Source organism: Sphingobacterium sp. UBA2610, assembly GCF_002339225.1.
GTDB classification, from domain to species: Bacteria; Bacteroidota; Bacteroidia; order Sphingobacteriales; family Sphingobacteriaceae; genus Sphingobacterium; species Sphingobacterium multivorum.
The window spans coordinates 230,687-288,357 of record NZ_DDKA01000023.1; the positions used below are offsets into that span (position 1 = coordinate 230,687).

The following is a 57,671-nucleotide window of genomic DNA, read 5'->3' on the forward strand; positions in this document are numbered from 1 at the left end:
TCTGAGGCACCCTCTGTTTCGATGTCAACTGCTGAATCAGAAATTCTACCCCGGGATTCTGCACTATTGTACTTACTTTTTTGCAAGCCTTTTCAACGGCCAATTTGAGCTCGTCTATATCAATGGGTTTTAGAAGATAATCTAATGCCGCATGTTTTATGGCTTGTATACCATATTGGTTGTATGCTGTAACAAAAATGACCTGAAAGTCTATTGTTTCAAAATCCTTAAGCAGGTCAAAACCTGTCTGACTCCCCATTTCTATATCAAGAAATACCAAATTGGGTCTATTATTTTTAATTAAGCTCGCTGCTTCAGTAATCGTATTTGCGATTGCCACAACTTCAACATGTGGACAATACTTAGCCAATAGCGCCTTTAAATTTTTGGTATTTGAAATTTCATCGTCCACTAAAATAGCACGTATCATAATAACCAGTTTTTAAAAATTAAAGATACGCATGTCCCCGTACTTTTAGATTCTGTATCTATGAAAATATTTGTCTCTGGATGCAATTCATTCCAAAGCTGTATACGCTCATTGGTTAACCTGATTCCTAATCCGAATGGTGTATGTGCTATATCATACCCTCGACCATTATCAAATATAGTTATTACCATATCACTCTCCTTCCTCTCAAAATATAAGCTAACCTTTCCACGTTCCTTCAATTCTGATATCCCATGTTTTATGGCATTTTCAACCAATGGTTGTAGGAGCATTGTTGGTATTTCGATGTTATTAGGATCAAGATCGCTAACATCAATCGCATATTCAAAACCAAATCGTAGCTGTTCCATCTGAAGATAATCGGTTAAAAGATTGCGCTCATCCGTGAGTGTATTTACCGATTCACTATCCAGCACATTTCGGGTGAGACGGGCAAATTTGCTTAAATACCTATTTGCATTGTCCACATCATTGTTATTTATAAAACTCTGAATGCTAGCGAGCGAATTGAAAAGAAAATGAGGATTGAGTTACGCCTGAATCGAGATCAGTTTAGTTTCCGATATTTTTTTATTTAAACTCTCTTCTCGGATTTTTTTTTCTATTTCTTCTACGCAGTACATAAATTAGAAGAAAGCTTATAATGCTAAAGATAATAATTAATGATAGAGACCACATGATCATATCTTGCATAGAGAAAGTTCTATCAATTTGTATTTTGACATTTTGTCTAAAACTAGACGATTCCATCTCTTGCTCCGTCATATTCTCTAATTGTGGTCGAATAATGATTTCATATTCTCCAGAATTTTTGAAATTCTCCCGACCTATTGAAATATTCGGTTGCTCTATTCCATCTACAGTGTAAAAACTGTAATTCCAAGAATTACTTTTAAATACAATGTTGCCAGTTTCCTTTTCTTTTACCAATAACGAGTAAATGGAACTGTAATCATTTTTTCTAACTGCAACCTTCAGACCTGTAACATCATTGTCCAAGATAATTTTCGACGCATCTGTTTTCATTTCAACCGCAGATCGATTTGATCTATCAATTAGCTCCCTTCCAAGAAAGATAATATCAGTTTTTGGGATCGCTGTGTTATATATAATCACGCTTCCCTGTTCTGAAGGATCTTTTTCGTTATATAAGGTTACAGAAATGGTCTTATTTCGGATCTCCGTTATTGGCAATTCTGCTATATAACCAAATAAGCCGTGTTTGTTAAAGGTCAGGTCCTCTAAGCGTCCGGATAACAACGTATTTTTTAAATCATCGACAACAGCAAAGCGATAGTTCTTTATGCCTGAAAGTAGTTTAGTACGAATTTTGAATTGTACCCTATTTCCATTATTGATATAAGTCAGCGCTTGGTTGCTTATGTTGGGAAACCTGTTTGCATAGCTCCTAATTTTACTTAGGCTATCGAAGGAGGCACCGATGCTTATTCCTGCAATATCTATACTCCCTAAATAATATTCTACCTTTTTGTCTATTGAATATTGTTCGCCCTTGCTGCTAACCTGAGCAACAATGGGTATCCAAAAGAATATAGCGATTAGTAAAAACGTGTTTTTTTTCATGATCTGCCGTTTATACTTACAAAACTCTATAATTATTAATTTAAAAAAAATGCAAAAACAGTATTGCTCTCCGCTCACTTGGTAAACTATACGCCAGGATCAGGATTTAATCATTTGAGCGCTCATCACAATTACGCTCTTATATAGAAAGGTATAAACACAAAGTCGACATAGCCGGACTCTATCTTATTGTATCCGACCGCATTCGCTTTCGAGAGTCGCTTTGCGATTACGTTGATCCTTATTCGCGCCATAAATGAACCTATTAGTTGAAGCTCAGACGTACCTGTCTTGATTCGTAGTAGCCATAACTTGACGAAAGCAATCCTGCTAGATTTTGCGAGTATTTAACTCGGTTACCTTTATATTCGGAGCGCCTATGCTGTTCTGGACATAATCATAAAGACCTCCCCTCCATAAGAAGAATTTTCCAATCAATAAGAGCTTCGGTAAAGAAGTCATTTAGGTTACAATAAGATCTGATTTTTTCACTTGGGTTACTGAGATATCACGGAGATAAGCGCCTTATACAAGTAATAAAAATAGGTATAAAAGCTTAAATATTCAAAGGGGGGGAAACTACTCAGTATCAAATTGAAGGATCCCCTTCCCCTCGCGAATTGATTTATAAATACTATCCCGCAGTTTTGGATCTATGTTTTTTTGTTTAATGTATTTTAAAAAACCTGTAATGGTGTCATTATGATGATATATTCTTTCAGCACTACTCTTTTTCAATAATAATCTGTGATTACCAAGCAGATCCATTTCAGTTAATTCAATAGTTGAATGTATAGGTATTGGATCAGATAAGTTCACCTTGAAAGTTGGAACCTTTGATTTTAATAATACCCGATCCACCGTTCCTATTTTTTGATCGTTGAAATAAATATCATTGGGCATGGATGCTATTGTCTTTTCTTCTCTGAATTCCAGAAAATACTGTTTTTCCCTATCGAAATTACACCCCATCAAAAGTACGACCTCAATTAGTATTATTTTTACAGGTGAATATCTCATAATGCGTCTATAAATTATCAGGGATTAAATCTCAAATACTTAAGATTCATTAAAGTCCCCATTTTTAAATTCTCCCAATCTTCTGCTTTCGTATGTTCAAATACAATTTGACAGCTAATCTTTTCTGTGGCAGCTGGCTTAGGAGTGCCGTCGGGGCACCTCCTTTTCATGTTATTGCTCCATACGATTGGTCGGTTACTGGGATGCAGTAACAGGACTGGGTTTACGATCAAACATAACCGGTTTTTCACTACCGTCCAACAGAATTCCTATACCTTGAATCTGACCGTCCACATCGCTAAAGAAGTTAAAGAGAAGATTACTTGGTTCAGGATCCGCTGCGCCATCTTTATCGACAGACCGTGGGTCAAAAACATCATAATGTCGGTGGATAAGGACAACCTTCTCATAACCGAGTTCACTGTATAGCTTGTTATCCTTAAGCCTTACCTCAATAATTCCATATGCAGGATTCTCAAAAGAACCAGTGTACTGTTTTAAGGAATGGGAAGGGTTCGTCGCTGGAATGGGCAACTTTTCTTCTTCTTTTTTAACATGACGCAGCGAATCGATTTCAGCCTTTTTTTCACCATTCCAGTCGATTGGATTCAAACCAAGAAGTATATCCGCTATAGAATTTCTGACCACCGTAGGAACTTTAGATACGTTTTGATTGGTTAATACGACAATTCCGAGTGTATCTGTTGGAAAAAATGCCACATTCGCAGAAAATCCGTTAATATTTCCACCATGTTCTACTTGATAATGTCCTCTATAGGAGCCAATCATCCAGCCTAATCCATAATTGGAAAGGAAAACATCTTTGTGTTTGTCCGGTAAAGCGGCATCCATCACCATTTGGGAGCTCGCAGCCTCCTTTATGTAATTTGCAGGGAGTATTTCTTTCCCATTGAAATAACCTCGGTTGAGCCAAACCTTGAGCCAATTAGACATGTCATTAGCACTGCTATTTATGCTTCCTGCCGGCCCCATGCCACTAATATTATAATAATCAATTAGTTTTATCGTGTTATCTTTGGAAAGTGTATAAGGCAAAGATGCATCGCTATCCCGTTGGAAGGCTAAGAGATTGGTGTTAGAACGGGTCATTTGTAGAGGGGTAAAAAACTTTTCCTGTATATTTTGTTCCCATGTCTTACCACTCAATCGCTCCACAATCATTCCTTGAGCAAGGTACATAAAGTTATTATAGAACCATTTCATGCGCAGGCCTGAACTGGGTTTCATAAATCTGACCCGTGAAATCAGACTATCTCTATTTTTACTATTGAACAGAAACCAAGATAAATCATAGCGGGACAAGCCTGTCCTATGCGCCATTAGGTCTTTAACCACGATTTGATTATCCATCTCATCATTGTAAAACCGTAACGCAGGCAGTAAAGATACCGCTCTGTCCTCAAATGTCAGTTTGCCATCCGCTCTCAACAAACCTAACAATGAAGCGGTAAAAGCTTTGGAGCTCGAACCGATTGCAAAAAGCGTATTCGGTGTAACAGGTTTTTTATTCGCGAAATCACGATAGCCAAATCCCTTATTATAAATTATTTTATCGCCTTTTACAACAGCAACGGCAAAACCCGCCACATGATGATCTTTTAAAACTTGGCCGAGAACAGAATCAATTGCTTTAAATTGATCTTTCTGCCCACCTACTTTCCCAACCTGAGAAAATAGTGAAAAAGAAAACCAGGAACAAAAAATAAAGGTTAAAAGGAATTTCATATCAAATTGGAATATATACGAAAATACTTATTCAACATGATTCCCGCAAACTACTGGAGACATTGCCTTTAATTTTTTTATTCCTGGTTGTTCTTAGGAGGTTGCTGAATTTTACGATAATAATTGGTCTATCAATCCGTAAAATCTCCTAAATTATTCTTTCGTATAATTCGACTTTCCGTTTACATCCACCTGCTTACCTAAATACTTTGGTTTTCTATTTCTCATTACATCCAAAACCGCTTTCGTTACCGATAGTTTTTCTCTAAATGCATAATATTTATATCCAGGGTAAACTCCTCGATCGGCACTATAACCGAATGATTTTATGCCTAATTTATCACCCAGATAAACACATCTATTTAGATGATATTTTTGAGATACCAAAATTGCCGTATCAACATTAAATATATATTTTGCCCGGTACATGGTCGAGTAGCTATCGAACCCAGCATAGTCAATGTAAATTTTAGCGGTATCGATGCCATTTTTCTGACAGTACAACTTCATTACGCTAAGCTCATCGTACTCGTCTCTTCCGTTGTCTCCCGACAACAATATTTTATCCACTTTGTGGTTTTTGTACAACGAAATCCCGGCATCGAGTCTATCTTTCAGATACCTACTTGGCTGATCACCATTGATGCCAGCGCCAAAAATGATGGCTACCTTGGTTCTTGGCACATCCTTAAGTTCAGTGAAAATCACCGAATCTGTTTTAGCCGTTACATTGCTATTGGTTATCACCACAACAACCAGGGCTACTACGCATAGAACGACAACCACTAAAACGAACCTTTTAATCTTTTTCATTAGCTTGATTTGTTCATGATAAACTTATCATTTTAAACACAAATTTAATAGTACAACCAATTGAAAATCGAACCAATTATAATTCGCTGCAGATAAATTATCATTCGTAGGCACTTACAGTCTTTTCGGTATATTTCATTTGGCTATTAATGCTCTAGAATTTAAACATAACCAACATCGCTTTATGATCGGTTGGCCACACGCCTTCGGGCAGCAGGAAGTTATCTTCACTATCTTTTTCCTGCTTCTGTCCATACTTTACGGTTTCTACAGGACCGACAATGTTAGCTTTTACTGGTTTCAACGGTTTTTTGCTGCGGTAATAAACATAATCGATCCGATCTCGATCATCCGCTGTGGGTGCCCATGCCAATTTCCCAATGGGAACATCCTTGTTAAAAGCAGGATAGGTAAAACCAGGATGACTGACCGGGTTGGGATATAATTGACGGAAACTATCTATAAATCCGGCTTTTTCTAATAAAACCGAACAGTCCCAAGGAACCACTGCCCCACGATGGTCGAAAAGATCTCTTGTAGCCAATGTCCAATCCAAATGTGAAGGCTCATTAAAATCACCTGCAATAATAAACGATTGTGATTGATCCTCTTTTTCTACGTCGCTCAGGATATCTTGGATAGCTTCATCACGTTTGCTTTTCCGATTAGCCTCAATAATGGTACCTACATCTGAAACAGGACGATCTAACTTCTCCCAGGTCAAACCATCGTAACCACGCGGCGAGTAGCATGCGTAATTTGTGTAGTCCAAGTGTAAAGAATAGCATACAAAAGAACGCTTTCCAATCTTGATCTTACTTTTTAAAACACCGCCCATGGTACTATCTTTTTCATAAAGCGCATGCTGTGATTCGATCGGATATTTGGAAATAAAACCGACATCCAGTTTTGCATCACTGGACTGGCCAAAATAGATAGCCCCTTTAGATTTGAGTTCCATTAGTATACGCTGAATAAAATCTGTTCCCTTGTAATTGCGGACTTCACTAAAGAGAACGACATCTGCATGCTTGGCAATAATTTCGTCTGCAATCGCAGGAAACCCATTGGGCACAACAGTCCCCTCCTGCCAAATGTTGATCTGCAGTACTTTTACCTCATTTTTTGCCTGAGCGAAGAGTGTATGCCCCAAAAGGGCTATCACTAAAAGCAATATCATCTTTCTTAATTTCATTGGAGTTGTCTATTTCTACTGGAAAGTATTACCGCAACGTTCTTGCCGAGAGCGGTTTCTACCATTATCATATGAGCGAGTTTCTTACTTATTTCTGTAATAACCAAATAATTTTATCCACATTATCAACTCCAACACATTGTCGTTGACTTGCTTCATCAACTTTTTCGCGATTTGTATCGAATTCAGCAGTAGGATACATCCAACGCAACGGCATTTTTGTATTTGTAACATTTTGATCAGCTTCAATTGAATAGCATCATATTAATCAGCATTCCACGATTTATTAAATAGCGAATTATTTAATACCTTAGCCACACAAAGTTTTAGCACAACCGGTTTATGAACATAAAAATCAAGTATCATGAGTTTGAAACAAACGTTTTATAAAGTACGAAGTTCTAAAACAGTTCAAGGAATTCTAATCGCCAACATTTTTGCATTTCTAATTATTGGTATGCAATCTTCATTGCTGCCCAAGGATGCAGGGGTACTTGTTTTTTCTGAGTTTGTGATTATTCCACTGTTGATGGGTATTATCATGGCTTGGTGTTGGAAAGATACTGACATGAGAGGTAAACAAATAACCGCATGTTCTATCTTGGGTGGCCTTATGGCTATCTTACTCAGCTTTATATTCCTAGGTGAGGGCATTATTTGCCTCTTAATTGTTTCACCTCTTATCTTTGGCTTTGTTATCGCAGGTGCCTTTATTGGAAGGTCAATGTTTAAAAAGAGTAATCAAAAATTGAATATAAGCATTGTTAGCCTCTTACTTGGAATTTTTATTGTCGACTCCCTGACTGATCACCATCATGAAAATATGGTCTCCGATGAGATCTTAATTCATGCGAGTCCAACGCAAGTATGGCAACACGTGGTCGCCTTCGATCCCATATCTCAGAAGGAAAACTATTGGCTTTTTAGTATAGGAATGCCGAGCCCCATGGCTACAACGGTAAGTGAACATAAACTGGGCGCAAACCGAAAATGTATTTTTAGCAACGGGTATATTTTCGATGAGAAGATTGTAAAATTTGACGTCAATGAAAACTTAATTTTTGATATCATTGATCAACCCAAAGACCCTGAAATCATGGGACATATCGATATCAAAAGAGGTCAATTTATATTGAAAGATAATGGAAATGGTACCACTACTCTTATTGGGAACAGTTGGTATAATCTCCATGTTTTCCCAACCTGGTACTATGATCTTTGGGCAGAAAGTATCACTAGGAATGTCCATTTCCGAGTCATGGAGCATATTAAACTTTTAAGCGAGCGATAATCTATGTTTTCTTTTGTGGTAAAAAGAGTTGGCTTTTTAAAGGATATCCCCTTATTAGCCATTCTATTTGATAGTCTCATGAGATTTTGGATGTTCATTGCCAAGCCTGAACTGCTAAATTGGATCGATGACCTGGAAGAAAATGTAAAAGGAATGCCCGGGACGACGATTGGGATACATAAATATGGTGGGACTGCGTTCAATTATTTGGGAAAGGAATTTGCACATGTCCATAGCAATGGTTTAGTGGACATTTTATTAAATAAAGAGCTAAAAAAATCATTGATGATGGAGGGAAAAATTAAGGACCACCATGTGTTTAAAAATTCAGGCTGGATCAGTTTTTATCTTCACAATAAGCAAGATGTTGCCTATGCCTGTTATCTCTTGAAAAAGGCTTACGATCGTGCTAGATAAAAACAGCAGGCTATATTCTTTTAGACAGGCTTTGTCTTCATAAAATGTTCATTCACTGCAATAATTAGCTATCGGCTCTTTATTTTGGCTATCTATGTACTCATTATTAAGACACCATCTAGGTATAAAAAAGGAAGGTCTTTATCTTTTAGATTTAATATCTTTGCTGTATGAATATTGAACAGATCAAACAACCTTTCCTCAAAAAATTCCCTGGAGATTTTTCCAATAACCCTACACAGCGAGGCACGCCAAAAGTGCTATTTGCTACGATTGAACCTGCAGGGTTTGAACAGCCTCAACGGATTGCTTTTAACGAAGCTCTTGCTGAGGAAATAGGGCTGGGTAAATTTGAAGAAAAGGATCTTAACTTTCTGGTAGGCTCTCACCTACCCGACAATATTCAGACCTACGCTACAGCTTATGCCGGACATCAATTTGGTAATTGGGCCGGGCAACTGGGCGACGGCAGGGCCATTCTGGCGGGAGAAATTACTAATGCTGCTGGTAAGAAGACCGAAATACAATGGAAAGGAGCCGGTGCAACACCCTATTCAAGGCGTGCAGACGGAAGAGCCGTATTGCGGTCTTCTGTACGTGAATACCTTATGAGTGAAGCCATGTATCACTTAGGCATACCTACCACCAGGGCCTTAAGCCTGGCCTTTACAGGAGAAGATGTTCTTCGGGATATCATGTATAACGGCAATCCACAATACGAAAAAGGAGCCGTAGTGATCAGAACTGCCGAAAGCTTCCTTCGCTTTGGGCATTTTGAACTGATGTTTGCTCAGGGTGAACATACGTTATTACAGGATCTGCTTGATTTTACAATTGAAAATTACTTCCCTGAAATTGTTTCATCCGATCAGCAGAAATACAAAGATTTTTTTGAGAATGTATGTATCCGCACAGCAGACTTAATGGTAGAATGGTTCAGAGTAGGTTTTGTACATGGGGTAATGAATACAGACAACATGTCCATCTTAGGCCTAACGATCGATTATGGTCCCTATTCAATGCTGGATGAATATAATTTAAATTTCACCCCGAATACTACGGATCTACCGGGAAGAAGATATGCATTTGGAAAGCAGGCACAGATTGCCCAATGGAATCTATGGAAACTCGCAAATACCCTCCAGCCCATCATCAACGATGAAAAGTTTCTTGAAAACACCCTAAATAATTTTGGCGTTTATTTTTGGGAAACTCATGACAGAATGCTCTGCAAAAAATTCGGATTTGATGAACTAAAAGAAGAGGATGAGGTGTTTTTTAATAACTGGCAGAGCTTAATGCAGGACCTCGCATTGGATCATACCTTATTCTTCAATCAACTGGAGAAAACAACACCAGAAACTGATTTACAGGAACATTTCAGCCCGGTAGCTTACGGCGCTTTAAATGAAGAAAAGCTCAGCAGACTGAAAGACTTCATGGAAAACTATCGATCCCGTCTGAATTCAAATGCTATTTCAAAAGCTGAGTCCGTGGAATTAATGAAAAAAACAAACCCCAAATTTATATTGCGGAACTATCTTCTTTACCAATGTATTGAAGAAATTAGTGCCGGAAAAACAGCACTGTTAATGAAGCTAACGCAAGCATTAGAAAATCCTTACCAGGAATTATTTCCGGAATTTTCCGTCAAGCGTCCTTCAAGCTATGACGACACCGCAGGATGTTCTACACTTTCATGCAGTTCGTAGTATGAAATGCCCCGTTCGTTAAACATTCAGGGTGGGTTTAAAAGCTAAAGTTTAGGATATGTAGATTTTCTAAAAATAATCATACACAATAGCCAGCCAACAAGTAAACCTGCCAAGAGATAAGACTCCAGGTGCATATCCTGAAAACTAACACTAGGTATATCACTATCCGAAGAAAACTCGGCCCTTTTTAATAGGTCACGTATCTGAGCAACTTTAAATTTTAAATAAATCACGCGTATTCCACAAAATATAGATCCTGACGTACAGATCAATAGTATAGTAAACAATTGATTTCTTACCGAAGATATTTTACAATAATTTTTGACTGACAGATACAGAAAAGGAAGAATCCCAAAAGAGAAAATAAAAATCAGTGCAGGCAAAACCTGACCGGGTAGGCGCCAACTATTATTAAGCAAAGGGCTTTCACCTATTATTTCGGTGGTAAAAAACACCAAAAACCGATCTCTAATAAAAAAGGCAATTAGACACAATACGATTGACAGTCCAATAGCAATGCTGTATTCCTTCATCATTTTCTTTTTCGCAAAGTTTTTTATAGGTTATCGACTTAAACCATTTTCGATATTGCTTTTACATCATACAATTTGTTTTTTCATTAGCTTAAGTTCCTTTATCTTAGTGTCTATCTGTTGCAATTTAAGATCAAGCACTTCCATTTTACTTGCCTGAGTCAGCTCTTTTTGATACCATGCATCAATAACCTGTTTAATTTCAGCTAAGGTAAAGCCTACAGCTTTCGCCATCTTTATGAACCTCAGTTTTTCGGTTACTTCATCGTCATAATACACGTACTTGTTGGAAGTTACATCCTTTTTTGTCATGCCAGAAATGAGTCCGCTCTTTTCATAAAAGCGTATAGTTCCAATAGGCATGTTCGCTTCCTTCGCTAGTTGACTAATTAATTTCACTTGATAATCAATAGTTTAAAAAAATAATAAAAGTATATAGTATACTTCATACTTGTGGGTTGTAAAAATACAGTTTAAATTTGTCTATTGAAAATCAATGGTAACTATCAATTATCTTTTATCATGAAAATAGGATATTCCGACAAAGAACTTATTAAACTTGTACCCGGCTTCACAAACAATTTTATTGTAATAAATGGCCTTTCAATCCATTATGTTCAAGGGGGCAAAGGAGACCCCATAATTCTTATTCCGGGTTATCCAGAAACATGGTGGGCTTACCATCATGTCATGCCAATATTAGCAGAAGACAACCAAGTATTTGTTGTTGAAATTAGAGGGATGGGTAGCTCGGATAAACCGGAAAATGGTTACGATAAAAAGAACATGGCCAAGGATATCTACGAATTAGTCAAGCATTTAGGCTTCGACAGCGTTTGTATTGCAGGTCATGATATCGGTGCACATGTCGCTTTTAGTTTTGCTTGTAATTATCCACAAGCAACAAGCAAATTGATACTGCTGGATACACCACATCCAGACCCAAGCATGTATCAGCTTCCGATGTTACCTATTTTAGGGAGCAGTTATTTATATCCCTGGTGGCTAGCTTTCAACCAAGTCAAAGAATTGCCAGAAAAGTTGCTTGAGGGACGCATGTCAATCGTCATCTCTTGGTTATTCGACAACCTGCTGATTAATAAAGATAGCATAAGCCAATTTGATATATCGGTGTATAGTAAAGCGTATGACAACCAGGATGCCATTCGTAGTTCCAATGCATGGTATCAGGCCTTTCCACAAGATATTAAAGATTACGGGAGCTATGATAAATTAGAAATGCCAGTCCTAGCGATTGGTGCGAGTGGTTATGACCTATTGCATCATTCTTTACCGGAAATCACCTGTAATCTAACACTTAAAAAAATTGAAAACTGTGGCCATTTTATTCTTGCCGAAAAACCTATCGAAACTGCCGAATTGATCAAAGAGTTTTTATTGACGATCTAATTTCAGACGAAATCAACTTGTAATCAACCAGCAACGATTGTGTTGGCTATCCGCGTAGGATTTTCAGCTTTGGGGATAGTACTGTCCTAGTTTCAAAATAAAAACTTAAAAGCTATAATCTACCCCAAAACTGATATAACCAGGCAAAAGCTTATATTCGGTGCTGGTATTATAAAGGTCTGTCAATTCAGCATTTCTGAAAAAGCGAGTATTGAAAATATTTTTTGCTGTCATGGTAAATCTTGTCCTATGCTGCCGCAGTTCATAAGCTAAGGAGAAATCCGAGAAATAATAGGTCTTAGAATCCTGGCCAAGGAAACTGCCAAAGCGATAGGATTCATTCTTTAGATTACACTGTATGTTTTTTCCCATATTCAAAAATACATTCAGAAACCCGCGGCTATTATGTAGTGTAGTTTTGCTATCTGAGCGATAAGTGACCGACTGCAGGGCGTAACCTGTGTAAATATTCAACCTGGATTTCCATGCACTTCTAAACGATAGTCCATAATCGTATGTATCTGTATGGATGCGACGATTGCCCACGCCCACCACCAATGTTTCGTAATCTGCTGTATTTGCACCTAAGTCCAAACGAAAATTTCCTCCTACAGCCTTCAGGTAGTAATTAAGATCCGCCTTATAATTGCTGCTCTTTTTGTTTTTGAGCAATACCTGTTGCACAAGGCTAAAATTGGGGTCTAAACTGCTTTCTGTACCCACATAATCAAACAAAATCTGATGTCCGACCGAGAGGTTCGCAAAAAAACGATCTGTCATACTGCCATAGGTATACATCAGCGTGCCACCAGAACTGCTTAGCGTCGCTAGCTTATCCATTCCTCGAATAAAGTTTCGAACTCCTGTCGTATAATAATGGGGAATGAGCTCGGTAAGCGAGGTATTCTGTTGCTGAAAATAGAGGTCGGTTTCCAGGCGCCCTTTTGGGTGGATAACCCATTTCCCCGATAATCCAGGCGAAAGCAAGAGGTTATTTTTAGGCATGGTTTTCCCAAAATCTGTTAACCTATTCTGTACGAGACCTACCTGCAAACGAGGTGTTAATTCCCATTTATTTCGTTTAAAAGTGTACTTGGAAGTAAAGTTTGTCTGGAATACGTTTAAGTCCATCGCATTAGAAAATCCCGAGGGAGAGACTGCTTTTCCCCCTAACTCATCTGGATTTGACAGCAAATCTAATTCGGTATTAAGCTGTTGCTGCTGATAGGCCATATTGAAAGCCAACTCAAAGAAGTCACCATTTTTTTTCCGGCTTACATAATGCGTAGTGGCACCCAAATACTGTAGATTATTTTCAATATGTTGTTTTACCGCACGGATATCTTCCCCCCCAAACAAGTCTTTATAATAATATTGATCGATACTGTAATCTACTGGCGATTGCTGGTTTATCCAACGTAGTGAGCTGACCAGTACATCCCGCTCCGAAAATTTGTAGCTATAACTCAGATTGTGGTTGGTCAAATACCCCTTGCTTTTGGTCAGTTCCTCACTTTGTACACCATTGAACAATAATGCGCCCAAATCATTTTTCCTCAAAGAACCTAGTGTACCTGAATAGCTCAACAATGTACGCTTATTGGGCTCCAACTGCAGCTCCAATTTCGTGAAGTAGTTATCGATGTTTCTGGTAAACTGATAATCTTCGGTGTTGGTAAATTGGATATCCTCCAAATGATAGTTCTGCACGGTATTTCGGTAAAATGATTTTTTAGTAGGATTTGCAAAACCCAGCCATTTGATTTTTAACTGTGGGGTCGGATTTAAAATGGTATTCAATGACAACAACTTGTCGTTATTGAAATTGGTTCTTTTATAATCAAAACCAGGCAGATTTGGTGTATTATCTATCAAAGTGGGTGTTGTTACCCCCACACCAATCTGACCTGGTTCATCTGGAGAACCAGACTGAATGAGGTGGTTGATGCTGCTTACGGCATCCACTCCGTTATTGTTAGCAGCACCCAAGAGATAATATTTGTTCTTCTTCCCAAAATTCATCAGGTTAGCACTCGCCTGAGAATATTTGGGGCCTATGGGAACCACCTGCGCATCAACAGAGCCAAGCCACTGTGCCCTACTTTCCTCCTTAAGTTGCAGATTTAGTGCAATCTTGTCCGAATTTTCGATACCTTTCAGCTGCTTATTATTGGAATACCGCTGCAATATCTGAATTTTTTCCAAGGGACGAACAGACATGCTTTGCGTCAGCAAGCGGTAGCCCTTTTCGAAAAAATCATCCCCTTCCACCATCACTTTTTCCACTTCTTTATTACCTATTTTGATACTGCCGTCGGTACCCACCTGAATACCTGGGATCTTTCGAAGTAGATCTTCTACCGTACGCTCGTCGCCCTGCAAAAAGGATTTCACAGCAAGCTCAATGGTATCTCTGCCCCGACGATAAGCCCCTTTGGAGTGGACAATCACTTCCTGCAATTGTTCCACTCCCCCAGCTGATAACTGCACATCAATTAGCGTATCAACCTGCATTGGTGTGATGGAAAGGGAAACAGACTTAAAGCTCAGCGCCTTGAATAGCAACGTAAATGATCCACTTTGGGCCGTTTGCACATGATATTTCCCCTGACCGTCGCTAAACGTATAAGCCAGCATTTTGTTATCGCCATCACGCCGTAAATCAATACGCACCCCTCCTAAAGGTTTTCCTTCAGTACTGACGCTTCCATGAATAGCAACTTGTCCATATACGGCCATACACAACAGACAAAAGCTGAGTAAGACCGCTATCCGCTTATTGATGTTCCCATTCATACACTTGCTCTACACTGCCCCTAACTTTTTGCTTCTCAACGCTTACGCCTTCCATCATTGGCATTTTGCTGTACATAATGCGCATTTGCTCTTCATTGAATTGGTCGTCTTTCTTGACAAACTCTTCCAGGCTCAATTTGGGTAAAGACTGAATATATTTATCATTTACGGGAATATCGCCAGTATAGGGATAATTTACCTCCTTCAAGTACCAATAGTTCGGATTAGCACTTTCGTTATAGAGCATCACGATAAGGCCTGGCAAGCCGCCAAATTTTGATGGTCCAACAGGCACGGGAATATCATTCGTATAATAAGCTACCAACGTAGTCCCTCGATAAGAGGCCGTTGCCTTATGGCATACATGTTTGCCCAATGTATCCACATCGGTGTAATCCGTATTCCAGACCAGCGCCGGAAATTTGTCCGTCACCAAATAGTTAACACCTTGAATGGAACGGGTTTCTAACTGTTGGTCAGTCTTATTTTGATGGATCACGACCCTGTTATACCTCTTGCCAGAACCGATTGTTATCGAAAATGAAGATGCTACTTCTTCATCGTCGGCATCTTTGTTAAGCTCTTGCTTACGAATTGGCATCGAATCACGAACAGCAATCTTCACTGTTCCATCATAATAGACCGCTTCTTTAAAAGTAGCCATTGCCGATGGAATGTATTCATATGCGGCATGAAGCCGCTGTGCAGAAGATAATCTGGAAAGGAACAGAAATAAAAAGAATATATAATATTTACACATGATAATTTAGTTTAGAAAGACGGGGTCAAAGCCCCGCTTTTGTTTTTTGTGATAATGAATAAAAAGTTAGTTGTTTGCAACCCAGTCATGCATTGCAGCAAAGAAACCCGCACAACCGCCAGCTGAAGAAGCATAATCTGTATAGACTGCGCTGCCTAGCAAAACGCCGTCGCTGCTATATATGCTTACCTTAAAATTACAGCGTACAAAGGCTGCATTCGTTTCCGTGGTTTCCTCGGTTACCCGGAGCGTATTGTTGGCCAGGCGCTGGGAAGTTGTTTTCATAGATGCATTTCCGTTGACCGGTGTTGTCGCTGTCTTAGCCGAAGCAACAGATGATAGCATAACCACTGCTACCAAACTCATCATTAATCTTTTCATTGTTTTTAAATTTACTTGTTAAACCATGGTATGATTTGATGGCATACCCTTGTATATGACGGTAAAAATAAAGACACATTTAATTATTTAAATGATGATTAAATATTTGTAAATGGTCACTTAGAATTCGTAGCTGATCCGTTACTATTCGCAATGGGCTTGTTCACTGAATAACTAAAATTATGGGGAAAATCGCTATGAGATAAAAACGTACAAAGCCTTACTGTAAAGTAGCCTATCTGAAAAAAAATCGATAGAAACAACATATGAAAGATTCCGAAAAACCAAGATGTTCACACAGAAAACCTTCTGTTATATCATATTTATATTAAATTACAGTAAACTATCACTAAAAACAGCATTTAATAGTAGCTTTATAAAGCTTCAAAATTTTAAGACGTTTTACCTACATAAAATCTCTAATATTTTTCTTTATTTCACTTTTGAAATTTATATTTTAAAAAAAAGCAAACGAAATGTTATCCACAGAATATTATTTTAACAAATATTTTCTGCAACTCAGTGTATTTGCATTTCCATGGGTTGGTTCCGAAGAAATTGCAAAAGACATCGTGCAGGACGCATTTATCGTTCTAATGGGTAGACAGGACTTACTGCAAAAGGGAGAGCCCGTCATTAAGAGCTTCCTTTATAGCGCTGTAAAAAATATAGCGATGAATATCAAACGGAGAAATGTGGTATTTGATCGTGTACGGAGCCAATTTAACCCTGACCAACCGGATGACAATGATATCCTGGATAATTTAATAAACGCCGAACTGATTGGAGCTCTACATCGGGAACTCAATGAATTGCCCGAAGGTTGTCAACGAATCTGCCGTTTAATCTATCTGGACGGAATGAAGTATGACGAGGTCGCACAGGAACTCAATGTTTCAGTAAACACGGTTAAAACACAACGGATGCGTGCGATAAACCTGCTTAAAAGAAAATTTCTAAGCCTACTTCTTACATTTTTTACACTCTAACAATCAGCACCTTATAACTAAACCTCCACTTATTTCCATAAACGGATCACCCATTTCAACCGTTCAAGTTATTTAGCTTCTGAATTATGATAGAAACCGACAAAATACTATTAGCAGAACTGATTGCTCTTCTTTTGAAGGATGGTGAGTTACCATCCGACAAAGAAAACCAATTAAAAAATCTCTTACAAAAATATCCAAGCGCAAGGGATAGCTTATCTCGTCGGTTATCACAGACCGACATATATGTTCCTTTTGATCTTCGCAGTACTGATGTAAAACAAGAATGGCTCATCACACAACGTAAATTTACGGCGAAGGAAACGATTTTACAATCAAGAAAGAAGTATCTCTTCTTAAATAAACCATGGTACAAGGCTATTGGGATTGCTGCCGCCCTATTACTTGTCCTAACGCTGTTATGGCAAAGACAACAGCCAGAAAACCCTATAAACTATTTAATTCCGGACAAGATATACGGACATAAAAATGATGTTCTTCCAGGAGGAGCAGGTGCCGTTTTAAAAATTGAGGGCAAAGAAGAAATACGATTAACCGAAAAAAAGGCAATCCAATATTTTGCGCAAGGTATCGAATTAAAAGAAGGACGGCTTATATACCCCGCTAGCTTAGCAGAAAACCTAAAAAATACTTTAATAGTTCCTAAACGATCTACCATGGTATTAACCCTTAGCGATGGGACTAAAGTGTGGGTAAATGCTGCCTCTGAGCTCAGCTATAAAGCAAATTTTGATAAAAAAGAGCGAAGAGTGACACTAAAAGGTGAAGCCTATTTTGAAGTTGCAAAAGATGCACATAGGCCCTTTATTGTTGAAACAAATCATATCAATATACAGGCGATCGGAACAGCTTTCAATGTAAATTCCTATCATGCAAATACGAGAGTATCATTGACAGAAGGAAAACTTAAAGTTAGCAACTATGAAAACGAAATCTATATGAATGCTGGCAGCGAAACGGAGATTGTCGATAAAAAGCTAAAGACTTTTCCATTAGCCAGTAAGGCTGAAGCCACAGCCTTCAAAGACGGATATTTCTATTTTAAAAATAAAGATATGCAACAGATACTTGATGAATTAAGCCGTTGGTACGGAATTCAGGTCGATTGTAAGATCCCATTAAATAATGAACGGTATGAAGGTAGCATGAAAAGAGATGTAACGCTGGCGGAACTTTGTAATGTACTAAAAGATTTGACAGGTTATAAATTGACCATTGACAATGATAAACTAATTGTAAACAGATACTAATTATAAACAGATAAACTTATTGAGGAGGACTTTGTATGTAAAAAAGCGAAAAACCTAAATTAAGATGATAAAAATGCAGAAGTACGGCAAATACTCCTGCATCAAAATTGAATTAACACTGATCATAAACCATTAATTCTATACCAATTTATGAATAATTTATTTTATTCAAAAGGGACCTTATGTCCCGTTGACAAAGGGAAAACTCTGAACCATTTATTAAAAATGAAACTGACAGGAATCTTATTGGCGACATCCATGATGGGCGCCTACGCTTCAAGCTCCGCTCAGATAACTTTACATGCCCAAAATACCAAGATTGAGACTGTCCTGGAAAGCATTACCAAACAGACTGGTATACATTTTATCTTTAAAGAAGGATTACTAAAAAACGAAAAAGCAACGGTTGAAATCACAGATGTATCACTCGATAAGGCTTTAGATAAAATTTTCAAAAGCAGCGCTTTCTATTACATGTTACATCGTGGTACTGTTGTTATCAAGCGTAAAAATGAAGATATTTCTTTGCCAGAACAAAGTACCTCCGGCATATCCAATCTGCAGCAACAAGTCATAAAAGGAAAAGTACATGATACCAAGGGAAATCTATTGTCTGCTGTCAGCATCCTGCTAAAAGGTTCCAATACAGGAACTTCGTCAAATACGAAAGGAGAGTTCCAACTGACACTGCCCGATGGCAAAAAAGGAACCCTGATTTTTAGTGCAGTCGGATTCAAACAGCTTGAAATCCCGATTAACAATAAATCGGAGCTAAATGTTATTATGGATGCAGATGAAGTGGGGCTTGATGAAGTGGTGGTCGTCGGCTTCTCCGAAGTAGACAAAAAGCACGTTGCATCTTCCGTATCACAAATGGATATGGAGAAAATAAAAAATCGTCCAATTTTTAAAATGCAGGATGCTTTTTCAGGAACGATTCCAGGAGTCACAATGATGCGCGGAAACAGTATGCCAGGAAGTGTTCCGGGCACCATCTCTATTCGCGGAATCAGTACCTTACAAAATGCAGATCCTTTGGTCATCGTAGACGGTATGGAACAGAGCATACATGATATTGACCCGAATCAGGTTAAAAGCATTACCGTCTTAAAAGATGCCGCCTCCGCTTCTATGTATGGTTCCCGTGGCGCAAATGGCGTTATCATCATCGAAACAGAACGCGGACAGACAGGACAGTTTAAAGTCGTTACCAACAACTGGTTTGCAGTCAATAAACCCATTGATCTTCCAAAATTTGTCGGAGCCGTTGATTTTATGAAATTGCGGAACGAAACCTTAATCCAACAGGGACAATCTGCGATCTACCCCGAAGAAACAATCAACAAATATGCTTCCGGAGAATTAAAAGAAGTCAATTGGCTCGATCAAGTCATGGAACGAACGTCGACAGCAATGAATAATAACGCAAGTATATCTGGCGGTGGTGGGGTTGGTACTTTTAATTTAATGCTTGGCCATATAAAAGAAAATGGCCTCAATAAGATTGAAGGTACTCAAAAGTTTTCGGCACGTTTCAATACAAATATCAACATTGCCGATAAATTTGTATTAATGGCCGATTTCTATGCGCACCGTCTACAGGTAGATCGTCTTTTGGCAAACGATGATGGGCACGGTCTTTATAAACAGGCCTGGCGCCTGAACCCAACGCAACAAATTTTTTATGATTCTGACCTCCCCGAACACTATATCCTGCATAATAACATCAACCCAATTGCTTCAATAAAACACGGTGGCACAAAAAACAATATGTACGATCGTAGTACCATCAACTTACGTCCCAAATATAACATCAACAGCAATTTCAATATTGAGGGAAATGTCTCCTACATGATTAACAAATCGGCCAATAAACAAAAAAGGTTGACCTATAAGTTCTTTGATGAAAATGGTGCTCCGGCAGCAATTTGGGGAAATGATGTCAATGCCTCGCAAGGTGTTAGTGAAAGCCAGCTCACCGCTCGGATGCTGATTAACTTTAACAAAGAGCTCCGCCAGCACAAAGACAAGATCTATCTAACCGCAGGTTCAGAAGTCATGAATTACACCTTCACCGATTTTAGAGAAATCAGCAAAGCTTCTTTTTTCGGTAAATTAAATTATTCCTTTAACAACCGCTATATTTTAGAGTTGACTGGACGTTCAGACGGGAGTAGCAAGTTTGCCCCCGGTCATCGTTGGGGATTTTTTCCCTCGGGAGCTTTCGCCTGGAACTTACATAACGAACATTTTTTTAAACCTATTCTCGAATCGGGAACAGTTAATAACATTAAGATACGAGCTTCCTATGGACTTATCGGAAACGAAAATGTAGCGCCATACCTCTGGCAGGAATCTGTTAATACCTGGGGCTGGACAATACGTGTTCCCAATCCAAATTTCTCCTGGGAGAAACAGAAGCAATGGAACCTGGGCCTAGACGTCAATGCATTTAAAAATAGACTATCCTTTACGGCAGAGCTTTATCATAAAAATTCATACGATCTTATTTATGACCAATTTGCCGTCCCTCCGCTCACGGGATCAAATAGTCTGGAATCTGCGGTCAACATCGGTGCCGTGGAAAATAACGGTTGGGAGCTGTCAGCAAGCTGGTCCGACAAAAAGGACGATTTTTCGTATACGATTGGTGGAATGATTTTTGATAACCGCAACCGAATGCTCAAAGCGGGCTACAATGAAAACGATAGATTGATCTTTAAAGGCGATAATAACCGAATCTGGTACAAAGGTGTCCCAATCAACAATTATTATGGCTTCCAGTCTGATGGCTATTTCCAAACGCAGGCGGAAGTTGACGCAACGCCCGCTAAAATGCCAAATTCAAAACCTGGCGACATCCGCTACGTGGATAAAAATCAGGATGGTATAATCAACGATGAGGACCGCAGCTATCTGGCAGACCCTCTTCCCCATTATAACTATGCTATAAATCTGGACTTTCGCTATAAAGGCTGGGATTTCTCAGCATTGGGTCAGGGGATCGGAAAGCGCACGGGCCGCTTGATCGGACAAGAGGCCTATCCGGTGTATGTTGATGGAAACAGTAACGATCTCGGCGCACCGCGTGTCGAATATGTAGCAAACCATTGGAGCCCCGACAATCCGAATAGCCGTTTTCCACGTCTTTGGACGGGGCCAAGCCCCAATACCCTACTTAGTGATGTTTGGCTTAGCAATGCTGCCTTTTTCCGTATCAAGTCTCTTCAGCTTGGTTATACATTTCCTAAAATCGGCAAAAGCATCAAAAATTTTAGAATATATGTTAATGCGCAGGATGTATTCACGTTCACGAAATGGGAAGGTCTTGACCCCGAACGTATTGATGTCGATAGTCCTGGAACAAATGATGGGAACGGAAATTATCCACGTATGGCAACCTACAGTGTTGGACTGAGTGCGAGTATTTTTTAAAACTATGCTAATGAAAAAGAAAATTTTAACCTTGATAATTGCGCTAGCAACGTTAAGTAGCTGCGAAAAATTTCTTGATAAACGAGATCCTACCGCAACATCCTTCGACGAGTTCTTCAATACCGAAGAAGATTTACGTCGGGTAGTCTACAGTAGTTATTTGGATGTTTTTATGGGACCAGGAGAACGTCGCCTGCTCTTCTATATGTTAGATGGTCGTAGCGATAACGCCTATGCTAGAATAGAGACAGACCACCATATGATCATTGCCAATGGCAATATGACAAGCAACGCACGTTTGGCTGAGTACTATTGGACATTATATAATAAACACGTGGGGCGGATCAATACTTACCTCGCGAATATTGACATTCCCTATGTGGAAAATGAGTCGATAAGACAAAAATATAAAGCAATCTTAGAAGCACTACGTATCTGGCATTATTTCAGGATCACTGAAGTTTGGGGTGACGTACCTTTTGTCCTAGTCCCGGTTACACTTGAAGAAGCAATACCTCCAGTAACGCCGAAAGCTGAAATACTGAACAAACTATTTGAAATGAGCCAAGATGTGGCAAACAGGCTCCCTGAAAATGAAGGTACCACAAACGCCTATATGTTCAACAAATACTCCTTCAAAACGTTGGTCATGCGATATGCTCTTTACAATGGACGCTATGAGCTTGCCGCAACCCTTGCGAAGGAAATAATGGACAGTGGCAAATATCAACTTCACCCCCAATATGCTAGCCTATTCAATTATCAAGCAGACAAGACCAATAAGGAGTTTATCATCAAATTTGACATGGAAAGCCACAATAATTCTGCTACAAATTCCTTTCAGCATCTTGCCCCACAATATAAGACCGGAAATGGGCAATCTTATGTCGTTCCTTTGAAGTCTTTGGTTGATAGTTATTGGACACTACAAGGACGTTCGATTGACAAATGCCCCTTACACAGCAAGCAGGAATATGAGCTCAACCCCAAATTAAATCGCGATCCACGTTACACAGCAAGTATTTTTGGGCAGGGCGACCTATTCAACAAAGAAAAAATAGATATTTATGATTCAAAGAGTCTATTCTATTATCAAAACTTACGAAGCAGCCGATCGGGCTATTGGTTTAAGAAATTTGTCGATGAAGCTGATGCATTTCGGACGGGAGGCAATATGTATTTTCCTTTGGCACGCTACGCAGAAGTGTTATTGACCTATGCCGAAGCCAAAATTATGTTGAATAACGTAGATGAATTAGCGAAAAGCTGTATCAATCAGATTCGACAACGTGCAGGACTCGATATGAATGTAGCAGATGTCAATCTCACGGTGAGATCTCAACAAGAATGGATTGACTTAATTCGCAATGAGCGAAGGGTCGAATTTGCCGGTGAGGGGCTGCGCTATAGTGATATTCTTCGATGGAAAACAGCAGAAGTAGTTCTTAATCAACCTGCATTGGGTCACATGCGACAAAGTGCGGATGGGAAATCTGAGGTGCTTAAAATTGAAGATAGAAAATTTTTGAAACATCAATACCTCTGGCCTTTCCACGAAAGTAGCTTTCAAGTCGAACCCAATCTGATCCAAAACCCGGGATACTAATGGAACGATAAAACAAGGGTAGCGCTTATATCACGCTACCCTTGTTTGATTCCTGCCGACTGCTATCTTTAGGAATTTCAGGCAATTGCGCACTAGTATGCCCATCAATTTTTTGTGCTGCAGCCATTGAAACTACCAAATCATTCAGCAAAGTGCTTGCTGCTGTTGGTGAATTTGGAAGCAAGACCAAATTGCTTCTGCTATTTGCTCCAATGGCATTCAGCGTATCATAATGTTGCGTCACGACAATTAAGGCAGAAGCTTCCTGTGCATTGATATTGGCCGCATTCAGCATTTTTACCGATTCTTCCAGCCCCTTCGCAATCTCTCTTCGCTGGTCTGCAATCCCCTGCCCCTGTAATTTTTTAGATTCTGCTTCAGCTTTTGCAACGGCAACAATTCGTATTCTTTGTGCCTCAGACTCATATTCTGCGGCAGTTTTCTCGCGTTCAGCAGCGTTGATTCTGTTCATAGCATGTTTCACCTGTTCATCAGGATCAATATCTGTCACCAATGCTTTGATAATATCGTAACCGTAGCTTTGCATCGCATCCTGCAATTCACTTTTTACAGCAATGGCAATATCGTCTTTTCTTACAAAAACATCATCTAATTTTGTTTTTGGAACTTCAGCACGCACAACATCAAAAACATACGATGTAATCTGATTTTCGGGATTCTCCAGACGATAATACGCGTCTTTTACATTATCTCTGATTACCTGATACTGAACAGAAACTTTCATCTTAATGAAAACATTATCCAATGTTTTGGTATCAATTATGACATCCAATTGCTTTATCCTAAGATTCAGCCGCTTAGCGATCTGATCCAAAAATGGAATTTTTAAATGCAAACCGGCATGACTTACTTTTAAAAATTTACCCAGCCTTTCTATCACGGCCGCAGACTCTTGCTTTACCGTATAAAATGAAGCAAATAATGTAATAAGTCCAAAAAAGACCAAAATTCCTAAATATAGCATAACCTTAAATTTAATATTGGTGATCTACAAACTTACACGTTTACATTGTCATTCTTCTACTACTGACAAAATTTTTCGACAAAGTTCCGAAACTCGGTTATCCATCCTAAAGATAGCCCAACGCTACATTTTACTGTGCTAGCCAACGCTGTGTTCTTTGCAATCTTGGCATAAGCCCCCCGCGATGTCCTTTCAAAAGCTCACTTTCAAAACGAAGCAGCTGCTATTAAAATAGCTATCAAGGTTAATTGGCGTTTAATATTTATTCTGGTTGGATAATGACATAATGGATAAATTGAAATTCGGTTTTAATGCGTGTACGGATGCGGGTAATTGCTTCGGTAATATCTTCTGTATCAATATCATCCTTAAAATCAATGATAAGCATCAATATAACGTCTTCAGGAGACCATGAAATATTATACTTAAAATTATTCGATATTATTATTTTCAAACTGCCGTCACCCAATTTTTGTTTGCTTTAAATACCTTCAAACATAGTTTAGTGCGATTTTTGTTATTTATCATTAAGATGACCCGTACTTTTACCTTTTTTAAAGTAGTTTTATATCCATATAATTGTCTTTATAACACCATACGACATCTTTATGAACAGCTCCGAACAAATAGAACAATTACGAATTGAAAATCTCGAGCTCAACAACCGGATTACTGAACTAACTGACTTTATCGACAGTGCATCTCTAGCACTACATTGGGTTAACCGGGAAGGGGTTATTATTTGGGCCAATCAAGCTGAACTTGACCTTCTTGGTTATCGTAAGGAAGAATATATTGGTTTCCCCATTGCAGACTTTCACACAGATCAGGATACCATTTCGAAAATCCTACACATGCTTTTAAATAATCAACGTGTGGAGGATTATCCAGCAAGTCCGAGGTGCAAAAATGGAGATATAAAGCATGTTGTTATAAATTCCAGTGCTTTGATGAAGGATGACGAATTTGTCCATTCGATGTGTTTTACCAAAGATGTTACGGAAGCCGTACTTGCAGAAAAAAGAAGAGATAAACTCACAGCAATCCTACAGGAGAAGGAAGAGCGACTTCGCCTTGCCATCGCCTCTACCGGACTTGGGACCTGGGATTGGGACGCTGCGAAAGGAATAGTTCAACTTTCCCCACAGGCTCAAGAAATTTTAGAACTTTCTGCCCCAATCCAAAAGAAAGAAGCGATGATAACGCTCATCCATCCGGAGGATCAACCCGCTATTTTCCAGCAAATGAAAGGGCTGAGCGAAAATAAAATGGACGGCCATTTTGAGTTTACCTGCCGCATTATAAGACCTATCACACATGGGATTGCCTTTGTAAAAATCACGGGATCGGCTTTCTTTAGCGGCAGCAAAGAATCGCGCAGGATTATCGGAGCGCTTATGGATGTGACAGATCAGAAAAAAGCGACAGAAAAAAGTGCCGAACTCGCAGCCATTGTTAACTCATCCTATGATGCGATTATCGGAAAGACACTAGACGGTATTATAACCAGCTGGAACGACGCTGCGACGAATCTTTTTGGCTATTCAAACGCGGAAATGATCGGTCAGTCCATCCTAAAATTAATTCCACGAGATAGGCATTCTGAAGAACATTATATCCTGGGGCGAATGCGCATGGGACATTCCATCAAGCATTTTGAAACTGTTCGGCAGACAAAATCAGGCAAATTGGTCGATTTGTCGCTGACGATATCCCCCATAAAAAACGATCTCGGCGAGATCATTGGTGTATCAAAAATTGCACGGGATATCAGCGAAAAAAAGCAGGAAGAGAAGCGAAAAAATACGTTTATATCCGTAGCAAGCCACGAACTCAAAACACCGCTCACCACAGTCTTGATGAGTGCGCAGATGATGCAACAGCATGCAACTATATTTGGTGAAAAAAGTGCCCAGATAGGAACTAAGATCGAATCCCAAGTAAGAAAAATGATGCTCATGATTGCGGATTTTCTAAGTATAACGGAGGTAGACGAAGGAAAATTGCAACTTCATTAAACCATTTTTCAGCTTGACAAATTAATGCGGGACTGTATTAATGATTTGGAAACGAATCGGCACAGCATTGAACTGCGTTGCGATCCTACCGTTCATATTTTAGCTGACTGGCCCAAAATGGATCAGGTTTTTGCCAACTTACTTAACAATGCCATAAAATACTCTCCCCACGGCGGAACGATTATTATTGGCACGCAGATAATAGGCGAAAAAGTACGTATATATGTTCAGGATGAAGGGATTGGAATCGAGCCCAAACATCAAAAAAATATTTTTAAATCATTTTATCGGGTCGATAACTTAAATACTTCTAACATATCTGGATTTGGCATCGGCCTATATTTGGTCGCAGAAATCCTGCGAAAACATGGTTCACAGATACACGTTCAAAGCGCCAAGGATAAGGGATCTATTTTCTATTTTGATTTTCCGTTCACCTACGCTTCAAACTAAATAAATCTATAAGCCTACTAGATCTACATTCCAGCAGATCTACAGTATTAATATACCGACTAGAGCAGCCCGACTTCACTTTGTCTAATAACTAACTCTTTCTGGGCAAATTGTAATTCAAGTTTTTTCTTGAATTGTTTCCAGTAGGCATGGTCGATTTCAGCAACCATGATTTCATAAACCACATTCTCGTCTTTAATTGGCTGTTTTTTAGGATCGATCCATATACCAATGGCAGGGGCACGCGTATAAGCTGTTATCCCGCCAAAGTCTTTAATGAGCTGCTTACTAATATCCTGAAATAGTTGAGCGGAGAAGGGTGTTCCCGACGCATCGTAGAGTGGAAGAAAAAGTTCAATTTTTTTGATGGGCTGACTGTTACTTTTTGCTTTTTCTATTGCCTTACATGCATCTTTAGCACTTAGAATTTTCAAAGGCTGGAAATTTTTGCCTTCCTGTTTATTATAATTTATGAAGAACTGTTGCAGTTCATCGAGCACGGTTTCAGGCAATTGGGCGACACGATGAATGTGACCAAAGACGGCTGAAGCCTCTGGCACAACCAAAAACCGGTCATTTTCTACAGTTTCGCCATTTTTATTCTGCTGTATCGCCTTTATTGCACCAATTATTCTGCATTTCAATATACAGCCAGGAAACGTCCCTTGTTCCGAAATAACGATAATATCCAAAGGGTCACCATCCTCTCCTACCGTGCCCGGGATAAAACCGAAATCATAGGGGAAAACTGAGCCCAAAGGAAGGTATTTTGCTAGAACAAATCCGCCACATTTTGGCTCATAGTTGTATTTAGCATTTGAATTTTTGGGTGTTTCAACCGTGCAGAATATGTATTTCATCGTCATTTCTAAAATGGGTTTCGGCTCAATATCGACTTATTAAAACTAATGAGTTTTATAGTGAACAGTAGCATCTACAATTTCGTTTACGATTTTATAACAAATTTAAAGCGTCTAGGTCTTTACACCTTTTGCCTTTTTGATAGATTGCTCTATCTTTCCCAAACGCTTTCTCCAGGCCATGACTTGCGGTTCTTCATATCTTGGAAGGCCATCCTCCTGCATTAATCCCAGTACTTTGGCCAAACGCTGACTTAAGTCCGCTGACCCACCGTTCAGCTTCTTCCATTTGCGCTGATCTTTCAACAGATCATTTTCATAGGCAGCGAGTGCCTTCTTTATGGTACTTAGCTCTTTCTTGTACATTTTCTGCCTATGATATACAATCATGAGCCGATTATACGCAGCGGTATGCAGCTTATCCTTTGCGATAACTGTATGATAGTTTTTGACAGCATCCTCCAATTTGCCTTCGGATTCTAACAATTTAGCCTGTTTCATTAATTCGTTGATAGACAGACGTGCTGTGGATCTTTGATCAGCCATTTCAATACGATTGTTCGAGACCATAAAACGCGGGTATGAGCCCGGATCATAAAGCGATTGCCTTTCCTAGGGAATCTCGATAGAAGGACAAGATTCAGCAAATAATAGTTTGTCTACTGATTACATCCTAACTAGAACCTTTTCACTCCGCAACTATTCCAGCGTTGCTAGCTGAAATTCTTCAGTACGAGGTTAGCATTTTAAACGAATACACAATTGGTTAAAACTAATTCCTGTATAGTTCGGTTTACTTTCTAAAATCTCAAACTTAATCATTTTAAAACTAAGTCATTATGAGCACTATTCTGATAAAAGATATCATTCAGCAATTAAAGGATGTGGAGCACGCCGATCTATGGATCGATGAAAATTTTGAAAAAAAATTAGCTACGGTGACCGAATCATCTGTTTATGAGCGTCCTATCCCAGAAATGCACAGTGTAGCGGAACTGATGTCGCATCTCATTGAATGGCGTAAGGAGGTTCTGAGCCGTTTGAAGGGAAATCCACGGGGACTCGAAATGAACGAAGCTAGGAATTGGCGAACGAATGACGAACTGAAGACAACAGGCTGGAAAAAGCTGTTGGAAGATTTCTGGGATAGTCAGCGACACGTTATTCACTTTCTCAACGGCAAAGACGATTCCTTCCTCGAACAACCCTATAAACATGCGAATCCTGATTTCCAGCATAACCTCAAATACCTCCTGACAGGCCTTATCCATCACGATTTTTACCACCTGGGTCAGCTGGGTATCACTATTAAATTTTTGAAGCTAAAAAACACGTGAATGTAATATGAGATAGTTGCGTTGGTCATTTTTTTGAAACGATACTGTTTTGACCACTGTTTATCTAGAAATCAAAACTCATAAGATCATGAAAAGAATATTTTTGACCCTAGCAATTGCATTTTCTATTGTTGCTGTCCAAAGTTGCGGCAATGCAAATAACGACAGCAAAAAAACAGCAGACAGTATCAACGAAACAAAAGCACCAGAAAACATAGACGATAATAATACGGCAACGACGCCTGTTGCTGTCAGTGAAGACGATGCAAAATTCGTTACTGAAGCAGCGAACGGTGGCATGGCTGAGGTAGAACTTGGAAAACTGGCAAAGGAAAAAGGCCAGCATCTGGATGTAAAAGCCTTCGGCGAAATGATGGTTAAAGATCATTCCAAAGCAAATGATGAACTTGCAACACTTGCACAAGCAAAAAATATCACGCTACCAGCCACCTTGGGTACAGATGAGCAAAATTTGAAGGATGAATTGTCCAAAAAGGCGCCCGGAGACTTCGATAAATCGTATATCGAAGATATGGTTAAAGATCATGAAAAGGATATCAAGCTGTTTGAGGACGCTAGTAAAAACCTCAAAGATACCGAGCTGAAAGCGTTTGTAGATAAAACTCTACCAACACTTAGAAACCACTTAGATCATGCTAAAAGTGTAAAAGATAAGTTGAAATAATAGCAAAACACAGGGGCTGGTATAGGATATTGGTCCCTGTCTTTTTTAATTACACCTCAACTGCCCCAGCGATACGAAATCCTTTCCTCGGGTATTATCGCGCTCCGATCTTTTTTTAACGAACTGTCTGCTTGCGTTTCTGACGCAATCGCCCCTATATTTGTCGTATTTCCACAGTATTTTCCTGGGAAATCGTAATGATATTTGTCATGTACATTTTAAATAAATTCGTTATGAACACACGTATCAAAACCAATACTATTTTTAAATCATTACTTTATATCATTATGATGATTACTGTTATGCAATCTTATGCCCAAATTAAACCCTCGGCTCAAGGTCTAGTACACCTTAAGGACAGCAAGGTATATTATGAAGTTTATGGTACTGGAAAACCGATTGTATTATTACACGGCGCTTTTATGACCATCAGCACAAACTGGAATCAGCTCATACCCGAACTGTCAAAAAACAGGAAAGTCATCGCCATTGAGTTGCAGGGCCATGGCCATTCACCCTATTCTGATAGAAAATTTGACCACGCCATACTTGCAGCTGATGTTGCCGAAGTGATGGATTATCTGAAAATTGAACATGCTGCAGTGCTTGGCTACAGCTTTGGAGGGGCAGTAGCCTACCAATTTGCCATTCAGTATCCGAAGCGCTTAGATGAATTAGTCATTATTTCTGCTACCTATAAAAGTAAGGGATGGATGCCGGAAATTAACAAAGCCTTCCAGAAAATGAAACCAGCACTATTTGAAAATAGTCCGATACAGCAAGCCTATGAAGCCGTTGCTCCCGACAAAACAAAGTGGACAAAATTTTTGGAACAGATGATCTCATTGGCACAGCAACCATATGATCTGGGAGACGCAAATATTGCCAAAATATCTTCACCTGTACTCTTGATTGCTGGAGACAACGACGGTCTAGACAAGATCGAGCTGGTAAAAACATATCAATTATTGGGCGGTGAAGTAGTTGGTGACTTTGGACAAATGCCGAAATCCCAATTAGCTATTATCCCAGGACAAAGCCACGTCAGCCTGATAGGCCAAACTGGAAGCATTTTAAGTTATCTGAATAGCTTTTTAAAATAAGTCCTGTAGAGGGAGAAGAACTTATGCATATTATTGAAGAAAACCATTCTGATTTTATTTAACTTAGTGTATAGATAATATAAAACCTAGATTAAACCTAATTGAAATCAATAGCGATTGTATATTCACCATGTATGAAACGTCAGCCAAACTTCCTCTGGATAATGCTGTCTATTTTACTATTAACATTTAACCAATTCGCTCAAGGAGCAATCTCAACAAATAAAAATAAACTGCTTCATACTGTTAAGGTTGTTTATTTTTATCCTGCTGACGCAAAACTGTCTTCCGATTGGAAAAATCGTCTCGACCGAACATTGAAGGACATCTCCTCCTATTACAAAACTGAGCTTGGAAATTCGGGGTTTAAAAGTGATGGTATCCCTTTTGAGGCAGACGATTCGGGTTATCGGTACCACTTGGTTCAAGGGTCGAAACCCTCAAATGATTATACAATAAATTCAGGGCGTGAAATAGAAAATGAAATCTTCGAGAAACTGACGCCTGCTATCAATCCAAATACCGAACATATCCTTATTATTACTGCCTTAAGCCATAAAGATGAAAATGGGACCTACGTCTTTCATTCGCCATACTATGGCAGGGGCTCTGCTTCCTCGGGCTTGTGCATGGTTGCCGACTGCGAATTGCTAGATCCGGCATTACTCACGGATGCAAGCACCAAAATAACTTTTACAGAGATGTTTGCCACAAATAAAGAATCTACTGTAGGAGAGTTCAACAGTTGGTACCTCGGTGGGATAGCACATGAAATGGGCCACCTATTTGGATTACCACACGATCATGGTTTTCCAAATGAGTTCAATCCAAACACGATTTCCTTAATGGGAGAACATGGTAGCAGGCACTACAAAGTCGAAAAATGGGGTGGTTTAAAATCAGCTAAATTTTCCAAAGCCTCAGTTTTTCAACTAAGTAGTCATCCCATATTTACACAGCGACCAAAACCTATCCTACAAAAAAACGAATTCCTATTACAATCATTTACGCTATTTCAAGCTGAAAATACGACAAAATTAAAGGTTCAGTACCGTGCAGGTACAGTACCATGTGGCGTTGTAGCACTGATCCGCCCTTATAATATCTCAGAGTATTTGAGCAACAGCTTTACCGCTGTAGTCAATCAGAGCAATTCTGTAGAAATTGATATTGCTCCTTTTGAAGGCAATATACCCTATGAAATAAGAATGCTATTTTTATTCGACAACGGATCAGTTAAAGAATACCGAAAAATGGTTAGCCATAGTAAAGAAGGAGATTTCCTAACCCTTAACAATTTTGGTAAGGCTACCGTCAATGACCTGATTAGAGTAGTAGAAAATGACAGCCTGGATAATCAAAAACAAGCCAAGTTGAGTGTCTTAAATCAATTGTTGCAGGACGACCACCCTATCAACCTTAGAACCATAAAAAAGGACAGTATCTTTCTTTCTGAGGCAGCATGGGAAGAAGCTTATGTAGGTTGGGAAAACCCAGCGAGAAATTATTACACAGCAGAATCTAATGCTTTATTTTTTCTAGAAAACAACGCTAAAGTATATCGCAAAGGATTATATGCCCATGCACCATCCCTGTATAAGTACAAGCTTGCAAAAAAGTGGCGACAATTAAAGATCATCGCAGCTTTACGCGACGGCTCACAAAAACCAGAAGGCATTCAATTTATCATTCGTGGTAATGGGAAAATCCTTTCTTCCCATAACGTCAAACCCAACGAACAGTATCTTTTTGATCTTGATATCACAGGTGTCGATCATCTTGAGCTTCTTACGCAAGATCAAAGCGGCAACAACTTTAATGCCTGGTCAATTTGGTGCAACCCATGTCTTATAAAATAAACAACGACGACCACTATTTATCAAGTTCGCAAAGGTATTTCCAGAAGGTTATATATTCCCGGAGCTGGCCAAACAATTTGATCTCACTGCTATATCTACCGATTGCGGCTGTTAGGCCTCATGAAAATTAGGATAAACAGGCTTTTCATCTGCTCCTGAATATAAGCCCTGAAATCATTTGATTTGCTAATGAATAGCGAATCAAATGATTTTCCCTATATTTAATCACCGTTATGCGACGAACATAATCGTTGACAGTTTGAAGGATAAAAAATGGTTAAACTACCTCAATCTTATTATACTAATACAAATACCATATTCCTGGCGGAAGATCTGTTAGGAAAAGTTCTCTATACGCAAAAAGATGGCCTGGTAACAGCGGGTAGAATTGTCGAGACCGAAGCTTACTTTGGCATTATGGATAAAGCATCCCATGCATTTAACGGAAAGAGAACATCGAGAACCGAGCCGATGTACAAGGAAGGTGGCGTCGCCTATGTATACCTCTGTTATGGTATTCACCATCTGTTGAATATTGTGACTTCTGGAGCAGACGATCCCCAATGCGTTCTAATTAGAGGGATTGAACCGTTGGTTGGCATTGACGTAATGGCATTGCGGAGACCTGTGCGGCCCGAAAAACCCTCCTTCTCCAACGGACCGGGATCTACGGCTAAAGCTTTGGGAATTGACGCCTCATTTAATGGCGTATTATTGACCGGTGATAGCATATGGATTGAAGATCAGGGAATAAAATACAGTTCAGCACAAATCGGAAAAGCAGCACGAATTGGTATCGCTTATGCTCAGGAGCACGCAGTCCTACCCCTGCGTTTTTTTGTAAAGGACAGTAGATACGCCAGGAACGGATAACATAACAATGCGGTTTATTACTGAACTTTTGGGTCAGCCTGCTGTTTTTTGATTATTTTCCGGAACAAGATAAATTCTAAGATGGTGCTGGCTAGATAAATAACGGAGAACAGAAGCAGCATTTTTAACGGGTCAAGAACCATATGATATTTATAAAATCCAACCAAAATATAAATAATCAGTAAGATCAGGCAAACAGCCGGTATTCCCGAAAATGTCAAAAACGATAATCCTTTATTACGGCGAATTTTTTCGATATGATTTAGAAAAAATAGTAAGGAACATAAAATCACCGCGAAAAGATAAATTGTTGAAAAACCCAAATTGACAATAATATCCAGAATAACGATGATTGTCTCGAGAAATCCCGTAGCAGCCGTATCCGTCTCTGCGATAACAAGTCGGTACAGTACAAATAGCGCGACACTTATCAATACATTAACCAACCAAAATCTGAATATAATTTTTCCCATATTACTTCGTATTTTACAATTGCTGTTGCTGATTTCTTGGTTTTATGAATAATATAACCGAGATAACGTTTTGTTTATGCATTGACAACTCCTTCAAGTAAGCTTACAAAGATATCAAGTTATTTTCTGGGACTGATACACGAATATAAAGTCAATCTCGGCGAATAGTAATTATTATGCCATCCAATAAGCCTAACAGCAGACAAAACGGAGCCAAAATCCACCCTGCTTATTTTTAACTTTTAATTAACCACCTGCTGAAATTCAGGGCTTAAAAAGAGCCCATTTTTGGAGACTGTACAGATCAAGCACAGATGAAGCACATGCTAAGCACAGATAAAGCATGGATATAGCACTGTTCGGGTACAAGGGGTTAGTGCCTTGAAAGTGCTTTAAACGCACTATGAAAGTATCTCTATCGTGGATAAAATGGTTGTTTTTTTCCCTCGGCAAGCATATACAATATTTAACTTAAAGAAAACATAGTCTCCATATCGTCGCCTAAATTCGAGGTCAATAGAGGTAATTTCACAAGCCTCTCCAACAAATCGTAATTTCAACTAAATTGGTATATTGCGCTGCAATATGGTGTAAATTTTAAATTATCCGAATCTATTGACTGAGTACCCTAAAGCAATTAAATTCAAATATCCATGGCGTAAATACCAATTACGGGTACTTGAAGAATTACAGGAGCATCTTAAAGATGGTCATTTACATGTGGTGGCACCTCCCGGCTCAGGTAAGACGGTCCTGGGGCTTGAAGTTGCTATACGCATCAATAAACCAACGCTAATTCTCGCACCTTCACGTGCAATCCGTAACCAATGGATACAACGGTTTTGTGAACTTTTTCTTCCATCGGACACCGTGCCTGACTGGATCTCTAGGGATATCCGAAATCCTAAATTTATCACTGTAGCGACTTATCAGGGAATGCATGCTGCCTGCAGTGATCAAGATCCAAAGGGAGCAGATTCAAACCTTGACTTTATCCTAAAAGGATTGAAATCCCAAAAAATTGGTACAATTGTCGTCGACGAAGCACACCATCTTAAAAATGAGTGGTGGCATACATTAATTAATATCAAGAAAAAGCTGAACCCGACGATCGTTGGCCTAACAGCGACTCCCCCTTACGATGTCTCTCCAACAGAATGGCAGCGCTATATGGACCTCAACGGCCCCATAGATGCGGAAATTTCGGTCCCCGAACTTGTCATTGAAGGTGATCTATGTCCGCATCAGGATTATATCTATTTCACCAATCCCAGCGAAAGGGAAAGACAGTTTATTGCCGATTACAGGGATAGTATGCTTAAGCTATTTAAGGAATTAGGCACGGACGAAATCGTACTTCAGGGGATCCAAAATCATCCGATATGGCTAAACCCGATGGATGATCTCGACTGGGTCTATAATAACTTGAAATATTACTCGGCATGCTTAATTTTTCTCCATGCCAACCAAATCCCAATTCCCGAGCTCCATATGGAAATCATCGGTGGCAAAGATTTTAAAATACCTCACCTGGATTATGAATGGCTCGAAATTCTACTTGAATTTTACCTACATCAGGAAAAAGTGCATTTCAATGCATTTGCAGAACATCGAAGCGCGCTGGAAAATAAATTACAACGACACGGTGCCATGGAAAGAAAACAGGTAAACTTTTCCCAAAATAGCCGTGTCCGACAATATTTAACATCCAGTATCAGTAAAATGGACGCTATTACCGCGATTGTGGATTTTGAATATGAAAAATTGGGGAAAGACCTGCGGCTGGTCGTCCTCTCGGATTTCATCCGAAAAGAATTCTATGTAAACACCGACCACAATACGCTTGAATTGAACAAAATAGGTGTCATCCCTATTTTCGAAAAATTAAGACGGGAAAATAAGAATAATAAGAAAATCGCTGTGCTTACAGGATCCATGATCATTATTCCGGCCAGTGCTTACTCAGCATTTCAAACTACTGCTGCTAGATATGGTATATTTGACAGCTCTACGAGCCCTGTTCCTTTTGATGCAAATTACCTTTTAATAAACCAGACGGAGGGTCTTAAACACGATATTGTTCACATTGTCACACAGCTATTCCAGGTTGGAGAAATTGAAGTCCTACTGGGGACCAAATCATTGCTAGGTGAAGGCTGGGATGCTCCGGCAATCAATGCGTTGATTTTAGCGAGTTTTGTCGGCTCATTTGTACTTTCCAATCAGATGCGCGGTCGGGCTATTAGAGCGCAACAGGGCAATAAGGATAAAACGGCAAATATCTGGCATTTGGTATGTGCTGACTCTACCTCGGCAACGGGTGGTGATGACCTTAAATTACTAAAACGACGGTTCAAAAGTTTTGTCGGCGTCTCGCTGCGACAAGAACCTGAAATTGAAAATGGTATAGGCCGTTTTGATCTACCTGAAAACATAAACAACGTTGGGGAAATTTCACGGAAAAATGCGGAAATGCTACTATTTGCTGCCAATCGGGTAAACCTCAGGCAGCGGTGGAATGATGCGCTTACCAAAGGAGTGAATCTCGTCGAGGAGATCAAGATACCTTTTGCGGAAGAACAAGATTATCAACGGGTAAAATCGTTGTATCTCAACAAAACAATTAGAAATGTACTGGCGACAGTGGGCGCTGCCTGGCTAAGTTTTGGACTTGACAACGTTCAAGGATTTTTTAGGGCATTAAAAAATATGCAAAGCCTAAAAGATTTTTATATTTACATCGCCAGCTTGAGTGCAGTAGGAATGCTGCTTTTCGGAAGAAATACGATCAAGTCACTCAGACTATATTTGAAATATCGCGATATTTCCAAAGATCTGAACCAAGTGAGTTCTGCGCTCTTAAATAGCTTGTTAAAAGCACATATCATACGGGCTGATCAAAACGAAGTGCGCGTGGAAACGCAAGTTGACCGCTCCGGTGCCGTTTATTGCCATTTAGAAGGGGGTACAACATTCGACAAATCCATATTTATCAATGCATTACAAGAGATTATTGCACCGATCAATAATCCGCGTTATGTGATTGTCAGGAAGAATAAATTTGCTTTTTTTGTCAAGCAGGAAGATTATCATGCTGTTCCGGAACTGCTGGCACGCAAAAAAGAATTCGCCGAATATTTTAGCAATCAGTGGGAAGCACATGTAGGGAATTGTGAATTAATTTTTACCCGAACAATTGCTGGTAGAAAATTGATCTTAAAAGCGCGGGTGAAATCATTGGCTGCGCAGCTGGATGAAAAAGTACTGCAGGTAAGCAAGTGGCGGTGAAGAAATAAGTTAAAAAAGAATTTCTCCCATTCTGCAGCCAGCCACTACCGCGGACTTTCAACTGTTTAAAGAAAGTTGAATGAACGCTGTCTAACTAATCGATCAGCGCTACAATTGCTGGATCTTCGGGATCTGTTTTTGGAGGAAAATGCTTGATAAGCCTGCCGTTTTCATCGATCAGATATTTCTGAAAATTCCACAGGACAGCAGAACTTTCTACGCCGTTCAAGCTTCTATTTGTTAACCACTGATAAATAGGCGCTTGCCGCTTTCCTTTAACATCAATCTTTGCTGCCATCGGAAAAGTTACGCCGTAATTCCGTTGACAAAAAGCAGCTATTTCGGCATCTTTACCAGGTTCTTGGTCTAAAAAATCATTTGATGGAAAACCTACAATGACCAACTTATCACTAAATCTTTTATACAAGCGTTCGAGTCCCTCGTACTGTGGTGTAAATCCACATTTAGAAGCGGTGTTTACAACAAGTATCTTTTTACCTTTAAACTGCGCAAAATCGATGGACGAGCCATCCAACCCCTTCACTTTAAAATCATATAGCGTAGCTGACTTCAAGGCCATATCTACTTTAACATTACCATTGGTGAATAAATAATAGGCTACACCTGCTGCGATTACCGCCACGATGAATAAAATTATAAAGAGCATTTTTTTTATTTTTTTTTGAAACATGACAATCTATAGCTACACGAAACCACCCCAACATCGTCTGAATTTAGGTCGATGAATACCCTTGGACCTAGGACCAAGGATGGTACATGACAACCTTGCCGACCAACGCTGTACAAGACAAAACGTATGCTGCGAAGTTTTATAAACGGTAAGCGCAACGTTCATCATAGATTAAAGTTACTAAAGAAAGTCTGAATTGAAAATGAAAAGTGCTTTTCTGATCGGATAATAAAACCCTATAAAAAACCGAATCTTCATAACGAAGATTCGGCCGCACTATTAAACTATATAAACCAATTGTGTTCGTTAAAAGTTGACTTATTGTGGGGAGGTTGGTCTATTTGGGTTCAGCGGTATCTGTCCCTTTAGCATCTTTCCACCGTCCATTGTGATCCGGAGATAGTAATCCGAAGAACAAGCAGTCCCATCTTCATCCATGGATTTAATCCCCAGCCCAACCGGAACATCCTGTTGGGTTGCAGCAGTCTTCGCGATCTGATTGGATTCGTTGTACTCATCAAACATAGACACATACATACTCTTGACACCGAGCGAAGTCAGATTATAGAATTGTCGCCACATAAAATCACCATGTTTTCTTTGCCCCTCCTGCAGTGAGCCCGGCAATACACAGGGCTGATAGTCTATGTTATTTAAATTACAAAACTGTAGATCAGCATTTTGGATATGCTGTGCATAATGATCCACGTCTGCAATGGTTCCGATACGTCCTACCATCCAAGGCGACAACATATCAAATGCTTTGTAAACGTCGATGTAGCCCTGCCTCGAATCTCCCCCTGCTTGTGCCAGCCTCCAATGTGTTGGCGTGCCGCCCATGACATAACAGCCTTGGTCGCGAAACCACTGGATCACATCCAGACAGACGGCCGCCGACCAGGGGTGGTTGTTGTCATTAAAACCAAATCCCCAAATACCGACCACAGGCTTGCCATTCTGTTTGGCATAGGCTGGAGACTGAGTATATTGTTTCATTAGATTTAGCCAATCATTTTTTATCTCAGCCTGCATATTAACCCAGGCCGACACATCATACATGATATAAAATTTGACACCGTGTTGCTCGGCGGCAGTTTTAACTTTAGCGGTAATGGCATTGCGAATGGGATCTTCTATCCCTGTGGGATCAAATCGCTGCAATGCCGCCGTGTGGATACCATAATCCTTCATCCATTTAACCTGGACATTGACTGTCTGATCGTCAAATGAAGAAAACAAAGACGCAGGTGAACCATTGCCCAACGCCGGTAAATTGCTGTTGTATTTTTTTTGGTATTCACTGTTGTCGGGCCAAGAAGGAATATGGAAATTACCCTGGGACGGCGTCTGTTGCCAGGCCTCGGTCCAGTGCCACCAATGTGTTCCCATGGGAGAATTGTCGCCAGCGCAGGAAAACCAGCCCTGGTATCCCACAGTAATCTGGCCAACAACATCGCCTGTCGCGGAAACTCCATTATTGCCATTTGCCTTTTTGGCCTCCTCTTTCGGGAGCGGTTGCTCCATCATCTTTTCGCTCTTCGAACAGGACGCCAGCAAAGTTGCCAACAAGAAGACCGCACATAATTTTGTTTGCTTTTTAATACTCATAATCAAGTGATTTTTTTTATAAATGGTTGAAACTGGTTTATACATATTGGTTTATTTCAATGCTGGTGCCCATACTGCTTCGCTGTTTTGAAAGGCCAAAATTTTATTGGGCTTATTCTCGAAATCAAAGTTATGAGGTACCATTAATGAACTATTAACAAGAAATTAATAGCTTCTATAAATCGGTATGAAACGAAAAATTATTTATAAATATATTGGTGGGCCTAAAGCAATTTTGCCGTATATTGAAAAGAAATATTACAGCAATTTATCTATAAAGAAGTATTGATCTAAGCGATCTGATGGGGTTTTCTTTCGAAAAAAGAAAACAATACGATCTAAATGCTGTATATTAAAGGAGCTCAATGGTCGGTTTTTTTGACTACAACTATTTATTCTTTAACAGAAGACCAAAAGTTCATTTGAGTAGTCGTTTTTTAACTCGAATAAATTAAACTAATATAAACACCAATCCGATTTTCTATGAAAATTACGTTAACATTAACCCTTATCATGTTTGTACAAGTCCTGTTTGGACAGAAGTCTTTAACGCCTCAATGGCAATCGGACACTACCCTAAGATCTCCAGAGTCCGTTTGGGTAGATGCCAAAAACAAAGTACTCTATGTTTCAAATACGATTGCCTTCGAACCTAACACAACGGCATTCATCAGTAAACTGGATATGGACGGAAAATTTATCAAAAAAGATTGGGTGACAGGATTAAATGCTGTTTTGGGCATAGGAATCTACAAAAACCGGCTCTATGCAGCGGAAGCATTCGCTAAATCGATTGCCGTCATCGATATAGATAAAGCAAGCATCGTTAAAAGAATTACCATCGATGGTGCTGAGCTGCTCAATGACATTACAGTTGACTCAAAGGGTATTGTTTATGTGAGTGATACGCGACTTGGAAAAGTATATCGCATTGAAAATGACGCCCCTATGCTATATGCCGAAAATCTCAAAGGTGCAAACGGACTGCTGGCTGTCGGCAAAGACTTGTATGTGTTATCGGATGGTGCTCTTGTTAAGATAGATCAGGATAAAAAAACCACTGTAATATCGAAAGGTATGGAAGGTGGATTGGACGGTGTCGTACAAATTAAACCCAACGAATTTGTAATTTCGGGCTGGCAAGGACTGATCTATCATGTCAAACCTGACGGCTCCAATACGGTATTGCTTGATACACGGGACAAGAAGATAAATGCTGCCGATATCGGTTACGACAAATCTTCGGGTATGCTTTATGTGCCTACCGTTAGGAGTAACAGCGTTCAGGCATACAAACTGGACTAAATGATTTAATGGATATACAAGTAGATGAAGCTTTCCACGTTTACCCCTTATACCAAGTCATTTAGAAAGGCTTTTTTGATTATTCCCTTTTTCGTTGTAATTGATGTGTTTTGCGAAATTGTACAACCTCGTCTAATGTCTATTATTGTCGATGACGGAATCTTGCATAAAGATATCAACTACATTTTGAAAATTGGATTGGCCATGATCGGGTTAGCCATCGTTGCCATCGTTGCCAATTTGTGCAACATCTATTACTCTGCACATGCATCTGTGGGTTTTGCGACGAATCTCCGGACTGCCCTGTTTCGAAAAATACAATCTTTTGCTTTTGCGGATACCGATTATTTCAGTTCGGCGTCGCTTACTACGCGGCTCACCAACGACACCAATATGATGCAGCAAGTCATGATGATGTGCTTGCGTATGCTCCTAAGGGCACCCCTTATGATGGTTTTTGCCATTATCTTTGCGGTTTCTATAAATAAGGATCTGTCGATCGTAATGGCCATTGCGTTGCCTATATTAGCCTTAAGCATTTTCATATTATTACGCAAAGGGCTCCCCTTTTTTATCAAGATGCAGCAGGCGGTCGATCGTGTCAATAGTGTTGTGCAGGAAAATCTACTCAATGTGCGGGTGGTAAAAGCTTTTGTCCGCCAGGATTTTGAGAAAAAGAAATTCGACAAAGTCAATTTCGACCTGATGGATGTTGCGACCAAAGCTTCAAGCATCGTTGTCCTTATTATGCCTGTTATGCAATTGGTGATGGGCTTGTCGCTTGTTGCCGTGACCTGGTTTGGCGGACAGAAAGTAATGACCGGAACGCTTGCGCTTGGTGGACTGATGTCCTTTCTAAGTTATATCACGCAGATCCTTATTTCTTTGATGTTGCTCTCATTGACTTTCATGATGATTTCAAGGGCAATCGCTTCGGGTGATAGAATTGAAGAAGTTTTAGAGAAACAGCCTTCCTTATCGGATACGGTGGAAGGTCTCCAAAACAGATACGCTATCACAGCAGGACGGATCGCCTTTCAGCAAGTCACTTTTCGGTACAACAAACAAAGTGCGAAACCCAACCTCGACAACATTAGCTTCGACGTGAAGCCTGCGAGTACCTTAGCTATCATAGGTGGCACAGGTTCCGGAAAGAGCACGTTGGTACAATTAATCCCACGACTGTATGATGTGTCTGAAGGTAGCGTGTTGGTCGATGGCATCGATGTCAGAAATTACCAACTACAGGAACTGCGCAGCGAGATTGCGATTGTCTTGCAGCAAAATCAACTTTTTTCAGGAACTATTTTAGAAAATCTCAAATGGGGAAATGAGCAGGCAACGGATGAGGATATTTATGCTGCTGCCAGGACTGCCTGTGCAGACGATTTTATACGCTCCTTCCCCGCCGGATATCACACGCTACTAGGACAAGGAGGCGTCAATGTTTCGGGAGGACAAAAACAACGCATATGTATTGCCAGGGCTTTATTGAAGAAACCTAAAATCTTAATTATGGACGACAGTACAAGTGCTGTGGACATCGACACCGACCGGAAAATACGTGAAGGTTTAAAAAATTATCTGCAGGATACCACACAATTGATTATTGCACAGCGTATTTCAAGCGTCATGCACGCCGACCAGATATTGGTCATGGAAGAAGGCCGCATTGTCGGTTCCGGATCACACGAGGTACTTCTGCAAACAAATACCATCTATCAGGAAATTTATCAGTCCCAACACCTGCAAAAAGAAGAAGCCTAATGAGTACCTCAAACAAATCCATCCCCGTGAGTTTACCCGGTCCCGGAAGTTCAAGACGCATTAAAAATGAAAAGCCTCAACAGGGATTTAGGGCTCTATGGCGATTGATGCGCTACCTGTCTTCGCAACGGCTGATGCTCCTGCTGATTTTAATTTCACTTTTGCTGGGAACTGCGGGAACACTAGCGGGCAACTACCTTTTACGGCCTGCAATCAACAATTATGTACTTAAAAAAGATATTGTTGGTCTAGGACATATCGCCCTCGTCATGATCGGAATTTATATCGCTACAGGAATTTTCAACATGTTGCAATACCGGCTGACCATAAAAGTTGCACAGAAAACGATTTCCAACCTCCGAAATGAGCTGTTCGACCGCATGCAGTACCTACCTTTGCAGTTTTACGATACCCATCAACATGGTGATCTGATGAGTCGCTTCACCAATGACATGGATACCGTAAGCGACGCCCTAAATAATAGCATTACACAGCTTTTAATCAGCTCAATTACCTTGCTGGGAACACTCGCGCTCATGGTATATATCAGCCCTATCCTATCTATTATTGCATTGATCATGATCCCACTGATGTTATATCTAGCGAAACTGATCATCAACAAAAGCAAGCGTTTTTTTGCCGCCAACCAAGCTGCACTCGGCAATGCCAATGGCTATGTAGAGGAAATGATCAGCGGACAAAAAGTGGTGAAGGTCTTCGGGCACGAAAACGCCGCCATCGAACAATTTGAACAGCTTAATCAAGTGCTCCGGGAAAAAGCAACAAAGGCACAGTTTTATTCTGGCATGATGATGCCTTTGATGGCGAATATGAGCACCATTAACTACGCGCTGACTACCATCGCAGGTGGTATTCTAGTGATCACACGTGGATTCGATTTAGGGGGATTAACTGCATTTTTACAGTATGCACGGCAATTTGGACGGCCTGTCAATGAGATTTCTAGCCAATACAATAGCCTACAGGCAGCGTTGGCGGGCGCAGAACGTATTTTTGCCGTTATTGACACGGCTCCTGAAAGTGAAACGGTCGATCCGCAGGCAATGCCGGCCCCGGTGCAGGGCCAAGTGACACTATCGCATGTAAATTTTGGTTATGTACCGGAAAAACAGGTTTTATTTGATATCGACATCGACGTAAAACCAGGTCAAAAGATCGCTTTTGTGGGTGAAACTGGTGCCGGTAAGTCGACAATTATCAATTTGCTGCCTCGCTTCTACCCTTTGCTATCCGGGGATATTCTGCTAGATAAGACATCGATTTTTAAGCTGGATCGCAATGAACTGCGTAAAAAACTATCTATTGTATTTCAGGACACCCATTTGTTTACCGATACGGTTATGGAAAACATCCGGTATGGCCGGCTCAGCGCAACAGATGATGAAGTGATAGCGGCAGCGAAGCTTGCCGCAGCGGATAGCTTTATCATGCAATTGCCACAAGGGTATAAAACCGAATTGACCAATGATGGAGCCAATCTGAGTCAGGGACAACGGCAGTTAATTAACATCGCCCGGGCAACTATTGCCAATACGCCAATCTTAATATTGGATGAAGCGACCAGCTCGATCGATACACGAACTGAAATCGCTATTCAGGAAGGTATTGACCGGTTAATGCAAAACAAAACAAGCTTCGTCATTGCCCATAGACTCTCGACCATCAAGAATGCCGACGTCATCTGTCTGATCGAAAAAGGGAGAATCGCCGAGTTCGGTTCGCATACAGAATTGCTAAAGCAAAAAGGTAAATACTATCGTTTGTATATGGGACAGTTCGACTGATCATCCCGAAGCTTTAACACCCTGCTTATTTCGTGAATACTGTATTTATTTCTTGGCAGAAGATCTTTTTTGAAAAGTACGGCGGCTTGCAAAATGCGAGATCATCGATTTTCTGAAAGATGGCTACAACACTCTGACATTTGGATACATCTGCCGTCAACTTTACACAGAACTTTGTCTCAAGAAAAAAAAGATTATGAAAGTATTTATAACTGGAGCTTCGGGCTTCATAGGTTCAGCAGTTGTTCAAGAAATGATCGATGCGGGACATCAAGTATCTGGTTTAGCACGCTCAGAAAAATCAGCAGAAATAATCACCAATTTAGGTGCTCAGGTAATCCGTGGCGATCTTGTTTAAAACAAAAACCAAACTTTCGCCCCTGGAATTTCGAGCGGGCTTTCACTAAGTTAGTGAAAGCTAACCGTGACCATCGAATGGCCGTTGGATTCAGTAAAACGGTCCATCTAGGTATGGACATTATAATTTTAGGGGCGGAGATCAAAAAATAAACAGCAGACCAAGCAATAGCTATTATCCGGTCTGCTGTTTGAAACAACAAAGATTATTTTCCTTTTTGATCTTTAATTGTATCTTTAATCGCTTTAGTTTCTTCGGCGGTCTTTTCACTTATTTGATCTTTATACTTATCAAATTCATTTGAGACCTTATCAGCCACATGGCCTGCTGTTTCGCTAATCGAGGATGACACATGATCATACTCTTCTTTCACTTTATCGGCTACTTCTTCGAATGTGTGTTTTGCCTGTTCATTGAGGTCTCTTGTTTTTTCCTTGATTTTTTTCCGCGTTTTTTTTCCACTATTCGGTGCCACTAATAGACCGACCAATGTACCAACTGCTGCTCCCGCCACCATTGCGAGAAGTAATCCCGTTGAATTATTTTTTCCATTGCACATCTTTAAATTCTTTAGACAATCGTAATTAAGCATATATTTCAAAATGATTATGTTGTTAAACTTCTACAAGACCAAACAAAAAAAGCAAAAGATTAGTTTGTCATATTTTAAATAGTGTACAACTAGATTACAGCATCACATGAATCGAAAAGCGCTAAAGATGATCGTTCGGGAACGGCCCGGATCAAATAGATCTACTGGATTCGATTTTTTAGTTCTGACCCCAATTCAGTGTTAATTTTCTTTTGTTTGAAGTATTGAAAAATGACCGCAATAATAAAAAGCACAAAGAGGACAAGAAGGGTCTGTCCAATAATTGGATCATTTATATCCTTTGCCAGGGATGTCCGACCGGAACTCTGGTAAAGGTCTCATTAACAGTAGGCACCAGCGACAAGAAGAAACTAAATGACCATAGAAAATTCTCAAAATACTGAGACTTCGTACTACTTTTCTTCGTTGCGTGCAGCCAATAGGCTACCGTGACAAGAACCAAGATGAAGAGTGAAAAAACATGTCCAGCATTGAAGCCGCCCTGTTTCGAAATTCCTAATGCCGTAAGAGAAGTGATGGCTGTCGCATAAAAATATAACTTCCCCGATAATACTGTAAGATTGATCTTACCATAGCTGATAAATCCTAATACAGCGCCTAAAAGTGCTGTAAGACCAATAACTGTGTGGAAAACTCCTAAACCTGATAAATTCATTTTTTCTATTTTTAACGTTGATAATTTCAAATAAATGTTCCTGTAATGTAAGGTCGTTGTCACGCTTTCACGGTACAGTCCATGGAATAACTACCCTTTAATGAAACACTACAAAGTTGCAATAGAATAAGGAAAATGGTTTTTTGATTTCGTTCAAAGATTTGATGTTTTAGTTCAAAAAACAGGACTACAATCTTATTGGAGAAAACTTGGTCCCCTCGATCAAAATGGAATACTATATACAAGTCACCATTGATTTTTAGTTGCTTTTAAGCTGTCGACGATAATTTGTTGGCGATATGTGGTATTTGTCACTAAAACTCTTTGTAAATGTTGCGAGGTCGTTAAATCCACAGTTAAAGGCAATTTCGGAAACACGCTGATCGGAAACTAAAAGGAGCTCTGCCGCCTTTTCGAGCTTCTTATTTTTGATATAACTGGCAGGTGTATCCTGATATAATTTGGCAAACTCTCTTTTAAATGAAGAAACACTCAGATTATTCTGTTCCGCAAGCTGCTCAATGGTCAATTGGGAAAAGAGATTGGCTTCAATGATCTGTTTAAAAGAATAGGTACTTGAAGAAAAAAGCTGTGATAATATCACCCGTATGACCGACGCGTTTCTCGTTTGGGACAGGAGCAATATAATTTCTTTTAATTTGAGCACCAGTATATCTTCATTGATCAATGAAGGATTTTCAAAATAAAACAGCAAGCCTTCCACATATTTCTGGATCAGAAAATTATTGTCAATTTTTTCTTTTGATTGGTTTGAAATGGTATTTTCGGGTTCAAGCAGCAACGAGGGCAACTCTCTATCGTAAACTTTCTTCAAGGTATCTGGATAAAAAGTGACGATTAACAGCTGACAATCACGCGTTGGATTCACATCGTGGATTCGTTTTCCAGAATTAATACAATTCAGCAATAAGGAATAATGCTTCGCAATAGTTAGCTCTTCGTCATTTGCCTGGTATTGCATCTCCCCTTCCAGCACATAGAGGAAGCAAGCCTGTTCCGCTACTGGAAATTCAAACGTAAATGGTGCCTTCAATGCAATTTTTTGCATCATCGGTCTTCCAAATAGCTCATATTTTTTGTAATCATTTACCATTGCCGCTCAATTTCTCAAATTTAACGATTGAGTTCCGTATAATTAAAATGACAGTTGTGCAATCGAGTCTTATTTTTTAAAATTCCGTTAAAATAGATTCTTCCAATCGATGTATTTTAAATTCGTTAAACACCTGTTAATATTAGTCTAAATTTACGTCTATTTTAACACCAAGATCTTTGCTGCTTGCCTTTAAAACATGATCTACCCAAACACATAACATAGACTGTTTTCCAGGTTTGTTTTGATCCCAGTCTTCTTTCCAGACAATGTCTATTGTTTTCCCGTGATAGGCTAAGTTTCCGAGGTAAAAATAATCCATTTTGCCAGCAGGTATCAGCGGCTGAACCTGAAAGCTGTTGTAATGGGATGCCTTAAATCCAATGAGATCTGCTATGATCATGTCTGGATAGGTTGAATGAAAATAATCATTCTGCCCGCCAAATTGCTGACCATCACTTGGTATATACCATTCACCGATATTTGGGTGGGCATAACCGTGGAGCCGTGTAAGCTTCATAATTTGTTCGTACAGGGTCTCTTTGTCCTGCGCAGTGATTTGATTTTTATAATTTCTTAAATAGTTGCTGTATGCTTTATAGACGACTGAGTTTTGAAAAGGCCATCCTCTGCCGTTCCAGGCATAAGCCTGCTCATTATAATAGGGATGTTGTCTTTCGGCCGTGGTCATTCCTTTATGGTTATTGAAACCTTTTTCGGAAGTAAACATCGCCCAAGCTACCTCATACTTTTTATTATCCTCACGCGGTATCATATTGAAATACCACGGGGTATAACCAATGGATTCCCGCACCCGCGCTTCGTAATCCCGTACACCATAGGCATTGTCTCCGGCTGTCAAGGTATAAAAAAAACCATCATCTGCATTCCAAAGTGTCCTGAGAAATTTCCGCTGTATTTCCTGGCTTCTGAATTTATAGTAATCTGCTTTCGCCTTATTCTTAATCGAAGGATGATGTTGCTCTTCCTGTCTATAGAGATTGTACAATGCGTTGGTATTCCCAAAGGAATAGCTTCCAACGGATGGGCGCACCAGATAAAAATCAGGATAACCTTTGGTAAAGGCCAATGGAAAGTCTTTCGCCGCAGTCGTATTTGCAGCCTTTTCTGTCGTCCCCCAACCTAAATAAAGATCCCTCCATGTACTATCGGTATAAATAGCATAGGGCCCTTTACTCTCAATCAAGCCAAGCACCGCCGAAAGGCTGAATTCCATACCATCGTACAGATCCAGAATTTTGTACATGCCGTTGGTCTTCGCATCGGGATTTTTCACAGTGAATAGGCTATCCAAAAGGTGCTGATGGTTCTCCATTGCGGGAAGCATCTTTTGCGTCCAGGCCTGATCGGGATGAATTTTTAAAAATGATTCAATACCATCGACCATCCAGCTGGAAAAATGAACACTTTCGGGCCTGCTCAAATGGGTCAAAAAATTACCGTTTTCCCGTTGATTTAATTTGGAAGCTGATCCAAGCATAAAATATTCGGCATAAGATCGAAGGTATTTTGGATCACGAAGCCAACGTACATCGTAAAACTGATGCGCTGTTGGGCAGGTAATCGCTCCACTCAAGGATCCCCAGGCGGGATACCCGAAAAATTCTGTTATAACCCAATATTTCTTTGAATCATGTGGATCGTAATAATCCCGAAGGTGCTTGCTGATCATCCACCAACGATAATTATACACGCGATTTAGGGTATCATTGGAACTCTCAAAATACGGAATATTATTGACCAAAAAGTCTTTGTTGTTGGATTCGTCAAAAGCTCCGTCCGATTTTGGCCGGTGCTCGAAAGCATTAAACTCCTTTATATTATCTGTTAGATTATTTTTCGCCACTTCCTTTAAACGATCAAGTTCAAGCTGATATATCGACTCCTGCTTCCCAGAAAATCCCCGGTTACTCGAACAGGAAAAAAGAGCACCTAGAACCAAAAAGGCTGTGCTGCTTAAAACAATAGAATTTAAAAAAACGGAACGATGTTGTCTTTTCATATGGTTGTATGGAATAGAACTGGAACAAAGACCTAATCAACAGAATTTTTATGACAATTAAGCATGGTGGAACAAATCGACGTAAAATTGATACAATGTATGATATTGCAACAACCGTATTTATATAAAACTCAAATATTCCCATTTTCACATAAAAAAGTATCTTTTTCATATTCTTTCTACTGCTGTTCTAAGCTACATTTGTTCCATAAGTAAACTTGACTCAAGAGAAGTAATTGCCGAAATGAATGGAGATGCCTATCTCATCATTTTAAATTTCTGAATTGATTCGATAAGAATACTGTAAAAAGAATCCTACAATACTACACTGAAAAACATTTTGTGGAACGACGCTGTCGTTCCACATTTTTAATTTATTAAACCGGTCTTTACCCCACCTTCTACGGCAGCCACTTTAACTTGCTCGCCGGCTTTTTCATGCTTAGTCTCCGGTAGGTCCTTCCGTTGTCATTTTAATTTTATGGATTGTACCATCTGGACGGTAATTTAGGGTGTCTATGCATATCGAACGGCTAAAACTGCCTCCATCTGGATTAATTCCCCCATTATGGTAAATGAAATACCATTGGTTTTTAAAAGGGACAATTGCTTGATGGTTCGTATTGCTGTTGCCTGCTATTTCATTCAGAATTCCTTTATAGATATAGGGACCTTCGATCTTATCGGCCATGGCATAAGCGATCTTCTCCGGAAATTCCGTGGCATAACTCAAATAGTATTTTCCATTGCGCTTGTGAACCCATGGTGCTTCCGTAAAAGCTAGTCCTTCAAAATTCACCTGTTTTATTTCGCCATCAATCTCAACCATATTTTCTTTGAGCTTTGCATAGTAACACTCGCGGTTGCCCCAGAAAATCCAGGCTTGACCATCATCATCAATAAAAACAGCTGGATCGATACAGGCCCAGGAATGGGAAGAAGCAAAACAGTCTTTGTTGGTCAATAAGGGTTTTCCCAATGCATCGCTAAAGGGACCTTCGGGTCTGTCTGCTACAGCGACACCTATTCCGGACCAATTGGAACTGATGTACCAGTAATATTTTCCATTACGTTCGGTAACATGTCCCGCAAATGCATCGCCGCTTTTTGCCCAGGTAAAATCACTTATGCGCAAAGACACGGGATATTCCGTCCAATTTTTTAAATCCGTTGTAGAATAAACGATCCAGTCTTTCATCTTATAGCCTTTCTGACCTCCTGCAAAGTCATGACCTGCATACAACCAAAGTGTATCCCCCTTAACTAATGCTGCCGGATCGGCCGTAAAATGATGCTTAATAATCGGATTTCCCTTTGCGGTAAAATGATACCGGTCATCCGCAGCCACAGGAGCTAGCAATTCACCAGGTGCACCGCCCCATTTATTGTTCAGAAGACGAGACTCTTCCTTGCTGATTGAAATCACACTTCCATGTCGCGGATTAAAATTCTTATGAAAAGGTTCAGGTTTTGAAGAGAAATTAAAGAGATCATCTGTGCGCTGAAATTCGTATCTTCCATTCGCATACAAATCGTACATCAAGATATAATCGTTTGTTCCATTCAACTTAAAAAGGCTAGATCCTTCGACAACAACAGACGTGTCTGCGTAGGCATCGAGATACCGAAAGTCTTCTCTCCATGGTCCTTTTAAGGATTTACTTGTCGCCTGCTGAATTCCATTTTTTACTTCTTTTCCGGCACCATCTTTTGTATTACCCTTAAAGAAAAAATGATATAGCCCATCTTTATAGACAATGTCGCCATCAATACCGCCAAATTTTGGACTGAACAATAAAGTAGGTTCCTTTTCAAAGCCACTAAAATCTTTATTCGCATAGGCCCCGTAAAAATCAAGTTTATCATTCTCATGCGATTTCACCGTAAAATACACCAGGTATTTTTTTTCAGCCGGATCGTAGATCGTCTGTGGTGCCCATACCCATTTTACGTTCTTAAATTTTTTAGGGTATAACTTTGCCAGGTCAACAGTATTGTGTTTCCAGTCCGTCAGATTATCAGATCGCATCAAAATAATACCCGGATTACTTCCCCACCCATTCTTTATCGTAAACATATCAGTTGCGACCATATAAAATGACTTTTTGTCCTCTCCCCTAAGGATGTGCGGATCACGAATCCCTCCCGTTTGGGATATATCCGCCGATGACAAAATAGGTTTATTGTTATTTAATGCAACCCAGTTTTGCGCATCCTGACTGACTGCAAATCGCAATTGCTCTTGTGTATTTTTATCCCCCGAACCTTCAAAATATGCAAAAAGATAACCCGCCGCCTTATCTGCATTGTATATTTTTTGCGCTATGACATTGGTAAAACTCATTAATGCAATACTCAATACCCCTATTTGTTTTAGTTTCATGTTTGATCAATTTTTAGGTTTTTCTAAATGCTCATTTGCCAAGTAAACCTTCTTTATTACACCTTAACAATGGATTATTTAATGCACAAATTCCAAATTATCTTGATCGAAGGGATATTCAACACAAATTTAAATTTGCTCAAAAACACTTTTCCACGAAGCTGTAGAAGAATACGATACGAGGTTTACTTTTATTAATGTCAAATATACATTTATTATTTAAATAGGCGATATTTTTATGGTAAGTACCGTTTAAAACGGGACATTTTCCAGAGGTAAAAGTCTTGAATCCAAGATTGCTGCAGTACGATGCCCTATAATCTTCATATACGCTGGATTTTGTTCAAATGAAAAAAAATCGGACACACTTCGCTGTTTGATCAGCAGACAAATATCCCACTGCTCCTGATCGGGGCCTATCAGAAACTGGTCACCATGCCCAACAAAAAGTAGCTCACCGCCGCTTTCTTCCACAAAAGGTTTGGCTAGCTTTATATAATTCATGAAAGCATCGTATCCCGAAATTTCTTTGATTGGCGCAATCTCCGGAAAATTAGTATAGTCCGCGATTTTCCTCAACTGAATTAAATTGAGATTGACAATGGGGCCTTGGATATTTTTCAATGCCAGATTCCTTCCGGCTTCATAACTCGGATACAAATACGTCTTTCTTGCCATATCAATAGATACTTGTTGTTTCACTCACTTTACTCTTCAACTCAGTTGCAGCATGATGTACGACTCTTTTATAATCAATGATTTTGTCGTTTTCAAATGGAATAATAACTGCATTTTCAAACAGGAAATTTCCCTCGCCCAATTGGTTCCAATCCGCCTGTAAATTTTTATTGTCAAATTGCCCCATGTTTAACATAAATCTGATTCTGTTGGAAAGAGCCGTTAAATTCAGGCTATCTGCGATATATGTTTTATTTTCGGCCCTATTGTAAATTGTTAACACTCCCATCAATGGTTTACTGTCCAAGAATTCGGCTTTCAATTGCTTTTTATCTATTTTGTTCATGTGTTTTTAAATTAAAATTATAAATCTCCGCCCAATGACTTCAATTGCGCAGCAAAAATAAGGAGATCTGTTACGGCCATTCCGTCCAATAGCTTATTGGCGATGTGCTCAGCTGTAACAGTCGCCTCCTTTAAAATTCGATCACCAGCCGCCGTAAGCTTCACATAACTGACCCGGGCATCTCTATCATTGTGCTCTTTTACAACAAGCCCCATCTTTTCCATGGGGGAAATAATCCGTGTAATTCCTGAGGCTGTTAAACCGGTACTTTCAGCCAGATCAATTCGCCGTAGCCGGTTACCGGGAACCTGGCTTAAAATATGTAGGATCATAAAGTCTGTCAGACTTAGTCCATGCAAGCTCAACCCATCAAACTTTTTGGTGATGACAGATTGAACTTTTACAATGTTCAGAATCGTATTAATCGCGTTCATAATATTATTGTTCTTGTTATTTGCATAATACTTGAGTAGTCAAGTATTATGCAAATATAACAGTTTTATTTAAATGGCCGAATAGAATAAAAGATTCTGCCAACAGCGCGCACGACAGCGCAATAAATCTATTTTCCTTACGAGAGAAGTTGGTTGGTATAAAACTACACTTAGGTGTAGCCTTGATTGACATAATCTATAATATTTTTGGACAAATTCTAATCGACAGGGGGCTAAAGCCAACGATTTTCAGAACATGGAAAGGAAAGAATCCTCAAATATTAACAAATTTATTACCTATAGCATAGTATAAATATGACAAATTGCAAAAACTGTGGGACAGATATAACGCTGAATTTCTGTCCGAAATGCGGACAGCCAGCGGTCCTTAAAAGAATTGATGCGCATTATATCGTCCACGAGATTGAGCATGTCCTTCATTTCGAGCGCGGCATCTTGTACACGATTCGTGAACTCATTACTACACCCGGAAAAAATGTAAAAAAATATATTGCCGAGAACAGGAGTCGCCTGGTAAAACCCATTATTTTTATCATCATCACCTCGCTGATATACTCTGTAGTAAGCCATTTTTTTCATGTAAACGACAAATATGTGAGCTATTACGAATCCCAACATTCTACTACGGGTTCGATATACCTCTGGATCCAGGATCACTATGGTTACGCCAATATCATGATAGGATTGTTTATCGCTTTTTGGGCGAAACTATTTTTTAATAAATACGGTTTTAATTTTTTTGAAATTGTTATCCTGCTGTGTTTTATTTTGGGAATCACGATGTTGATCTATACTATTTTTGCATTAGTTGAAGGTGTAACACATACAGGTGTTATGGTACAGGCTAGCATCGTCGCTATGGTATATAGCGTTTGGGCTATTGGACAATTTTTCGACCCCTACAAAATACCCAGTTATTTAAAAGCGCTCGCTGTTTATATTTTAGGTTATCTGTCATTTACTGTTGTCGTCGTTATTATTGGTCTATCGATAGACTTAATTTTAATGAAAAGATAGGTTATCCTCCTTTTTCCGTCCTTGTGAAACCTTTTAAAATAACATGATGGGTAAGTTTGCGCTGTAAACTTACCCATCCTATTACTCGTTGCCTGTTACAGATTATTTCTCAGATATCCCTGAAAATTATCTTGAAACTGAAGGCCGGACCCCAGTCTATATTTACTTAATTTATTGTTGAGGGTAAGTCCCCATAAAACGAATTCAGTCAGAAAATGGAGATCTTCGGGTTTCGTTTCCGGTTGGTATTGCTGAATTAAAGCATGGATAGGCTTCACTTGATCCAAAACCTGCCCGTACGCCAAATCGTTGAGTTCATCAGATAATTCGATTCCTTCTGATTCCGAAAACCAACGAACAATATCATCGTAGGGATAACGCTCGTTTTCTCTTTCCAGTTTCTCAATTTTTGGGAATAAAATCGGGAAAAGGCTTTTAATCGCGTTTTCTATCAGCTGCACTGCAACGACACCCGCTCCTTCTTGCTCGCCTTCATAAACGAGCTCAACTTTGCCGGTTATCGCAGGCACAATACCCATAAAATCACTCAGCCGTACTGCTGTTGCTTGTTCCCCACTTCGGAGCATGCGTAATTCAGCGGTACTTAATAAGTTTTGAAATGCTGTAATGCTCATACGCGCACTCACGCCGCTCTTTCCATCAACATATTCACTATTTCGTGCTTCAAAGCTTATCTGCTCAATCAATTCCCTAGCCAGCTCCGGGACATATATCTGCTCCTTCTGGGCCACTTCCAAGTTCGCCTCCTGCGCAGTAATTGCCTTTGCTATCTCAACCGATGCGGGGTAATGTGTAAGTATCTGCGATCCAATGCGATCTTTCAGCGGCGTCACAATACTTCCTCTATTGGTATAATCCTCCGGATTCGCTGTGAATATAAATTGTACATCTAACGGCAAGCGTAACTTAAAACCGCGGATCTGAATATCTCCCTCCTGTAATATATTGAAGAGGGCTACCTGGATTCTAGCTTGAAGATCAGGTAGCTCATTAATGACAAATATAGAACGGTTTGCCCGAGGAATCATACCAAAATGAATCACCCGATCGTCTGCATAGCTCAGTTTTAAATTTGCGGCTTTGATGGGATCTACATCACCGATCAAATCAGCTACTGTCACATCAGGCGTAGCCAGTTTCTCCACAAAACGATCACCTCTACCAAGCCATCTTATCGGTGTATCGTCGCCTTTCTCCTTCAGCAACTCTATCGCATAACGCGATATGGGGTCAAACGGATCATCATTAATCTCTGAACCTTGAACCACAGGCACATATTCATCCAATAAGTTGACCATGAGCCTAGCGAGACGTGTTTTCGCCTGACCGCGAAGGCCCAAGAAATTAATGTTGTGTTTGGAAAGTATTGCTCTTTCAAGTTCTGGAATTACGGTATCTTCATAACCATGTACCCCATTGAACACGGTTTCACCCGTCTTTATTTTTGTAATCAGATTCTGACGCAATTCTTCTTTTATTGTTTTAGGTTTATAACCCGAAGTTTTTAATGCACCAAATGTTGTAATCTTCGTGTAATCCATATATTCTTATCGTATTCTTTTTTTTCGATTTTCTTCGTAATCCTCAAAGATCATTTCACCTAGATCCCCAAGTCCCGTGTAATAAGCCTTCCCTTGATTTGAAGCTGTAAACTCGTCGACAAATTGCTGTAGATAAGGATCCGAAGCAATCATAAAGGTTGTAATTGGTATTCCCAACTTTCGAGCCTGCGCAGCCATACTATAGCATTTGCTGGTGATAAAAGGATCCAAACCCATAGGATTCTTATAGTAAGTGCCGTCCGGCATATTTAAACAGCTCGGTTTCCCGTCGGTTATCATAAAAATTTGCTTATTCGCATGCCGTTTTCGCCTTAGCAAGTCCATCGCTAGCTTTAAGCCCGCGACGGTATTGGTATGAAATGGTCCAACTTGCAAATAAGGAAGGTCTTTTATCGCGATAGGCCATGCATCGTTTCCGAAAACAATGACGTCAAGTGAGTCTTTCGGGTAACGAGTCAAAATAAGTTCTGATAAAGCCATCGCCACTTTTTTTGCAGGAGTGATCCGATCCTCGCCGTATAAAATCATACTGTGGCTGATATCGATCATCAACACTGTACTCATCTGTGACTTAAACTGTGTATCTTCTACGACGAGATCATTTTCGGATAAGACAAACTCACCTATCCCATGATTGATCTGTGCGTTTTTCAAGCTCTCTGTCAAAACTATTTTCTCCAGGCTATCTCCGTACTGATAGTTTCTGAAATCGCCCATATTTTCGTCACTCCGTCCCTGGTGATTGGTTTTATGATTGCCTGATTTCCCTTTCCTCATTTTCCCAAATATCTGGTCCAAGGCATGCTGACGCAAAGCTTTCTCCAGCTTTGAGGTAATATCTACGCCACCTTCACCACCAAACTCCACTTTTTCCCTGATATAACCTTTATTCTTCAGATCCGCAATGAAATCGTCTATCGTATAGGCTGGCGTCGTCAGTTTGAACTCTTTATCCAATTGCCTAAGCCAGTCAATGGCTTCATCAAAATCACCAGAGGTATGGGTAATCAGTTCTTTGAAAATGTCAAATAATTTATCAAAAGGCGTTTGAAACGGCTCTTCATATTGTTTGAAAAGAAAACCTTTCCTTCGTTTCGTGCTTTTCATGCATTCCTCTTATTAGTATGAAGAAGCTATCCAACTCCTGTATCGGATGCTTCATAGTATGAATTTACGAAATAATAATTTTTGTGAGCACCGTATGTCCATTTAACTTCAAAAACTGGCTATAGTATGACGCATAAAAAATAATGTACACTATAATTAATAGCAGTCTTGTTTACTTAGCCCGATTTTTTGGGTGATAGCATAAAGCGCTATTGGGAAAGCGTAAAAAGCCACAGAGAATTGGTATTCTCTGCGACTTCTTGATTTGGTTATTCCACAAATAGGATAGAATTACCTGAATAAGTACCAGCTTAATAAAGCAGTTCCAAAGTCGGTTTATTGGCGGCAGCTTCCCTACTACTAAAAGACATATCATTTGTAGAAGAGGTCGCAGCTGTATTTAAAAATAGAAAGGATGCTTTACGATCAGTGCCGGTCAGCAATCTGTTAATGGCCGAAGTGACGTCGATGGTCTGTAAACCTATCCCAGAAATAGGAATTTTACCGACAAGTACAGTATCCATTGGTGCATTGTTCCAATTAATGCTATTTTCCAACCAAGATGTCGTGGAGGTTGTATAAATATTAATAGTACGTTGTGGTGCTGTATTCACTCCTGCAACATACATTTTTAATTTTGCCGAACTCACTTTAGGTTTAGTAATCATCGAAATATCAAATTTAGTATATGCTTTACGTGCGTAAGATGTAGCGTCGGATTTGATGACAAGGTCAGTTGTAGTTCCATAATTTGTACTTGCATAGGTACCGTTGCGGACATAGGCATCGGCAAGAGAGCTTCCGGCATTGGCTACA

The 57,671-nt window shown here is 39.7% G+C and carries 50 protein-coding genes and 1 pseudogene (2 of these 51 running past the window's edge); 21 read left to right on the forward strand and 30 right to left on the reverse strand.

Going from position 1 to position 57,671, the window contains the following annotated elements; translation table 11 throughout:
* The 8 genes and pseudogenes from B4Z47_RS16930 to B4Z47_RS16960 all read right to left on the reverse strand — a co-directional run.
* Window positions 1–430: the 5' portion of a LytR/AlgR family response regulator transcription factor gene (locus B4Z47_RS16930; RefSeq protein WP_070568500.1), read on the reverse strand. It extends 320 nt beyond the left edge of the window; the window shows 430 of its 750 coding nt (coding positions 1–430); its start codon is at window positions 428–430; the stop codon falls past the left edge of the window.
* Entirely contained in the window at window positions 427–801 is a 375-nt protein-coding gene (locus B4Z47_RS16935) for an ATP-binding protein (protein WP_349676666.1), read from the reverse strand. The genes B4Z47_RS16930 and B4Z47_RS16935 overlap by 4 nt, the downstream gene beginning before the upstream one ends.
* Window positions 793–969 (reverse strand): annotated as a pseudogene (locus B4Z47_RS24605) (histidine kinase); the annotation flags it as partial. The pseudogene B4Z47_RS24605 and the gene B4Z47_RS16935, both read right to left, overlap by 9 nt.
* Window positions 970–1,021: 52 nt before the next feature.
* Complete coding sequence (locus B4Z47_RS16940; protein WP_115048174.1) at window positions 1,022–2,035, reverse strand: hypothetical protein; 1,014 nt, start codon at window positions 2,033–2,035, stop codon at window positions 1,022–1,024.
* A gap of 579 nt (window positions 2,036–2,614) precedes the next feature.
* The gene (locus tag B4Z47_RS16945) at window positions 2,615–3,055 is read right to left on the reverse strand and encodes a hypothetical protein (protein ID WP_115048173.1); all 441 of its coding nucleotides are present in this window, start codon (window positions 3,053–3,055) and stop codon (window positions 2,615–2,617) included.
* 195 nt (window positions 3,056–3,250) lie between these two features.
* The gene (locus tag B4Z47_RS16950; protein WP_115048171.1) at window positions 3,251–4,801 is read right to left on the reverse strand and encodes a serine hydrolase; all 1,551 of its coding nucleotides are present in this window, start codon (window positions 4,799–4,801) and stop codon (window positions 3,251–3,253) included.
* Window positions 4,802–4,954: 153 nt separating this feature from the next.
* On the reverse strand, window positions 4,955–5,614 hold the full coding sequence (locus B4Z47_RS16955) for a SanA/YdcF family protein (protein ID WP_201303515.1): 660 nt from the start codon (window positions 5,612–5,614) through the stop codon (window positions 4,955–4,957).
* A gap of 154 nt (window positions 5,615–5,768) precedes the next feature.
* A complete protein-coding gene (locus tag B4Z47_RS16960; RefSeq protein ID WP_201649470.1) occupies window positions 5,769–6,794 on the reverse strand; it encodes an endonuclease/exonuclease/phosphatase family protein in 1,026 nt (341 codons plus the stop codon).
* 379 nt (window positions 6,795–7,173) lie between these two features.
* Here B4Z47_RS16960 and B4Z47_RS16965 point away from each other — a divergent pair, with 379 nt between their 5' ends.
* The 3 genes from B4Z47_RS16965 to B4Z47_RS16975 all read left to right on the forward strand — a co-directional run bounded on the left by B4Z47_RS16965 (window position 7,174) and on the right by B4Z47_RS16975 (window position 10,229).
* Window positions 7,174–8,100 (forward strand): hypothetical protein, encoded by a 927-nt coding sequence (locus tag B4Z47_RS16965; protein ID WP_115048167.1) that lies wholly within the window; start codon window positions 7,174–7,176, stop codon window positions 8,098–8,100.
* 15 nt (window positions 8,101–8,115) lie between these two features.
* A complete protein-coding gene (locus B4Z47_RS16970) occupies window positions 8,116–8,517 on the forward strand; it encodes a luciferase family protein (protein WP_139145064.1) in 402 nt (133 codons plus the stop codon).
* A gap of 170 nt (window positions 8,518–8,687) precedes the next feature.
* Complete coding sequence (locus B4Z47_RS16975; protein ID WP_070568529.1) at window positions 8,688–10,229, forward strand: protein adenylyltransferase SelO; 1,542 nt, start codon at window positions 8,688–8,690, stop codon at window positions 10,227–10,229.
* A 602-nt stretch (window positions 10,230–10,831) separates the two neighbouring features.
* Here the strand turns inward: B4Z47_RS16975 and B4Z47_RS16980 are convergent.
* Complete coding sequence (locus tag B4Z47_RS16980; protein WP_115048163.1) at window positions 10,832–11,164, reverse strand: MerR family transcriptional regulator; 333 nt, start codon at window positions 11,162–11,164, stop codon at window positions 10,832–10,834.
* 123 nt (window positions 11,165–11,287) lie between these two features.
* Between B4Z47_RS16980 and B4Z47_RS16985 the strand changes: the two genes are divergently transcribed.
* Window positions 11,288–12,175, forward strand: a complete 888-nt coding sequence (locus B4Z47_RS16985; protein ID WP_070568803.1) for an alpha/beta fold hydrolase — start codon at window positions 11,288–11,290, stop codon at window positions 12,173–12,175.
* Between the two features lie 105 nt (window positions 12,176–12,280).
* Here the strand turns inward: B4Z47_RS16985 and B4Z47_RS16990 are convergent, their stop codons facing one another.
* The 3 genes from B4Z47_RS16990 to B4Z47_RS17000 all read right to left on the reverse strand — a co-directional run bounded on the left by B4Z47_RS16990 (window position 12,281) and on the right by B4Z47_RS17000 (window position 16,112).
* Complete coding sequence (locus B4Z47_RS16990) at window positions 12,281–14,971, reverse strand: carboxypeptidase-like regulatory domain-containing protein (RefSeq protein WP_147282024.1); 2,691 nt, start codon at window positions 14,969–14,971, stop codon at window positions 12,281–12,283.
* Window positions 14,952–15,731 carry a GLPGLI family protein gene (locus B4Z47_RS16995; protein WP_070568541.1) on the reverse strand — a complete coding sequence of 260 codons (780 nt, stop codon included), beginning with the start codon at window positions 15,729–15,731 and terminating at the stop codon, window positions 14,952–14,954. Before B4Z47_RS16995 ends, B4Z47_RS16990 begins: the two co-directional genes overlap by 20 nt.
* 66 nt (window positions 15,732–15,797) lie before the next feature.
* Entirely contained in the window at window positions 15,798–16,112 is a 315-nt protein-coding gene (locus tag B4Z47_RS17000) for a hypothetical protein (RefSeq protein WP_139145066.1), read from the reverse strand.
* Between the two features lie 476 nt (window positions 16,113–16,588).
* Between B4Z47_RS17000 and B4Z47_RS17005 the strand changes: the two genes are divergently transcribed.
* From B4Z47_RS17005 to B4Z47_RS17020, 4 genes are all read left to right on the forward strand, one after another.
* On the forward strand, window positions 16,589–17,101 hold the full coding sequence (locus tag B4Z47_RS17005) for a sigma-70 family RNA polymerase sigma factor (RefSeq protein ID WP_070568551.1): 513 nt from the start codon (window positions 16,589–16,591) through the stop codon (window positions 17,099–17,101).
* A gap of 86 nt (window positions 17,102–17,187) precedes the next feature.
* Complete coding sequence (locus tag B4Z47_RS17010; protein WP_115048158.1) at window positions 17,188–18,372, forward strand: FecR family protein; 1,185 nt, start codon at window positions 17,188–17,190, stop codon at window positions 18,370–18,372.
* 225 nt (window positions 18,373–18,597) lie between these two features.
* Window positions 18,598–21,807 (forward strand): SusC/RagA family TonB-linked outer membrane protein, encoded by a 3,210-nt coding sequence (locus B4Z47_RS17015; RefSeq protein ID WP_115049525.1) that lies wholly within the window; start codon window positions 18,598–18,600, stop codon window positions 21,805–21,807.
* A gap of 10 nt (window positions 21,808–21,817) precedes the next feature.
* Window positions 21,818–23,413 (forward strand): RagB/SusD family nutrient uptake outer membrane protein, encoded by a 1,596-nt coding sequence (locus B4Z47_RS17020; RefSeq protein ID WP_115048156.1) that lies wholly within the window; start codon window positions 21,818–21,820, stop codon window positions 23,411–23,413.
* 25 nt (window positions 23,414–23,438) lie between these two features.
* On the opposite strand, the gene B4Z47_RS17025 is transcribed toward B4Z47_RS17020, so the two are convergent.
* Window positions 23,439–24,398 carry an SPFH domain-containing protein gene (locus B4Z47_RS17025; RefSeq protein WP_286727699.1) on the reverse strand — a complete coding sequence of 320 codons (960 nt, stop codon included), beginning with the start codon at window positions 24,396–24,398 and terminating at the stop codon, window positions 23,439–23,441.
* Between the two features lie 262 nt (window positions 24,399–24,660).
* Window positions 24,661–24,852, reverse strand: coding sequence for a hypothetical protein (locus tag B4Z47_RS17030; protein WP_201303514.1), 192 nt, complete (start codon window positions 24,850–24,852; stop codon window positions 24,661–24,663).
* Between the two features lie 154 nt (window positions 24,853–25,006).
* Here B4Z47_RS17030 and B4Z47_RS17035 point away from each other — a divergent pair, with 154 nt between their 5' ends.
* Both B4Z47_RS17035 and B4Z47_RS17040 read left to right on the forward strand, forming a co-directional pair.
* Window positions 25,007–26,416, forward strand: a complete 1,410-nt coding sequence (locus B4Z47_RS17035; RefSeq protein WP_115048152.1) for a PAS domain S-box protein — start codon at window positions 25,007–25,009, stop codon at window positions 26,414–26,416.
* A gap of 24 nt (window positions 26,417–26,440) precedes the next feature.
* Window positions 26,441–26,869, forward strand: coding sequence for a sensor histidine kinase (locus B4Z47_RS17040; RefSeq protein ID WP_115048150.1), 429 nt, complete (start codon window positions 26,441–26,443; stop codon window positions 26,867–26,869).
* 59 nt (window positions 26,870–26,928) lie between these two features.
* Here B4Z47_RS17040 and B4Z47_RS17045 read toward each other — a convergent pair whose 3' ends face one another.
* Together B4Z47_RS17045 and B4Z47_RS17050 are read right to left on the reverse strand one after the other, a co-directional pair.
* Complete coding sequence (locus B4Z47_RS17045) at window positions 26,929–27,729, reverse strand: inorganic diphosphatase (protein WP_159332899.1); 801 nt, start codon at window positions 27,727–27,729, stop codon at window positions 26,929–26,931.
* A gap of 114 nt (window positions 27,730–27,843) precedes the next feature.
* Complete coding sequence (locus B4Z47_RS17050; RefSeq protein WP_147282023.1) at window positions 27,844–28,275, reverse strand: tetratricopeptide repeat protein; 432 nt, start codon at window positions 28,273–28,275, stop codon at window positions 27,844–27,846.
* Between the two features lie 293 nt (window positions 28,276–28,568).
* On the opposite strand from B4Z47_RS17050, the gene B4Z47_RS17055 reads away from it, so the two are divergent.
* The 5 genes from B4Z47_RS17055 (at window position 28,569) to B4Z47_RS17075 (ending at window position 33,586) form a co-directional block, all read left to right on the forward strand.
* Window positions 28,569–29,066: a DinB family protein gene (locus B4Z47_RS17055; RefSeq protein WP_115048144.1), complete on the forward strand. Its 498-nt coding sequence runs from the start codon at window positions 28,569–28,571 to the stop codon at window positions 29,064–29,066.
* 88 nt (window positions 29,067–29,154) lie between these two features.
* Complete coding sequence (locus B4Z47_RS17060; protein WP_115048142.1) at window positions 29,155–29,751, forward strand: DUF4142 domain-containing protein; 597 nt, start codon at window positions 29,155–29,157, stop codon at window positions 29,749–29,751.
* A 233-nt stretch (window positions 29,752–29,984) separates the two neighbouring features.
* On the forward strand, window positions 29,985–30,854 hold the full coding sequence (locus B4Z47_RS17065) for an alpha/beta fold hydrolase (RefSeq protein WP_115049522.1): 870 nt from the start codon (window positions 29,985–29,987) through the stop codon (window positions 30,852–30,854).
* 134 nt (window positions 30,855–30,988) lie between these two features.
* Window positions 30,989–32,713 (forward strand): NPCBM/NEW2 domain-containing protein, encoded by a 1,725-nt coding sequence (locus tag B4Z47_RS17070; protein WP_286727700.1) that lies wholly within the window; start codon window positions 30,989–30,991, stop codon window positions 32,711–32,713.
* A 273-nt stretch (window positions 32,714–32,986) separates the two neighbouring features.
* Window positions 32,987–33,586, forward strand: a complete 600-nt coding sequence (locus B4Z47_RS17075; protein WP_115048138.1) for a DNA-3-methyladenine glycosylase — start codon at window positions 32,987–32,989, stop codon at window positions 33,584–33,586.
* Window positions 33,587–33,603: 17 nt separating this feature from the next.
* Here the strand turns inward: B4Z47_RS17075 and B4Z47_RS17080 are convergent, their stop codons facing one another.
* The gene (locus B4Z47_RS17080; RefSeq protein WP_115048137.1) at window positions 33,604–34,059 is read right to left on the reverse strand and encodes a hypothetical protein; all 456 of its coding nucleotides are present in this window, start codon (window positions 34,057–34,059) and stop codon (window positions 33,604–33,606) included.
* Between the two features lie 615 nt (window positions 34,060–34,674).
* Here B4Z47_RS17080 and B4Z47_RS17085 point away from each other — a divergent pair.
* The gene (locus B4Z47_RS17085) at window positions 34,675–37,347 is read left to right on the forward strand and encodes a DEAD/DEAH box helicase family protein (RefSeq protein WP_115048135.1); all 2,673 of its coding nucleotides are present in this window, start codon (window positions 34,675–34,677) and stop codon (window positions 37,345–37,347) included.
* Between the two features lie 94 nt (window positions 37,348–37,441).
* Here the strand turns inward: B4Z47_RS17085 and B4Z47_RS17090 are convergent, their stop codons facing one another.
* Window positions 37,442–38,014: a glutathione peroxidase gene (locus tag B4Z47_RS17090; protein WP_115049519.1), complete on the reverse strand. Its 573-nt coding sequence runs from the start codon at window positions 38,012–38,014 to the stop codon at window positions 37,442–37,444.
* A 342-nt stretch (window positions 38,015–38,356) separates the two neighbouring features.
* Window positions 38,357–39,646, reverse strand: coding sequence for a glycoside hydrolase family 71/99-like protein (locus tag B4Z47_RS17095; RefSeq protein ID WP_115049517.1), 1,290 nt, complete (start codon window positions 39,644–39,646; stop codon window positions 38,357–38,359).
* Window positions 39,647–40,129: 483 nt separating this feature from the next.
* On the opposite strand from B4Z47_RS17095, the gene B4Z47_RS17100 reads away from it, so the two are divergent.
* The 4 genes from B4Z47_RS17100 to B4Z47_RS17115 all read left to right on the forward strand — a co-directional run bounded on the left by B4Z47_RS17100 (window position 40,130) and on the right by B4Z47_RS17115 (window position 44,881).
* Window positions 40,130–40,951, forward strand: a complete 822-nt coding sequence (locus tag B4Z47_RS17100; RefSeq protein ID WP_147282022.1) for an ATP/GTP-binding protein — start codon at window positions 40,130–40,132, stop codon at window positions 40,949–40,951.
* 24 nt (window positions 40,952–40,975) lie between these two features.
* Window positions 40,976–42,718: an ABC transporter ATP-binding protein gene (locus B4Z47_RS17105; protein WP_115048130.1), complete on the forward strand. Its 1,743-nt coding sequence runs from the start codon at window positions 40,976–40,978 to the stop codon at window positions 42,716–42,718.
* Window positions 42,718–44,523 (forward strand): ABC transporter ATP-binding protein, encoded by a 1,806-nt coding sequence (locus B4Z47_RS17110; RefSeq protein WP_115048128.1) that lies wholly within the window; start codon window positions 42,718–42,720, stop codon window positions 44,521–44,523. Before B4Z47_RS17105 ends, B4Z47_RS17110 begins: the two co-directional genes overlap by 1 nt.
* Window positions 44,524–44,719: 196 nt before the next feature.
* Window positions 44,720–44,881: an NAD-dependent epimerase/dehydratase family protein gene (locus tag B4Z47_RS17115; protein ID WP_115048126.1), complete on the forward strand. Its 162-nt coding sequence runs from the start codon at window positions 44,720–44,722 to the stop codon at window positions 44,879–44,881.
* Between the two features lie 205 nt (window positions 44,882–45,086).
* Here B4Z47_RS17115 and B4Z47_RS17120 read toward each other — a convergent pair whose 3' ends face one another.
* The 8 genes from B4Z47_RS17120 to B4Z47_RS17155 form a co-directional block, all read right to left on the reverse strand.
* Window positions 45,087–45,440: a YtxH domain-containing protein gene (locus B4Z47_RS17120; RefSeq protein ID WP_115048125.1), complete on the reverse strand. Its 354-nt coding sequence runs from the start codon at window positions 45,438–45,440 to the stop codon at window positions 45,087–45,089.
* A 325-nt stretch (window positions 45,441–45,765) separates the two neighbouring features.
* On the reverse strand, window positions 45,766–46,149 hold the full coding sequence (locus tag B4Z47_RS17125) for a hypothetical protein (protein ID WP_201303512.1): 384 nt from the start codon (window positions 46,147–46,149) through the stop codon (window positions 45,766–45,768).
* 259 nt (window positions 46,150–46,408) lie between these two features.
* Window positions 46,409–47,263 carry an AraC family transcriptional regulator gene (locus B4Z47_RS17130; protein WP_115048122.1) on the reverse strand — a complete coding sequence of 285 codons (855 nt, stop codon included), beginning with the start codon at window positions 47,261–47,263 and terminating at the stop codon, window positions 46,409–46,411.
* Between the two features lie 142 nt (window positions 47,264–47,405).
* Window positions 47,406–49,286, reverse strand: coding sequence for an MGH1-like glycoside hydrolase domain-containing protein (locus B4Z47_RS17135; protein ID WP_115048120.1), 1,881 nt, complete (start codon window positions 49,284–49,286; stop codon window positions 47,406–47,408).
* Between the two features lie 442 nt (window positions 49,287–49,728).
* On the reverse strand, window positions 49,729–51,669 hold the full coding sequence (locus tag B4Z47_RS17140) for a family 43 glycosylhydrolase (RefSeq protein ID WP_115048118.1): 1,941 nt from the start codon (window positions 51,667–51,669) through the stop codon (window positions 49,729–49,731).
* Between the two features lie 252 nt (window positions 51,670–51,921).
* Window positions 51,922–52,347 carry a DUF1330 domain-containing protein gene (locus B4Z47_RS17145; protein WP_070568634.1) on the reverse strand — a complete coding sequence of 142 codons (426 nt, stop codon included), beginning with the start codon at window positions 52,345–52,347 and terminating at the stop codon, window positions 51,922–51,924.
* 1 nt (window position 52,348) lies between these two features.
* Complete coding sequence (locus B4Z47_RS17150) at window positions 52,349–52,693, reverse strand: GIY-YIG nuclease family protein (protein ID WP_115048116.1); 345 nt, start codon at window positions 52,691–52,693, stop codon at window positions 52,349–52,351.
* Between the two features lie 17 nt (window positions 52,694–52,710).
* Entirely contained in the window at window positions 52,711–53,127 is a 417-nt protein-coding gene (locus tag B4Z47_RS17155; protein ID WP_115048114.1) for a MarR family winged helix-turn-helix transcriptional regulator, read from the reverse strand.
* A 315-nt stretch (window positions 53,128–53,442) separates the two neighbouring features.
* On the opposite strand from B4Z47_RS17155, the gene B4Z47_RS17160 reads away from it, so the two are divergent.
* Window positions 53,443–54,165 carry a DUF3667 domain-containing protein gene (locus tag B4Z47_RS17160; protein WP_115048112.1) on the forward strand — a complete coding sequence of 241 codons (723 nt, stop codon included), beginning with the start codon at window positions 53,443–53,445 and terminating at the stop codon, window positions 54,163–54,165.
* A gap of 95 nt (window positions 54,166–54,260) precedes the next feature.
* On the opposite strand, the gene B4Z47_RS17165 is transcribed toward B4Z47_RS17160, so the two are convergent.
* The 3 genes from B4Z47_RS17165 to B4Z47_RS17175 form a co-directional block, all read right to left on the reverse strand.
* Complete coding sequence (locus tag B4Z47_RS17165) at window positions 54,261–55,727, reverse strand: sigma 54-interacting transcriptional regulator (protein ID WP_115048110.1); 1,467 nt, start codon at window positions 55,725–55,727, stop codon at window positions 54,261–54,263.
* 6 nt (window positions 55,728–55,733) lie between these two features.
* A complete protein-coding gene (locus B4Z47_RS17170) occupies window positions 55,734–56,855 on the reverse strand; it encodes a vWA domain-containing protein (RefSeq protein ID WP_115048109.1) in 1,122 nt (373 codons plus the stop codon).
* A 311-nt stretch (window positions 56,856–57,166) separates the two neighbouring features.
* Window positions 57,167–57,671: the final stretch of a DUF7594 domain-containing protein gene (locus B4Z47_RS17175; protein WP_115048107.1), read on the reverse strand. It continues 1,583 nt past the right edge of the window; 505 of the gene's 2,088 nt are visible here — the last part of the coding sequence; its start codon lies off the right edge, out of view; the stop codon is at window positions 57,167–57,169.

Coding starts and splice junctions, on each gene's coding strand:
- B4Z47_RS17060 (WP_115048142.1), top strand. CDS start 29,155: ATGAAAAGAATATTTTTGACCCTAGCAATTGCATTTTCTATTGTTGCT.
- B4Z47_RS17055 (WP_115048144.1), top strand. CDS start 28,569: ATGAGCACTATTCTGATAAAAGATATCATTCAGCAATTAAAGGATGTG.
- B4Z47_RS17015 (WP_115049525.1), top strand. CDS start 18,598: ATGAAACTGACAGGAATCTTATTGGCGACATCCATGATGGGCGCCTAC.
- B4Z47_RS17120 (WP_115048125.1), bottom strand. CDS start 45,440: ATGTGCAATGGAAAAAATAATTCAACGGGATTACTTCTCGCAATGGTG.
- B4Z47_RS17025 (WP_286727699.1), bottom strand. CDS start 24,398: ATGCTATATTTAGGAATTTTGGTCTTTTTTGGACTTATTACATTATTT.
- B4Z47_RS16955 (WP_201303515.1), bottom strand. CDS start 5,614: ATGAAAAAGATTAAAAGGTTCGTTTTAGTGGTTGTCGTTCTATGCGTA.
- B4Z47_RS17115 (WP_115048126.1), top strand. CDS start 44,720: ATGAAAGTATTTATAACTGGAGCTTCGGGCTTCATAGGTTCAGCAGTT.
- B4Z47_RS17150 (WP_115048116.1), bottom strand. CDS start 52,693: ATGAACAAAATAGATAAAAAGCAATTGAAAGCCGAATTCTTGGACAGT.
- B4Z47_RS17145 (WP_070568634.1), bottom strand. CDS start 52,347: ATGGCAAGAAAGACGTATTTGTATCCGAGTTATGAAGCCGGAAGGAAT.
- B4Z47_RS17170 (WP_115048109.1), bottom strand. CDS start 56,855: ATGAAAAGCACGAAACGAAGGAAAGGTTTTCTTTTCAAACAATATGAA.
- B4Z47_RS17110 (WP_115048128.1), top strand. CDS start 42,718: ATGAGTACCTCAAACAAATCCATCCCCGTGAGTTTACCCGGTCCCGGA.
- B4Z47_RS17020 (WP_115048156.1), top strand. CDS start 21,818: ATGAAAAAGAAAATTTTAACCTTGATAATTGCGCTAGCAACGTTAAGT.
- B4Z47_RS16965 (WP_115048167.1), top strand. CDS start 7,174: ATGAGTTTGAAACAAACGTTTTATAAAGTACGAAGTTCTAAAACAGTT.
- B4Z47_RS17130 (WP_115048122.1), bottom strand. CDS start 47,263: ATGGTAAATGATTACAAAAAATATGAGCTATTTGGAAGACCGATGATG.
- B4Z47_RS17065 (WP_115049522.1), top strand. CDS start 29,985: ATGAACACACGTATCAAAACCAATACTATTTTTAAATCATTACTTTAT.
- B4Z47_RS16940 (WP_115048174.1), bottom strand. CDS start 2,035: ATGAAAAAAAACACGTTTTTACTAATCGCTATATTCTTTTGGATACCC.
- B4Z47_RS17155 (WP_115048114.1), bottom strand. CDS start 53,127: ATGAACGCGATTAATACGATTCTGAACATTGTAAAAGTTCAATCTGTC.
- B4Z47_RS16990 (WP_147282024.1), bottom strand. CDS start 14,971: ATGAATGGGAACATCAATAAGCGGATAGCGGTCTTACTCAGCTTTTGT.
- B4Z47_RS16960 (WP_201649470.1), bottom strand. CDS start 6,794: ATGATATTGCTTTTAGTGATAGCCCTTTTGGGGCATACACTCTTCGCT.
- B4Z47_RS17070 (WP_286727700.1), top strand. CDS start 30,989: ATGAAACGTCAGCCAAACTTCCTCTGGATAATGCTGTCTATTTTACTA.
- B4Z47_RS17010 (WP_115048158.1), top strand. CDS start 17,188: ATGATAGAAACCGACAAAATACTATTAGCAGAACTGATTGCTCTTCTT.
- B4Z47_RS17080 (WP_115048137.1), bottom strand. CDS start 34,059: ATGGGAAAAATTATATTCAGATTTTGGTTGGTTAATGTATTGATAAGT.
- B4Z47_RS17045 (WP_159332899.1), bottom strand. CDS start 27,729: ATGAAATACATATTCTGCACGGTTGAAACACCCAAAAATTCAAATGCT.
- B4Z47_RS16950 (WP_115048171.1), bottom strand. CDS start 4,801: ATGAAATTCCTTTTAACCTTTATTTTTTGTTCCTGGTTTTCTTTTTCA.
- B4Z47_RS17050 (WP_147282023.1), bottom strand. CDS start 28,275: ATGGCTGATCAAAGATCCACAGCACGTCTGTCTATCAACGAATTAATG.
- B4Z47_RS17165 (WP_115048110.1), bottom strand. CDS start 55,727: ATGGATTACACGAAGATTACAACATTTGGTGCATTAAAAACTTCGGGT.
- B4Z47_RS17000 (WP_139145066.1), bottom strand. CDS start 16,112: ATGAAAAGATTAATGATGAGTTTGGTAGCAGTGGTTATGCTATCATCT.
- B4Z47_RS17095 (WP_115049517.1), bottom strand. CDS start 39,646: ATGAGTATTAAAAAGCAAACAAAATTATGTGCGGTCTTCTTGTTGGCA.
- B4Z47_RS17135 (WP_115048120.1), bottom strand. CDS start 49,286: ATGAAAAGACAACATCGTTCCGTTTTTTTAAATTCTATTGTTTTAAGC.
- B4Z47_RS17040 (WP_115048150.1), top strand. CDS start 26,441: ATGCGGGACTGTATTAATGATTTGGAAACGAATCGGCACAGCATTGAA.
- B4Z47_RS17090 (WP_115049519.1), bottom strand. CDS start 38,014: ATGCTCTTTATAATTTTATTCATCGTGGCGGTAATCGCAGCAGGTGTA.
- B4Z47_RS16975 (WP_070568529.1), top strand. CDS start 8,688: ATGAATATTGAACAGATCAAACAACCTTTCCTCAAAAAATTCCCTGGA.
- B4Z47_RS16985 (WP_070568803.1), top strand. CDS start 11,288: ATGAAAATAGGATATTCCGACAAAGAACTTATTAAACTTGTACCCGGC.
- B4Z47_RS17125 (WP_201303512.1), bottom strand. CDS start 46,149: ATGAATTTATCAGGTTTAGGAGTTTTCCACACAGTTATTGGTCTTACA.
- B4Z47_RS17005 (WP_070568551.1), top strand. CDS start 16,589: ATGTTATCCACAGAATATTATTTTAACAAATATTTTCTGCAACTCAGT.
- B4Z47_RS16945 (WP_115048173.1), bottom strand. CDS start 3,055: ATGAGATATTCACCTGTAAAAATAATACTAATTGAGGTCGTACTTTTG.
- B4Z47_RS17100 (WP_147282022.1), top strand. CDS start 40,130: ATGAAAATTACGTTAACATTAACCCTTATCATGTTTGTACAAGTCCTG.
- B4Z47_RS17035 (WP_115048152.1), top strand. CDS start 25,007: ATGAACAGCTCCGAACAAATAGAACAATTACGAATTGAAAATCTCGAG.
- B4Z47_RS16935 (WP_349676666.1), bottom strand. CDS start 801: ATGGAACAGCTACGATTTGGTTTTGAATATGCGATTGATGTTAGCGAT.
- B4Z47_RS16995 (WP_070568541.1), bottom strand. CDS start 15,731: ATGTGTAAATATTATATATTCTTTTTATTTCTGTTCCTTTCCAGATTA.
- B4Z47_RS17075 (WP_115048138.1), top strand. CDS start 32,987: ATGGTTAAACTACCTCAATCTTATTATACTAATACAAATACCATATTC.
- B4Z47_RS17140 (WP_115048118.1), bottom strand. CDS start 51,669: ATGAAACTAAAACAAATAGGGGTATTGAGTATTGCATTAATGAGTTTT.
- B4Z47_RS17105 (WP_115048130.1), top strand. CDS start 40,976: ATGAAGCTTTCCACGTTTACCCCTTATACCAAGTCATTTAGAAAGGCT.
- B4Z47_RS17160 (WP_115048112.1), top strand. CDS start 53,443: ATGACAAATTGCAAAAACTGTGGGACAGATATAACGCTGAATTTCTGT.